At 71.1% G+C, this 56,059-nt stretch carries 54 protein-coding genes, 1 tRNA gene and 4 pseudogenes (1 of these 59 running past the window's edge); 43 read left to right on the top strand and 16 right to left on the bottom strand.

The annotated features are described in order from the left end of the window. Positions 1 to 637: the start of a pectate lyase family protein gene (locus RND61_RS10975; protein ID WP_449343276.1), read on the bottom strand. It extends 755 nt beyond the left edge of the window; the window shows 637 of its 1,392 coding nt (coding positions 1-637); its start codon is at positions 635 to 637; its stop codon lies off the left edge, out of view. A gap of 830 nt (positions 638 to 1,467) precedes the next feature. On the opposite strand from RND61_RS10975, the gene RND61_RS10970 reads away from it, so the two are divergent. Both RND61_RS10970 and RND61_RS10965 read left to right on the top strand, forming a co-directional pair. After that, positions 1,468 to 1,599: a hypothetical protein gene (locus RND61_RS10970; RefSeq protein WP_315877664.1), complete on the top strand. Its 132-nt coding sequence runs from the start codon at positions 1,468 to 1,470 to the stop codon at positions 1,597 to 1,599. A 1,316-nt stretch (positions 1,600 to 2,915) separates the two neighbouring features. Beyond that, positions 2,916 to 3,669: pseudogene (locus tag RND61_RS10965) on the top strand (transposase); the annotation flags it as partial. 639 nt (positions 3,670 to 4,308) lie between these two features. On the opposite strand, the gene RND61_RS10960 reads toward RND61_RS10965, so the two are convergent. From RND61_RS10960 to RND61_RS10950, 3 genes are all read right to left on the bottom strand, one after another. After that, positions 4,309 to 4,764 (bottom strand): tellurite resistance TerB family protein, encoded by a 456-nt coding sequence (locus RND61_RS10960; RefSeq protein WP_315877663.1) that lies wholly within the window; start codon positions 4,762 to 4,764, stop codon positions 4,309 to 4,311. Positions 4,765 to 4,855: 91 nt separating this feature from the next. After that, positions 4,856 to 5,863, bottom strand: a complete 1,008-nt coding sequence (locus RND61_RS10955; RefSeq protein ID WP_315877662.1) for a sporulation protein — start codon at positions 5,861 to 5,863, stop codon at positions 4,856 to 4,858. An 87-nt stretch (positions 5,864 to 5,950) separates the two neighbouring features. After that, positions 5,951 to 6,172, bottom strand: coding sequence for a hypothetical protein (locus RND61_RS10950; protein ID WP_315877661.1), 222 nt, complete (start codon positions 6,170 to 6,172; stop codon positions 5,951 to 5,953). Between the two features lie 967 nt (positions 6,173 to 7,139). Here RND61_RS10950 and RND61_RS10945 point away from each other — a divergent pair. Then, on the top strand, positions 7,140 to 8,450 hold the full coding sequence (locus tag RND61_RS10945) for a hemolysin family protein (protein ID WP_315877660.1): 1,311 nt from the start codon (positions 7,140 to 7,142) through the stop codon (positions 8,448 to 8,450). Next, positions 8,447 to 9,466, top strand: a complete 1,020-nt coding sequence (locus tag RND61_RS10940) for a hemolysin family protein (RefSeq protein WP_315877659.1) — start codon at positions 8,447 to 8,449, stop codon at positions 9,464 to 9,466. Before RND61_RS10945 ends, RND61_RS10940 begins: the two co-directional genes overlap by 4 nt. Before the next feature lie 678 nt (positions 9,467 to 10,144). Here RND61_RS10940 and RND61_RS10935 read toward each other — a convergent pair. Next, a pseudogene (locus RND61_RS10935) lies at positions 10,145 to 10,357 on the bottom strand (TerD family protein); the annotation flags it as partial. A gap of 296 nt (positions 10,358 to 10,653) precedes the next feature. Between RND61_RS10935 and RND61_RS10930 the strand changes: the two are divergent. The 5 genes and pseudogenes from RND61_RS10930 to RND61_RS10910 all read left to right on the top strand — a co-directional run. Continuing rightward, positions 10,654 to 11,055, top strand: a complete 402-nt coding sequence (locus RND61_RS10930) for a BlaI/MecI/CopY family transcriptional regulator (RefSeq protein WP_315877658.1) — start codon at positions 10,654 to 10,656, stop codon at positions 11,053 to 11,055. Positions 11,056 to 11,060: 5 nt separating this feature from the next. After that, positions 11,061 to 11,990: a M56 family metallopeptidase gene (locus tag RND61_RS10925; RefSeq protein WP_315877657.1), complete on the top strand. Its 930-nt coding sequence runs from the start codon at positions 11,061 to 11,063 to the stop codon at positions 11,988 to 11,990. An 872-nt stretch (positions 11,991 to 12,862) separates the two neighbouring features. Then, positions 12,863 to 13,075 carry a hypothetical protein gene (locus RND61_RS10920; protein WP_315877656.1) on the top strand — a complete coding sequence of 71 codons (213 nt, stop codon included), beginning with the start codon at positions 12,863 to 12,865 and terminating at the stop codon, positions 13,073 to 13,075. Positions 13,076 to 13,093: 18 nt separating this feature from the next. After that, a pseudogene (locus RND61_RS10915) lies at positions 13,094 to 14,146 on the top strand (DNA sulfur modification protein DndB); the annotation flags it as partial. A gap of 459 nt (positions 14,147 to 14,605) precedes the next feature. Then, a pseudogene (locus RND61_RS10910) lies at positions 14,606 to 15,730 on the top strand (site-specific integrase); the annotation flags it as partial. Between the two features lie 332 nt (positions 15,731 to 16,062). On the opposite strand, the gene RND61_RS10905 reads toward RND61_RS10910, so the two are convergent. From RND61_RS10905 to RND61_RS10890, 4 genes are all read right to left on the bottom strand, one after another. After that, entirely contained in the window at positions 16,063 to 17,106 is a 1,044-nt protein-coding gene (locus tag RND61_RS10905) for a helix-turn-helix domain-containing protein (protein ID WP_315877655.1), read from the bottom strand. After that, entirely contained in the window at positions 17,103 to 17,723 is a 621-nt protein-coding gene (locus RND61_RS10900; protein WP_315877654.1) for a hypothetical protein, read from the bottom strand. The genes RND61_RS10905 and RND61_RS10900 overlap by 4 nt, the downstream gene beginning before the upstream one ends. 581 nt (positions 17,724 to 18,304) lie before the next feature. Continuing rightward, on the bottom strand, positions 18,305 to 18,997 hold the full coding sequence (locus tag RND61_RS10895; RefSeq protein WP_315877653.1) for an HAD family hydrolase: 693 nt from the start codon (positions 18,995 to 18,997) through the stop codon (positions 18,305 to 18,307). Beyond that, positions 18,984 to 19,850 carry a GntR family transcriptional regulator gene (locus RND61_RS10890; RefSeq protein ID WP_250336516.1) on the bottom strand — a complete coding sequence of 289 codons (867 nt, stop codon included), beginning with the start codon at positions 19,848 to 19,850 and terminating at the stop codon, positions 18,984 to 18,986. Before RND61_RS10890 ends, RND61_RS10895 begins: the two co-directional genes overlap by 14 nt. Positions 19,851 to 20,002: 152 nt before the next feature. Here RND61_RS10890 and RND61_RS10885 point away from each other — a divergent pair, with 152 nt between their 5' ends. The 12 genes from RND61_RS10885 to RND61_RS10830 all read left to right on the top strand — a co-directional run bounded on the left by RND61_RS10885 (position 20,003) and on the right by RND61_RS10830 (position 26,680). Further along, positions 20,003 to 20,335: an SCO3933 family regulatory protein gene (locus tag RND61_RS10885; protein WP_315877652.1), complete on the top strand. Its 333-nt coding sequence runs from the start codon at positions 20,003 to 20,005 to the stop codon at positions 20,333 to 20,335. Positions 20,336 to 20,337: 2 nt separating this feature from the next. Continuing rightward, a complete protein-coding gene (locus RND61_RS10880) occupies positions 20,338 to 21,696 on the top strand; it encodes an FtsK/SpoIIIE domain-containing protein (protein WP_315877651.1) in 1,359 nt (452 codons plus the stop codon). Positions 21,697 to 21,777: 81 nt separating this feature from the next. Then, positions 21,778 to 21,972 carry a hypothetical protein gene (locus RND61_RS10875; RefSeq protein WP_315877650.1) on the top strand — a complete coding sequence of 65 codons (195 nt, stop codon included), beginning with the start codon at positions 21,778 to 21,780 and terminating at the stop codon, positions 21,970 to 21,972. 18 nt (positions 21,973 to 21,990) lie between these two features. Further along, entirely contained in the window at positions 21,991 to 22,692 is a 702-nt protein-coding gene (locus tag RND61_RS10870) for a DUF2637 domain-containing protein (protein ID WP_315877649.1), read from the top strand. 20 nt (positions 22,693 to 22,712) lie between these two features. Next, a complete protein-coding gene (locus RND61_RS10865) occupies positions 22,713 to 22,901 on the top strand; it encodes a mobile element transfer protein (protein WP_315877648.1) in 189 nt (62 codons plus the stop codon). A gap of 15 nt (positions 22,902 to 22,916) precedes the next feature. Next, positions 22,917 to 23,231, top strand: a complete 315-nt coding sequence (locus RND61_RS10860) for a SpdD protein (protein ID WP_315877647.1) — start codon at positions 22,917 to 22,919, stop codon at positions 23,229 to 23,231. Between the two features lies 1 nt (position 23,232). Beyond that, positions 23,233 to 23,469: a hypothetical protein gene (locus RND61_RS10855; RefSeq protein WP_315877646.1), complete on the top strand. Its 237-nt coding sequence runs from the start codon at positions 23,233 to 23,235 to the stop codon at positions 23,467 to 23,469. Positions 23,470 to 23,564: 95 nt separating this feature from the next. After that, complete coding sequence (locus RND61_RS10850) at positions 23,565 to 23,744, top strand: hypothetical protein (protein ID WP_315877645.1); 180 nt, start codon at positions 23,565 to 23,567, stop codon at positions 23,742 to 23,744. Positions 23,745 to 23,747: 3 nt separating this feature from the next. Beyond that, a complete protein-coding gene (locus RND61_RS10845) occupies positions 23,748 to 23,918 on the top strand; it encodes a hypothetical protein (protein ID WP_315877644.1) in 171 nt (56 codons plus the stop codon). Then, the gene (gene repSA, locus RND61_RS10840; RefSeq protein WP_315877643.1) at positions 23,915 to 25,315 is read left to right on the top strand and encodes a replication initiator protein RepSA; all 1,401 of its coding nucleotides are present in this window, start codon (positions 23,915 to 23,917) and stop codon (positions 25,313 to 25,315) included. The genes RND61_RS10845 and repSA overlap by 4 nt, the downstream gene beginning before the upstream one ends. Next, the gene (locus RND61_RS10835) at positions 25,308 to 25,520 is read left to right on the top strand and encodes an excisionase family DNA-binding protein (protein WP_315877642.1); all 213 of its coding nucleotides are present in this window, start codon (positions 25,308 to 25,310) and stop codon (positions 25,518 to 25,520) included. Before repSA ends, RND61_RS10835 begins: the two co-directional genes overlap by 8 nt. Further along, positions 25,520 to 26,680 (top strand): tyrosine-type recombinase/integrase, encoded by a 1,161-nt coding sequence (locus tag RND61_RS10830; protein ID WP_315877641.1) that lies wholly within the window; start codon positions 25,520 to 25,522, stop codon positions 26,678 to 26,680. Before RND61_RS10835 ends, RND61_RS10830 begins: the two co-directional genes overlap by 1 nt. Positions 26,681 to 26,731: 51 nt before the next feature. Here RND61_RS10830 and RND61_RS10825 read toward each other — a convergent pair. After that, a tRNA-Gly gene (locus RND61_RS10825) sits at positions 26,732 to 26,805 on the bottom strand. Between the two features lie 219 nt (positions 26,806 to 27,024). On the opposite strand from RND61_RS10825, the gene RND61_RS10820 reads away from it, so the two are divergent. The 3 genes from RND61_RS10820 to RND61_RS10810 all read left to right on the top strand — a co-directional run bounded on the left by RND61_RS10820 (position 27,025) and on the right by RND61_RS10810 (position 28,380). Next, positions 27,025 to 27,207, top strand: coding sequence for a hypothetical protein (locus RND61_RS10820; protein ID WP_315877640.1), 183 nt, complete (start codon positions 27,025 to 27,027; stop codon positions 27,205 to 27,207). 97 nt (positions 27,208 to 27,304) lie between these two features. After that, entirely contained in the window at positions 27,305 to 27,880 is a 576-nt protein-coding gene (gene dcd / locus RND61_RS10815; RefSeq protein WP_315877639.1) for a dCTP deaminase, read from the top strand. A 2-nt stretch (positions 27,881 to 27,882) separates the two neighbouring features. Beyond that, a complete protein-coding gene (locus tag RND61_RS10810; protein ID WP_315877638.1) occupies positions 27,883 to 28,380 on the top strand; it encodes a phosphoribosyltransferase in 498 nt (165 codons plus the stop codon). Positions 28,381 to 28,547: 167 nt separating this feature from the next. Here RND61_RS10810 and RND61_RS10805 read toward each other — a convergent pair whose 3' ends face one another. The 3 genes from RND61_RS10805 to RND61_RS10795 form a co-directional block, all read right to left on the bottom strand. Further along, the gene (locus RND61_RS10805; RefSeq protein ID WP_315877637.1) at positions 28,548 to 29,459 is read right to left on the bottom strand and encodes a Yip1 family protein; all 912 of its coding nucleotides are present in this window, start codon (positions 29,457 to 29,459) and stop codon (positions 28,548 to 28,550) included. A gap of 181 nt (positions 29,460 to 29,640) precedes the next feature. Further along, positions 29,641 to 31,935 (bottom strand): (Fe-S)-binding protein, encoded by a 2,295-nt coding sequence (locus tag RND61_RS10800; protein WP_315877636.1) that lies wholly within the window; start codon positions 31,933 to 31,935, stop codon positions 29,641 to 29,643. A gap of 146 nt (positions 31,936 to 32,081) precedes the next feature. Beyond that, positions 32,082 to 32,561: a sugar transferase gene (locus tag RND61_RS10795; protein WP_315877635.1), complete on the bottom strand. Its 480-nt coding sequence runs from the start codon at positions 32,559 to 32,561 to the stop codon at positions 32,082 to 32,084. 326 nt (positions 32,562 to 32,887) lie between these two features. On the opposite strand from RND61_RS10795, the gene dnaK reads away from it, so the two are divergent. The 5 genes from dnaK (at position 32,888) to RND61_RS10770 (ending at position 37,789) form a co-directional block, all read left to right on the top strand. Next, positions 32,888 to 34,735 (top strand): molecular chaperone DnaK, encoded by a 1,848-nt coding sequence (gene dnaK / locus RND61_RS10790; RefSeq protein ID WP_315877634.1) that lies wholly within the window; start codon positions 32,888 to 32,890, stop codon positions 34,733 to 34,735. Then, positions 34,732 to 35,391 carry a nucleotide exchange factor GrpE gene (grpE, locus tag RND61_RS10785; protein ID WP_315877633.1) on the top strand — a complete coding sequence of 220 codons (660 nt, stop codon included), beginning with the start codon at positions 34,732 to 34,734 and terminating at the stop codon, positions 35,389 to 35,391. The genes dnaK and grpE overlap by 4 nt, the downstream gene beginning before the upstream one ends. Before the next feature lie 75 nt (positions 35,392 to 35,466). Beyond that, positions 35,467 to 36,642 carry a molecular chaperone DnaJ gene (dnaJ, locus tag RND61_RS10780; RefSeq protein WP_315877632.1) on the top strand — a complete coding sequence of 392 codons (1,176 nt, stop codon included), beginning with the start codon at positions 35,467 to 35,469 and terminating at the stop codon, positions 36,640 to 36,642. Positions 36,643 to 36,646: 4 nt separating this feature from the next. Next, positions 36,647 to 37,099, top strand: coding sequence for a heat shock protein transcriptional repressor HspR (locus RND61_RS10775; RefSeq protein ID WP_315877631.1), 453 nt, complete (start codon positions 36,647 to 36,649; stop codon positions 37,097 to 37,099). Between the two features lie 102 nt (positions 37,100 to 37,201). Next, positions 37,202 to 37,789 carry a DUF4232 domain-containing protein gene (locus tag RND61_RS10770; protein ID WP_315877630.1) on the top strand — a complete coding sequence of 196 codons (588 nt, stop codon included), beginning with the start codon at positions 37,202 to 37,204 and terminating at the stop codon, positions 37,787 to 37,789. 467 nt (positions 37,790 to 38,256) lie between these two features. Here RND61_RS10770 and RND61_RS10765 read toward each other — a convergent pair whose 3' ends face one another. Next, positions 38,257 to 39,318, bottom strand: coding sequence for a helix-turn-helix transcriptional regulator (locus tag RND61_RS10765; RefSeq protein ID WP_315877629.1), 1,062 nt, complete (start codon positions 39,316 to 39,318; stop codon positions 38,257 to 38,259). A 92-nt stretch (positions 39,319 to 39,410) separates the two neighbouring features. Here RND61_RS10765 and RND61_RS10760 point away from each other — a divergent pair, with 92 nt between their 5' ends. Further along, a complete protein-coding gene (locus RND61_RS10760) occupies positions 39,411 to 39,656 on the top strand; it encodes a hypothetical protein (RefSeq protein WP_315877628.1) in 246 nt (81 codons plus the stop codon). Continuing rightward, positions 39,653 to 39,970, top strand: a complete 318-nt coding sequence (locus tag RND61_RS10755; RefSeq protein ID WP_023587884.1) for a Rieske (2Fe-2S) protein — start codon at positions 39,653 to 39,655, stop codon at positions 39,968 to 39,970. The genes RND61_RS10760 and RND61_RS10755 overlap by 4 nt, the downstream gene beginning before the upstream one ends. Before the next feature lie 133 nt (positions 39,971 to 40,103). Here RND61_RS10755 and RND61_RS10750 read toward each other — a convergent pair whose 3' ends face one another. Beyond that, positions 40,104 to 40,517 carry a pyridoxamine 5'-phosphate oxidase family protein gene (locus RND61_RS10750; protein ID WP_315877627.1) on the bottom strand — a complete coding sequence of 138 codons (414 nt, stop codon included), beginning with the start codon at positions 40,515 to 40,517 and terminating at the stop codon, positions 40,104 to 40,106. A 125-nt stretch (positions 40,518 to 40,642) separates the two neighbouring features. Here RND61_RS10750 and clpB point away from each other — a divergent pair, with 125 nt between their 5' ends. Beyond that, positions 40,643 to 43,246, top strand: coding sequence for an ATP-dependent chaperone ClpB (gene clpB, locus RND61_RS10745; RefSeq protein WP_315877626.1), 2,604 nt, complete (start codon positions 40,643 to 40,645; stop codon positions 43,244 to 43,246). Positions 43,247 to 43,473: 227 nt separating this feature from the next. Further along, positions 43,474 to 44,049 (top strand): type III secretion system chaperone family protein, encoded by a 576-nt coding sequence (locus RND61_RS10740; RefSeq protein WP_315877625.1) that lies wholly within the window; start codon positions 43,474 to 43,476, stop codon positions 44,047 to 44,049. A 96-nt stretch (positions 44,050 to 44,145) separates the two neighbouring features. On the opposite strand, the gene RND61_RS10735 is transcribed toward RND61_RS10740, so the two are convergent. Then, positions 44,146 to 45,327, bottom strand: coding sequence for a pyridoxal phosphate-dependent aminotransferase (locus RND61_RS10735; protein ID WP_315877624.1), 1,182 nt, complete (start codon positions 45,325 to 45,327; stop codon positions 44,146 to 44,148). A gap of 1,036 nt (positions 45,328 to 46,363) precedes the next feature. On the opposite strand from RND61_RS10735, the gene RND61_RS10730 reads away from it, so the two are divergent. The 10 genes from RND61_RS10730 (at position 46,364) to RND61_RS10685 (ending at position 55,840) form a co-directional block, all read left to right on the top strand. Continuing rightward, on the top strand, positions 46,364 to 46,900 hold the full coding sequence (locus RND61_RS10730) for a DUF2617 family protein (RefSeq protein ID WP_315877623.1): 537 nt from the start codon (positions 46,364 to 46,366) through the stop codon (positions 46,898 to 46,900). 63 nt (positions 46,901 to 46,963) lie between these two features. Beyond that, positions 46,964 to 47,926, top strand: a complete 963-nt coding sequence (locus RND61_RS10725) for an SRPBCC domain-containing protein (RefSeq protein ID WP_315877622.1) — start codon at positions 46,964 to 46,966, stop codon at positions 47,924 to 47,926. Between the two features lie 11 nt (positions 47,927 to 47,937). Beyond that, positions 47,938 to 48,729: an aldose epimerase family protein gene (locus tag RND61_RS10720; protein ID WP_315877621.1), complete on the top strand. Its 792-nt coding sequence runs from the start codon at positions 47,938 to 47,940 to the stop codon at positions 48,727 to 48,729. Positions 48,730 to 48,764: 35 nt separating this feature from the next. Beyond that, complete coding sequence (gene pyrE, locus RND61_RS10715) at positions 48,765 to 49,313, top strand: orotate phosphoribosyltransferase (RefSeq protein WP_315877620.1); 549 nt, start codon at positions 48,765 to 48,767, stop codon at positions 49,311 to 49,313. A 177-nt stretch (positions 49,314 to 49,490) separates the two neighbouring features. After that, the gene (gene fbaA / locus RND61_RS10710) at positions 49,491 to 50,531 is read left to right on the top strand and encodes a class II fructose-bisphosphate aldolase (RefSeq protein ID WP_315877730.1); all 1,041 of its coding nucleotides are present in this window, start codon (positions 49,491 to 49,493) and stop codon (positions 50,529 to 50,531) included. A gap of 73 nt (positions 50,532 to 50,604) precedes the next feature. Then, positions 50,605 to 51,774: a MalY/PatB family protein gene (locus RND61_RS10705; RefSeq protein WP_315877619.1), complete on the top strand. Its 1,170-nt coding sequence runs from the start codon at positions 50,605 to 50,607 to the stop codon at positions 51,772 to 51,774. A gap of 43 nt (positions 51,775 to 51,817) precedes the next feature. Next, a complete protein-coding gene (locus tag RND61_RS10700) occupies positions 51,818 to 52,231 on the top strand; it encodes a DUF3151 domain-containing protein (protein ID WP_315877618.1) in 414 nt (137 codons plus the stop codon). A gap of 418 nt (positions 52,232 to 52,649) precedes the next feature. After that, positions 52,650 to 53,504 carry a tryptophan 2,3-dioxygenase family protein gene (locus RND61_RS10695; RefSeq protein WP_315877617.1) on the top strand — a complete coding sequence of 285 codons (855 nt, stop codon included), beginning with the start codon at positions 52,650 to 52,652 and terminating at the stop codon, positions 53,502 to 53,504. Continuing rightward, positions 53,497 to 54,876, top strand: a complete 1,380-nt coding sequence (kynU, locus tag RND61_RS10690; protein ID WP_315877616.1) for a kynureninase — start codon at positions 53,497 to 53,499, stop codon at positions 54,874 to 54,876. The genes RND61_RS10695 and kynU overlap by 8 nt, the downstream gene beginning before the upstream one ends. A 94-nt stretch (positions 54,877 to 54,970) precedes the next feature. Beyond that, positions 54,971 to 55,840 (top strand): alpha/beta hydrolase, encoded by an 870-nt coding sequence (locus RND61_RS10685; protein ID WP_315877615.1) that lies wholly within the window; start codon positions 54,971 to 54,973, stop codon positions 55,838 to 55,840. Positions 55,841 to 56,059: the final 219 nt, after the last annotated feature.

Here is a 56,059-nt window from a genome sequence, read left to right as displayed (position 1 = left end):
CGCTGAAGGCGAGGTTGCGGATGATGACGTTGTCCGCGTTCTGCACCGCCACGCTGCCGCCCTTGATCCCGGCGCCGGTGCCGGGCACGCCGACGAGGGTGGTGTTCGACGGGACGCGGAACACGATGTTCTTCGCCTGCTTGGCCGCCGCGGCCTTCCGCGCGTCCTCCTGCGCGCCGGACGGCTTCTTCGACCGGCCCCACACGGCAGGGTCGTACGCCTTCAGGTACGCGGACAGCGAGTAGCCGGTCCCGGCCGCGTAGTCGTCGCAGCTGTTGCCGCCGTTCGCGTCGATCAGGCCCTTGACGCGGACGATCCTCGGTGCGGTGTCGGAACCGGAACCGGAACCGAGGGCCTTCGCCAGTTCGGCGCGGTTCGAGACCGTGTACACGCGCGCCGCGTCGGCCTTCGAGCCACCGGTCGTACCGGAACCGGAGGCCGCCCAGCCGTCGTTGGCGGGCAGCGTCTGGTACGCCAGGTCGACGGCCGCGCTCGCGCTCGTCACGAACGGGACGGCGCCGAGCCCGGCGGCCACCACGGCCGCCGCGGAGAACAACGCCGTACGCCGCCGGCGCGACGACCGGCGATGGGTGGGGGATGCCACAGATGAGTCCTTACGAGTTCGGGGACGCCCCATCGGCCGAGGCGTCCACCCCGTGGTGGCCACCACCCCCGAAAAGGGTTGCCCCGCCACCGAAACCACTTCCCCCGACCACCCCCGGGGCCCCGGGGAAGGTCCCCGGCCCGCCCGCCACCGGCTCCACCGACCTCGGACCCCTGACGGGAGTGGGGAGGCGGTCCCGGGGCCGAGGGGAATGCCCTGCCCCACCACGGAACGCGGACGCGGGGGAGGCGGCGGTGAACGGTAACCAGCCCGGAAACGACGGGCGGACGGCCCCGGACGGCGGACCCGCGCACGGGCACGCACCGGGCACGGGCACCACAGGCGCGGGCACAGGCGTCACCGGGAGACCGACCGGGGACAGGCGCGGCGTCCACCGGGGCGCGTGGATCGGTGCCGGGGCGACCCTGCTGGGCGCCCTGATCACCGTGGCCGGCACGTACCTGCTGGGAGCCGGCGGCAACCGGCCCGCGAGCACACCGCCCCCGCACCGGCACCGCGGCCGTCGTCCTCCGCCCCCGGCACGGAGCCGAATTCGAGCACACCGGCCGCCTCCTCGGCGCCCGTCGCCCCGCCGACGCCCACGGCGAAGCCGGGCGGCACCGTCCGCTGGGAGGGCACGGTGGTGATCGTCTACGCCGACGACAAGGACCTCGACGGCACACCGCCCACCGAGTCCGAGATCAGCGAGGAGAACGACTTCTCGGTCTTCCGGTGCACCGAATGCATGCTGCACCCCGAGCACGGCGTGCGGGCGGCGGTCTGGGAGGGACTCCGGCACCCTGCCCTCCTACGCCGACTGCGCCGCCCTCGTCGACGCCGAAGGCACGAAGAAGGACATGCCCATGAAGACCGGCACGGTGGTCTGCGCCAGGACCACCGAGGGCAGGGTCGTGCGCCTGAAGGCCACCGAGTCCTCAGGGAACGCCTTCGACGTGACCGGGAAGTCCCAGGCCGTCGTGTGGAACGCCGACTGACGATCGCGGTGGCGCGGTGAGGCGGTGGCGCGGTGAGGCGGTGGTGCGGTGACGTGGTGACACGGTGGGCGGTGATGCGGTGATACGGCGGGGTGGTGCGGTGGCCCGGTGGTGCGGTGGCGTCCGAAGCCGCCCGCCCCACCACCTGTGCCCCATTGCCCCGGGTTCCGTCTGTGTCCTGGGGTTCCCCCTGCCGCACAACTCCCGCGTTCCGCCGCCACCTCCGTCCCACCGCCCCGCGTCCCACCCCCTGCCCCACCGCTCCCGCCCCGCCGCTCCTACGCCCACAGGCCGGCGCGCGTGCCCCGTCGCAGTCCAGTGACGCCCCGCGCCCGTACCCGCTAGGAACGCCTCCTCCCCCGGCGCGCCCCGCGCCACCGCCACGATCCGGTCCACGTCCCCGCGCTCGGTCGGTGGCAGCGGGGCACCCAGCGAGAGGACCGTTCATCAGTCAAGCCCGTGTCGTTCTGGAACAGCCCCGGCTGCAGTCGCCCCCCAGGGTCCTCCTTCCTGTGAGTGCCCACCGTTGGATCAGTCCGGGCTTTCCCAGACGGTGACTTCGAGTCGAATGGGTCCCGTGGTCGGAGCCGCGACGACACGCAGGTAGGCCGTGCGCCCATCGCGGGAAATCGCGCAGTAGCGGGCTCCCCTCGTCAGAGGCAAGTTATATGTGCCGTTCTCCTGCACCGCCGCAACGCATTCGGCCTCACTCGGATCAGGACCTGAAGGGGGCAGAGGGGCAAGTCTGGACTCACCGTTGAGGGTGCTGAGTGAGGTCCTGTCGCTGTAGAAACCCACGTCTGTGCCCCCGGTCAGTGTGGCGATGAGAATCGGCGGTTTCGAATCCAGGTCGATGTTCTCGCTGCCAGGGAAATCAAAGATTTCAGGTCCAAATCTCACTTTTGGAGGTGTCCCCTTCGTGCCGCCACTGCTGGACGGCGCGGTTGGAGACGAGGTAGTAGCGCCGGTTGATGGCTTCGAGCTCCCTGGGGGCGCTGGATCCGCCGACTCTGTCGAACCGTTTGGTGGTTTCGAGCCTTCGGGAGAAGCTGATCCCTGGCTGTTGGCGATCAATACCCCGATCAAGCTAATGATCGCGACGAGGACAGGGGCGAGGAGACCGACAATCCACCATGCTGCCTGCGGCTGCTGCGGCTGCTGCGGCTGCTGCGGCTGCTGCGGTTGTAGGGCAGGTGGGGATGGTGGCGATGAAGGTGGTGGCGGTAAGGGTGGGGAGGTAGGTGGAGCGTTGTCGTTGGAGTTCCCTGTCATAACACCCAATCTAGATTCCTCCAGCCGTATGAGGAAGCAAACGAACCATCGCCCAACCGGCCTTGTCGCAACTGTCGAAGGATTACCGGCGCGGGCGGCGGAACCTGATCCGCACCGATTCCGCGGGTGGCACCCACGACTTCGTCGCCCGGCTCACCCGGCGGGGGCGGTGGCCGTCCTGCTCGGTCGGCATGGTGATCATCGAGTAGTCCATCGGCATGTGCTGAAGGTTCCGGCGTCGGCCTGGACGGCGGCCGTCGAGGCGGACGGCGAGATCCGTGACGGCGCCTGGGTCGCCGAGCTCACCGGCGACGTCCTGGACGGCTGGCCCAGGGCATGCGGCTGATCGTCAGGAAGGAATGGCCTTACCCCAGGGGTTGATTGCGGCTCACGAACGCGGACGGCATGCGGCTGACCTGTTTCGCCACCAGCACCTCAGGCCGGCTGATCGCCGAGCTCGAGCCCCGTCACCGGCTGCGGGCCCGGGCCGAGGACCGCATCCGCGCTGCCCGGGCCACCAGCCTGCGCAACCTCCACTTGCGCCGCATCGCCCAGAACCGCTTCTGGCTGGAGATCGTGCAGCTCGCTCGACCTGCTCGCCTGGATATTTGTGCGCGCGCTGAACGGCAAGGCCGGGCTTTGGGAATCCCGTCGACTGCGGCTCCGCCTGTTCACCGCAGCCGGACGGCTCGTGACCACCGGTCGCCGACGGATCCTCCGCCTGCCCGGCACTGGCCCTGGACCAGCCACATCACCGCCGTCCTGCACCGGATCGCCCAACTACCCGGCCCCGGCTGACCAGCAGATGCCCCGTCCCGACGTCCCTGGGGAAATGGGTTGTCCGGGCAGACTTCGCGCCGTCCGGTGCACACCGTGATCACCCGCTGTTTACCGCTCCGTATGGCATGCAGTGACACGTCGGCCGTTCGAGGGCGGCATCGAGACGTGTGTACATTTCTTTCCGCGTTCTGTCCTGGGCGCATGTTCGCTCTCCACGGTGTTCGCACGTGCAGAGATCCTGTCGAAGCCGACTGCCCGGTCTTGATGTCGGCCGGCCGGTTTCCGTTTCCGCGTCTCGCCACGGGAATGTCCTACTGGGCAAGACACAGGACTGGCCGTCGCTCTTGGTGGTCCGGTAGTCGGCTTCCTGATCGGCTCGTACGAACCCCACCGGCCGGAGCCCGGTGGCGGGATGGAGCGCTTCCGCTGGGAGAGGGGCTGGAACCGCCTCGCATCCGGTCGCGGTTCCGGGGCTGATCGGTGCCGCTGTCCCCGCGGGGGCCGCGGTGCCGACGCCGGTGGACCACGGCCGGTGGTCCACGACCGGCCTATGACCTGTGGTTCCGGCAGGGCCGAGTGGCCGGGCGCCCCGATGGCGAGCCGGAGACGACGGCGGTGACGGTGTCCGGGACGCCATGTGCGCGCCCCGGCCGATGCCTACAGGTCGAACTCGTGTGGCGGCAGGTCGAGGGTGTGGCAGGCTTCGCGGACGGCCGCCTGCTCGGTCTCGTCGAAGTCGCCGTCGGCACCGCCGATGACGATGCCGATCTGGATGACGGCGCGGGCCTCGGCGGGCTTCTTCCTGGCCTTGGCGATTTCCCGCATGACGTCGACCTTGCCGAGGGCGAAGTCGGAGGTCAGCTTGTCGAGGTTCTCCTCGAAGCGGCGGTGGAGGTCGTCGGTGGGGAAGTTGCGCAGGACGTCGTTGGTGGTGATGAGCTGGGCGACGCGTTGGCGTTCGGAGGGGTCGACGCGGCCGTCGGCGGCGGCGACGAGCGCGCACATCGCCATGGAGGCGTCCCGGAAGGCACCACTGGTGAGTTCGTTCTTCTTCGCCATGAGCTGGGTCTGCATCGTCGACGCCGATTCCTTGAGGCGGTCCCACAGGGCCACGCGTACTCCTTCGCCGGGGGTGCGTTCCGGGCCGGGGCCGGAGCGGCCGGCCCGGAACACAACTTCTACATTGCTGTAGAAGTTACCAGGCTCAGCCCTCGTCGCCCTCGTCGTCCCCCTCGAAGAAGTCGCCGATCTCGTCGACGGCCTCCGCCGCGACGAGGCCGCCCGCCACACCGACGGCCAGCCCCGCGGCACCGGCGGCGACGGCCGTGCCCATGCCGGGACCGGACCGGTGGCCGTGATGGTGCTCGTCGTGCCCGTACGACCCGTGCCCGTACGTCCCCTGGCCGTCGTGCCCGTACGTCCCGTGGCCGCCGTGGGTGGAGCGGTGCTCGACGAGCTGCCGCACCCAGGACTCGACCTCGGTGGTCCAGTGCGTGTGGTCGACGTCCTCGTGGCTGAGGGTGAAGCGGGTGAGCGCGTCGTGGCCACCGGAGAGGAGGCCGCCGCGCTTGTCCGCCTCCAGGACGACCTCCATGCCCTGCGGGTTGGCCAGGAAGGTGACCTCGATCTCGTTGACCCGGCCCGCGTACTGCGGCGAGGGGGAGATCTCGATCTCCTGGTAGAACGGCAATTGCTGGCCGGTTCCGCCGATGTGGCCGTACTCCAGGTCGGCGGACTTGAAGCCGAAGCCGAGCCGGCCGAACGCCTCCAGGATCGCCTCCTGGGCGGGCAGCGGTGCCACCGTGAGCGGGTCCAGGTCGCCCTTGTCCTTCGCGCCCGCCACCCCGAGCTCGGTACGGACGCCGAGCACGACGCCCAGGGCCTGCCCGTGCAGCTCCGTGACGGGGGTCTCCCACGGCAGGGTCACGCTGAACGGGACGCTGCGCTGCTCGCCCTCGGCCAGGCGGAAGCCACTGGCGACGGTGAACCGTTCGAAGGCGACCGCGCCCTCGCTCTCGCCGTCGCCGAGCTCGGCCTCCACCCGGGCGATGAGCTCCAGGGTGATGTGCTCGATGTCGAAGTCGGCGTTGCCGCCCTTCAGGTGGACCTCGCCGGTCAGGGTGCCGCCCGGCCGGACCGCTCCGGGGGTCAGGACCGTGTCCACCGAGGGGCCGCCGATGCCGATCGAGCCGAGCAGTCGTTTGAACACCATCGTGGCGTTCACTCCTTCGTGAAACGTGTTGCTGTACGGAGGGGCGGGGCCGCCACCACCGGCGGGGCGATGGCGGCTGCCGGGGAATTACTTCGACGCCGCCCCCAGGGCGGCCAGGGCCTGCGCCCAGCGGACGAACTTCAGGTCGGCGAGGTCGGCCACCGTCTTCACGCCGAACGCCTCCTCCAGGAGCTCGCCGTCACGCTCGGAGACGCCCTTCAACGCGTCCACCGGTGCGGCCAGGATCTCCGGCAGGCTCTTGTCCGCCCATGCCTTGTCCAGCACCTTGTCCAGATCTATCGCAGCCACGAAGGCCCTCCCGCCATGACGGAGCGGTCCGGTGTGCCGTCGACCCGCCTCGCGGGCGCGTCCGCCGGCATTCCTCGCCGCTTGTATCTACATCTGTGTAGAAGCATAGGGGCGGATGCCCTTCCGCGGGGGAGCACCGGGGTGAACGGGCGGTGTACAGCGCGGAATCGGCCGGTCGGCCGACCGGTCGCGTGTTGCGGATGTGGCCGGGTATGCGGTCCGCGATCCGCGGTCCGCGCGGGTGGTTGTCGCTCCCCGGGGCGTCCCCGAGGCGTCCTCGGGGTACCGGCCGGCACGGCGGGAGGGCCCGGTGGGCCCTGTCCGCCGTGCCTCGTCCGGGGTCGCCGGGGCTGCGAAGGCCGTCCGAACGGGTGTGAATGGAAGGCGGGCGACGGGCGCGGGCGACGGGCGGCCGTCCGGCGTGTCCCGTCCCGGAGGTGCCGTGTCGAGTTCCGGAGCGGTACGGCATATCGTCTACACGCGTGTAGAAGAACGGAGTGTGGGACAGGTTCCGTGGCAGCCGCGCGGAGACGGAGCGCAGCCGCGGTGGACCCGCTTCCTGGCCCGACGAGGAACGACAAGCGTGACGAGGGACGGCATACGTGACGAGGAGGAGGCGCGGGGTGACTCAGGACGTCGCTTCACAGGCGGCCGAGCCGTCCCGTGCCGTAGGGGCCCGAGCCGAGCCGACCTGCGCCATGGGGACCCGCGCCGAGCCGTCCCGCGCCGAGCCGTCCCGCGCCGTGGGGGCCCGAGCCGAGTCGACCCGCGCCGTGGGGGCCCGCGCGCCGGGCGGGGCGGTCGCCGTCACCGAACCGGGGACCGGCTGCTCCCGCCCGTTCGTCCCGCTCGACAGATCCGTGAAGGAGTTCGCCTTGCCTGCCAGACCGATGGAGCCCCCTGGGGACGGTCCCGGACCGTCCCGTGCCGCCACGCCTGAAGCCGGCGCGCGGCGGGACGGCGTGCGGTGAGCGCCGGACTCGGCCTGCTGGCCGTGCTCGTCCTGACCGTGGGCACCGGGTACTTCGTCGCCCAGGAGTTCGCCTACGTCGCCGCCGACCGGCTGGCGCTCGCCCGCGAGGCCGAAGCGGGCGACGGGCGGGCCGCCCGTGCCCTGAAGGTGCTGGGGCGGCTCTCGTTCATGCTCTCCGGCGCGCAGCTCGGCATCACGGTCACCGGACTGGTGGTCGGCTTCCTCGCCGAACCGTCCGTGTCGGCCCTGTTGAGGCCCGTACTGGACGGTGTGGGGCTGACGGGTGGCGCGGCCACGGCGGTCTCCGTGGTGCTGGCCTTCACGATCGCCACGGTCCTGCAGATGGTGGTCGGCGAACTCGCCCCGAAGAACCTGGCACTCGCCGTACCCGAGCGGCTGGCGAAGTCCCTGGCCTCCTCCACCCTCCTCTACCTGAAGGCCGTCGGCCCGCTCGTGCGCGTCTTCGACAGCGCGGCGAACACGCTGCTCCGCAAGGTCGGCATCGAGCCGGTGGAGGAACTGCACCACGGAGCCACCCTCGAGGAGCTCAGCCAGTTGATCGGCGAGTCCCACGAGCAGGGGCAGCTCCCGGCGGACACCGCCGAGCTCCTCGACCACGCCCTGGAGTTCTCCGAGCGCACCCTCGACGAGGTGATGGTCCCGCGCGTGGACGCCGTGTTCGTACGCAGGGACGCCACCCTGGAGGAGGCGGCCGACCTGATCGCCGTACACGGCCACTCCAACTACCCGGTCCTCGGAGACCACCCCGACGACATCACCGGCGTCATCGGCGTGTGGGAGCTGATGCGGCTGCCCGCGAGCGGCTTCGGCACCACGTCGGCCGGGGAGGCGGCGCGCCGTCCGCTGCTGCTGCCCGACACCCTTCCGCTGCCGGACGCGGTGGCACAGATGAGGCGGCGGGACGACGAGTTCGCCGTCGTCCTGGACGAACACGGGGGAGTCGCGGGCATCGTCACCTACGAGGACATCGCCGAGGAACTGGTCGGTGACATCGCCGACGAGACCGACACCGTCGTCCGGCCGGCCGTCCCCGACGGGGCCGGCTGGGTGGTCGACGCGGGGCGCCGCCTGGACGAGGTGGAGCAGGCGACCGGCATCGCGCTGCCCGAGGAGGAGGACTACGACACCGTGGCCGGCCTGGTCATCGACCGGCTGGGGCGCTTCCCCGCCATCGGCGACCGCCTCACCGTGGAGGGCGTCGCCATCGAGGTCCTGAGTCTGGACCGGCACGTACCGGAACGCGTCCGGATCGAGCGCGCGGCGGACGAGGAGGCCCAGGCGTGAGTTTCCCCGTGGCTCTCTTCGTCACCGTCCTGCTCCTCGTCGCCAGCGGGTTCTTCGTGGCCGCGGAGTTCGCCCTCGTCGCGGCGAAGCGCCACCGCATGGAGAAGGCCGCCGAGGAAGGGCGGCGCGGCGCGAAGGCGGCGCTCGCCGGCATGCGCGAGCTGTCCCTGATGCTGGCCGGTGCCCAACTGGGCATCACGGTCTGCACGCTCGGTCTCGGTTCGATCTCCAAGCCCGCCGTCTCCCACCAGGTCGATCCCCTGCTGGTGAAGCTCGGCCTGCCCGCCGGGCTCAGCTACGGCATCGCGTTCGCCTTCGCGATGGCCCTCGTGGTCTTCCTGCACATGGTCGTCGGAGAGATGGCCCCCAAGTCGTGGGCGATCGCCCATCCGGAGCGTTCCGCGATGCTGCTCAGCCCGCCCTTCCGCGCCCTGGTCAAGGTCGTGCGGCCGTTGATCCGGGTCCTCAACAGGGTCAGCAACGCCCTGGTCCGGATGTGCCGCGTACAGCCGCGCGACGAGCTGACCGCGGTCCACAACCGCGAGCAGCTCACCCACCTGGTCGCCGAGTCGGAACGGCTCGGTCTGATCAACGAGACCGACTCCGAACTCATCACCCGGTCCCTGACCGAGCCGCAGACCCCCGTCGCGGAGCTGCGGGTACCCGCCGGTGACATCGCGACCGTACCGGCCGACGCCGATGTCGACACGATCCTGTCGACGGCCACCGCCGCCGACCGGGCGCGCCTGCTCGTCGCGGACGGGGAGGAGGTCCTCGGCTCGGTGCACGCCCGGGACGCGCTCGTTGCGCGGGCCCGGGGCCGCGCCGCCACCGCACGCGGGCTGGCCCGGCCCGTTCCGGAGCTGAGGGGCACCGACAGCCTCTCCCACGCGGTCGAGCAGTTGCGCAGGCACCGCGCCTCCCTCGCGGTCATCCGGGACGAGCACGGCCGGCTCACCGGACTGGTCAGCCTGGACGACCTCCTCGCCCGCCTGATGGGCACGCGGAGCACGTAGGCGCGACAAGCACAGGGCCCTCTCCCGGTGTCGGGAGAGGGCCCTTCCCGCGCGCGGCGGGCGGGCGCGCGCCGGTCCGCCGGCCCCGTTCCGCTCCGGGTCGGCCGGGCTCCTCCCGCGCGCGGCGGCCCGGTCCCGCTGCGGTCGCTGCGCCCCGGCGACCTGGGCTCCTCCCGCGCATGGCGCCGGGCCCGTTGTACGGCGCATGGTGCCGGCCCCGTTGTACGGCGGGTGGTGCGGCGCGTGTACGGCGGGTGGTGCGGCGCGTGTACGGCGGGTGGTGCGGCGCGCCGAAGCCGTGCCCTTCCCACGCGCGGCGGGTGGGCACCGTCCACCGGCCCCGTTCCGCCACGGCGCTCGACCACCTGCTCGTCGTAGGCCTCGCGGACCTCATTCCCGGGACGGGCGGGCCCCGTGAAGCCGGGATTGCCGAAGTCCGGCCGGCTGTGGCGGGCGGCCGTGAAGGCCAGACCGGCGCCCGCCGTGAGCCCGGCGACGGCGGCGATGGCCGCGGCGGTCCAGCCCGTGCCGACGAGCGTGTCGGCCGGCGCGTCCGCGACCCCCGCCGCGCGCAGGCCGTAACCCAGCAAGAGGAAGATCACCACTGCCGTGGCGGACAGCAGGGGAGTCAGGACGACGAGGGCGGCCATGACGCCTTCACCGCCCTCACCGCCATCGGACGGAGCCGCTGGGGCTGGTGGGGTTGCTGTGGAGGACGAAGTGCCGGTCGGTGACGACCTTGCCGGAACCGTTCAGCGGTAGGGCGCCGGCGTCCAGGTCGAAGTCGGTACCGGAGGTGGTGCGGACGTCCCGCTCGAGCCCGACCACCACGGCGGTCAGCCCCGGGGCCTCCTTGCTCAGCGAGACGTCGCCGCCCCTGGCGAGGCTCACGCCCCTGTCGTCGTTCCTCTCGTCTCCAGCGGTCGGGTCGGGCGCGGGGCGCGTTCGGTCCGAGAGGTGTCCGGGACGTTGGCTCCACAGCAATGTAGAAGTTGGTGGGTGTGCTCGACCGCGGAGCGCCGGCGGGACGGGGCCGGTGGTGCTACCGTCCCGCCCCGTTGCCCCCTCCGGGAGAGCGGGCCCGGCGCGGCGCGAGGAGGCACCGGCGCGGGAACGAGGGGCGGCGGGGCCAGTACCATGAACGTCCTCGTTGTACGAGCGGGACCGGCGGGCAGAAGGCGGACACGATGACCGAACGGAACGAGGGCGCTGCCGGCCGGCAGTCCGGCCGCCGGGCCCAGGGGGAGCTGGAGGCCGAGGTACTGGCCGCCCTGCGGAGCGCGTCGCGCCCCGTTACCGCCGCCTACGTGCACGAGCGCCTCGGGCAGGGACTCGCCTACACGACCGTGATCACCACCCTGACCCGGCTCCAGGCCAAGGGGGCGGTGGCGCGGCAGCGTGCGGGCCGGGCCTTCGAGTGGACGGCGGTCGCGGACGAGGCCGGTCTCACGGCCCTGCGGATGCGCCGCCTCCTGGACGCGGAAGCGGACCGCGAGGCGGTGCTGTCCAGGTTCGTCACCGCCCTGCTGCCCGACGACGAACAGCTCCTGCGCGACCTGCTGGCCCAGTCCGACGAGGCCGAAGGCTGACCCAGGTGGGCGTCTTCGTCTTCCTGCCCCTCGTCCTGCCCCTGTCGGCCTGGCCGATGGCCCGGCTGGCCGAGCAGCACCTGCACCCCCGTGCGGCCACCTGGCTGCTCACCGCGGTCGCCGTCGTCCTGGCCGTGTGCAGCACCCTGTGCCTGGCCCTGCTGATGGTGGTCGGCACCGCGCAGCTCCCCGGCAATCCGCTGCCGGACGGCTGGTCGGACCCGGAGGTCCGCGAGGCCGTTCCGTACGACGAGGTCGCCGGCAAGGCCGCCATCCCCGCCCTGATCGTGGTGCTCGCCTCCTGCGGCCGGGCGGCCTGGCGCCACCACCGCGTACGGCGCCGGGCGAACCAGGCACTCGCCGGCCTGCCCGCACGGTCCGTCGCGATCCTGCCGGACGACATCCCCTACGCGTACGCCCTTCCCGGAAAACGCGACCGCGTCGTCACGACGACCGGCATGCTCCAGGTACTCACCGGCCCCGAACGCCGCGCCCTGTTCGCCCACGAGCGCGCCCACCTCGTCGGCCACCACCACCGGTTCCTGCTGGCCGTGCAGTTGGCCGCCCGCGCGAACCCGTTCCTGCGCCCGCTGCGCACCGCCGTCGCGTACACCACCGAGCGGTGGGCCGACGAGGACGCCGCCGCCCGCGTGGGCAACCGCCGGCTCGTGGCACGGGCGGTGGGCAAGGCCGCGCTCGTGTCACGCGGGGCTCCCGGCGTCACCCTGGCGGGCTTCGCCGCCCCGGGGCCGGTACCGCGCCGGGTGGCCGCCCTGCTGGGCCCGGCACCCTCGGCGCGGAACTGGCCGCCGGTGTTCACCGCGGTCGGCCTGGCCGCGTGGGGAGCCGCCGCCGGCACCACGGCCTCGGCGCTGTCGTCGGCCAACGCCGCCGTGAGCCTGTTCTTCATCCTGAAGGCCGCCACTCCGCTGTAGGCGCGCGCACCGCTGCCGCGAGGGTGGGACCTCCACCGCCTTCCCACACCCGTGCCGCCCGCGAAACCCCGCCGCCCGCCCGACCACCACGCGCCCGCCCGCCACCGCCCGTCCGCCCGATCACCACCATGTGACCGCCCGACCGTCCGCCGCCCGCCCGATCACCACCGAAGGCGACGCGCGGCTCCTCCCAGACCCGGCGAGCGACAGGCGGAACCCGGGGGTGGTGTCCCCACCGACTCGACGCGGTGGGGCGGCTTCGGCAAGCAGGGGAACCCGGGTGCCATCGAACGCCCCGGTTCCCCGCACCCGTCCCACCGGGCGCGGCGAACTCCGTTCGAGCAGCGCCCTTCCACGAGTTGGGGCACGAAGACCCACAGCGAACCGGGACAACGAACAACGCCCCGGTCACCGACCAGGGCCTTCGCTGTGGAGCGGGTGACGGGAACCGAACCCGCGCTCTGAGCTTGGAAGTCACTGCATCTTCCGTATCCACAAACGTGTCGTGACCAGCATCAACAGGTGCCAGAAAGGGCTTCTGGGCCCGCCTGGTACCCGCTGCTGACCGTGGTGTACCGCCCCTTCGGGCACGGATCGGGCACAGGGGCGACCTCCCTCGTGACGCCCCGTCTGTTCTGGCACGAGAGTGTGTGGGGCCTACTCGTGCTTGAACGTCACCGATGGGCCATCGGACGGATCGTGTCCTCGCTCGCCGCCTGCTCAACTACCGACCTCATGACGAAGTAAAGCGACATCTAATGCGCTAAACGGATCAGTTAGCAGATTATCTAAACGGACATTCGGTAGGCGCTCTACGGTTGCGCTCCATGGAGGTCGGACAACAAGTTGCCGGCCCAGAAAGGACGTTGTAGGTGACCATCACCGTCGACCCCTCTCGTCTGTCGCTGACGCGCGAGGAGTCCACCTACCTGGCGATTCGGACCACCCAGGGCGGACGCACGGTCTACACGACCCGCATCCCACTGTCCGAGCTCCCGGTTATCCTCACGATCCCTGACCCGGCCAAGCCCGACCCGGACAACCGCCGCGTCGACCCCAACCACGCAAAGGGCTTCGGCAACTAGCTTGCTGAAAACCCGGGTTGGGTGGCTCCGGCTCTCCTTATCCGCGACACCGGTGGCTGCCGCTTCGAGCCGATCAGTGCGGACGGGACTGTCGGATACCTCACCGTCCCGTGGGCCATCGGCGGCATCGGGCGCCTGATCACGATCGACGGCCAGCACCGTGTGCTCGGGGTCCACCTGGAGAAGAAGCGCATCACCGACGAGATCGCGCGCATTGACCGTGAGGCGGTCCGTGCCAACGAGGCGAAAAAGCAGAAACTTGACGAGGAGCGCGAAGCTCTGATCCTCCGACTTCAGCGTCTTAAGGAAGAGTTCATCGGCGTCGACATCTACGTGGAGGTCGACGGTGTCCGCGGGCAGCAGATGTTTGTCGACGTCGCAGACAACGCCAAGGGCATCTCCGGCGCCGTCCGAGCCCGCTTCGACACTTCGCGCATCGCCAATCGCACGCTGACCGACATCGTCGCTCACCCCCTCTTCGCAGGGAAGATCGACATCGAGCGTGACCGCATGACCCTGGCCAACCGCAACCTGATGGGCGCCAAGCACGTCGCTGACATCACCCGCTCCGTCATCGCTGGCCCTGGTGGACGCGTGAACAAGAAGGTCGAGTCCCTCACCGACAACGAGGTGATCGAAAGCGTCCGCGGTTTCTTGGACGTCATTTCCACGGCCTTCACCGACCTGGCGGCGATCACCGAAGAGGATGTCGACAACTACCACCCTTCCCTCTCTGAGAAGCGCAAGAACGAGCCGCCGGCACCCCCTACCAAGGCGATGCAACTCCGCGAGTCCTCCCTCCTCGGCTCCGTGGGCATGCTCCGCGTCCTCGGCGGCGTTTACCGCAACCTCAAGGAGGACGGAGTTGAAGACGGTGACGTCCAGGAGTTCTTCAAGCGGCTCGACCGCCACATGGGCGCCCCGGTCACTGAGCAGAGCATTTGGCGCACCACCGCGGCGAACGAAGACTTCGAGCCCAACGCCTCTGCGCCGATCATGCGCCAGCAGAACATCGTCCACCTGACCAAGGTGATCACCGACTGGTACAAGAAGGCGCCCGCCGCCATCTGAGCCACCGGGCAGCAGCGAGGCCCCCTCTATGATCCATGCGGAGGGGGTCTCGCTGGGGTTCCGGGTGTTCAGGGCAAGAGGTGCGGCTCGGTGGCATTGGACCCCTTGCCCTCAGGGCAAATTACTGCCTGCTCTGCGTTGGTAACAGGTGGTAACGGGCTTGCGCTTACTTTCGTACTTGCGGTTCCCCAGCCGCAGCCCCACGCACGTCTCTACGGACCCGCAGCCGGAAACGGCGCCCCCGCCATCCCGGTGCCGGCCGATCCCCTGCCGGAGGCATCAAGCTTTGACCGCGACCGTGCGGACGGTGCTCGACTCATGGCCACCGGCCCTACCCACACGTGGACGCGCGTCGGCGCAGCGCGGGCGGAGCGGGCCGAAGGCAGGAGCGACGCCCACGGCGGAGCCGGGAGCCCGCCCGGCGGAGTGGAGCACAGTCGGGTGCCTTGATGACAGGTAAGAAGCCGCTTCGGACGTGTCCGCAAGCTCCCCTCCGGCCGGTACCAAGCTCGGTACCTCGGCCCGGACGGTATCGACCGACCCGCCCCGCACACCTTCGCGACCGCCCGGGACGCTGTCGACTGGCTCGCCGAGCAGCAGACCGCGCTTCGGCGCGGGGCCTGGACCGACCCGGACGCGGGTGCGATCAACTTCGAGAAGTACGCCACGCAGTGGGTCGACGAGCGGGACCTGGCCGCGACCACCGACGAGCTGTACCGGCGGTTGCTGCGGCTGCACATCCTGCCCACCTTCGGCGGTTTGGACCTCGATGAGATCAGTCCGCCCGCCGTCCGTGCCTGGCGGGCTGAGCGGCGCAAGGCGACTGGCGCGACCACCGTCGCCAAGTCGTACCGGCTCCTGAAGGCCATCCTCCAGACGGCCGTCGATGACGAGGCCATCCGCCGCAACCCCTGCCGCATCAAGGGCGCGGGCAAGGAGTCGGCCCCCGAACGCCCCGTGGCGACCGTGGCCCAGGTCGACGCAGTCGCTGACGCCATGGGTCCGCGCTGGCGGTTGATGGTCTACCTCGCCGCGTACGGTCCGGCCCGCCCCGAGGAACAGGCAGCCATGCGGCGACCGGACGTCGGCCTGGACACCCCTGGCGTGTGGGTCCGCCGGGCGGAGCCGGAGTTGACCACCGGCCGCCGTGTCGAGGGCGACACCAAGTCGGAGGCGGGGCGGCGCTTCATGGTCCTCCCGGCCTTCATGGCGACGGACCTGCGCCGACACCTGGACTGGTACGCGGAGAAGGAGCCGGACGGGCTGCTGTTCGTGGGGGAGAGAGGCAAGCCGTTCCGGTGCTCCACCTTCGGGAGGAAGTGGCGGAAGGCCCGGGCCGCTGTCGGGCTGCCGGAGAACTTCCGGTTCTACGATCTTCGTCACACCGGGCACACCCTGGCGACCCGTTCGGGCGCCACGCTCAAGGACACGATGGTTCGCGCGGGCCAGTCCACCGAGAAGGCCGCGCTGATCTACCAGCACTCCGACCACGAGCGGCAGAGGGAGGTCGCCGCCGGGCTCGACAGGCTCGTGCAGCGCGAGCGCGAGAAGGCATCGGGCACGCAACGGGCACGGGACCAGTGACCTGGTCCAGACAACAAACAAGGCCCTGGTCGCTGACCAGGGCCTTCGTCATGGAGCGGGTGACGGGAATCGAACCCGCGCTCTGAGCTTGGGAATCACTGCATTTTCCACCCGAGAACGTGTCGTGACCTGCACTAACGGGTGCTAGGAAGGCGCCTCTGGGCTCCACCTAGCACCCGCTGTTGACCGTGGTGTACCGCTCCTTCGGGCACGGATCGGCCACGGCTGCCTTGTGCGCCGAGCCTCGGCTGGTCGGCTACTGTCGTTTGGCGCCGACCCCTGATGTTCGCGCCTGACGGAGTCAGCTTTCAGGGGCGACATGACCACTGAGCTCAGACTGCGCGCAAGCGGCGCATCGGTGCGACAAAGAGTGTGTTCCGGTCTGCATCCGAGAAGCCAGCCATCTGGGCAATCTCCTCATGGTTGAGCCCCTTGTCAGCCATAGCTTCACCGATGGACTGAGCCAGTACAGGGGTCTCCGGGGGAAGCTCATCGCTCAAGGGTTCTCGTGTCCGCCAACCACGGTTGCTTAGCGACTTATACAGATTTGCGCGTTTCACTGACGTGATTACCTGCAAATCGTACGCACGTTCGATTATGGCTTGCATTGATGTGCCCCACTCCCGCTTGAGGTCATGCAACCGGCCCAGTGTGAGGTTCCTTAGCTGGGGGCGGATGACCTCTTCCGGCATCAGGAACTCTGCCGCGAATCGAGTGGCTTCCTCTTCCATGGTCAGAGTGGGCTCGAAGGAGTGCAGACATAGATGCCCAAGCTCATGGGCAACAGTGAGGCGGACTCGGTCAACAGGTGCCGCTACGTTGATCATCACGACGGGGTAGTCATCCACCCACTGCGAGAGCCCATCCACGCGGGTCGTCCCGAAGTCCTCAGCTAGAACGATGCACCCGGCCGCCTCTACCCAACGGACCAAGGACCGCACGGGGCCGATGGGCATGCGCCATTGCATCCGAACCATACGTGCAGCGTCTGCGGCATCTGTGTCGATGGGGTCGAACGTTGGGATGCGCTGCTGCGCTCGGAGCGACACTTCCTCCATCAAGTGGCGGACGTGCATCCGGTACATGTTCAGTCGGGCTTCCAGCTGGCGCCACGTGGTGGCCTTCGCAGTTGCTCGCTTTCGCATGTGGGCGTCTACGGCCATCGCTCCGCGGACGGAGCTAGCGCTCCTAAGGAAAGTGACAGTTACGCCCAAAGCATCTGCAAGCCGGGCAAGAGCTTCATTCTCAGGCTCGCGTAGATCATTCTCATAGCGGGACAGGGCCGCTTGGGTCACCCCAGCGGCCTCTGCCAACTCTTCCTGGGTGAAACCAAGGGCCCGGCGAGCTGTGGTGATCGCTTCGCCGAGACTGCTCATTTCGACCCATCCTCCGTTGCTTCGCGCTTCCCAGGCATAGGCACGTTGATCGACGGGAGCGAGGGCTCGGGTGCCGTAGGACGGACCGGCTGAATCGTGCCTCCAGCTTGACCGACATCGGGCAGAGGCACCAGCCAGACCACATTGTCCTGGCCGTCGCGTAGCGACAGCACGGCTTCACCGATCTCGCGTGAGTCAGCTTCCCACTCGTACCCGGCGACGAGACGGACCTCTTCCATTCCCGGGAACGTGTCCTTCACACCCTGTGCGAAGAACTCCAGGGCGGTCTGAGTCGCGTAGCTGCTGACCTGTCCATCCTCGCGATGCCGCTTGACTCGCAGACGATAGCTGACCCCCACGACGACTTCGCGGGTGGGTTCCCCATCACTCAGAGTTACGCCGGGGTGCCCGTCGAGTAGCACCGTGAGGTGAGCCCACAAGCGATCATGGATCCAATTAGCCAGACCGCGCTCGCTAGCCTCTGCCACCCACGTGGGGTTCCAACTGCGGTAGGTGCGGAGGTCATCTGCTGCAAGCTTCACTGATCGAGCCAGACTGTGAGTGACCTTCTCACCTAAGCCTGACAAGACCTCTTGGGATGACGGGTAGGAATTCATGCCGGAAAATATACCGGCTCTAGAGATCACCTTGTCTAGGGGATCGCCACACTTGCCGCTGCCAACTTCTCGCGGGGGGCGGCACTCTCCCCCTCAAACTGCACCCCTACCTCTCCCCTCAACCCACCACTCTCCCCGGCTTCCATCCCGTCCGCCGTCGACCCACACACCGTGGAGCGGGCGCGGTGCCGGGCGTCCAGGTGGAGCGCCCAACTGGACGAACGACCTGGACGCCCGGTGCCGTGTCTGCTCGGCTCCGCCTGGGTCGACGGCGGACGGGATGGAAGCCCCCTGCGCACGCCCCTACGGACCCGCGGTCGGGAACAGCGCCCCGCCATCCCGGTGCCGGCCGATCCCCCGCCGGAGGCATCAGGCTCTGACCGCGACCGTGCGAACGGTGCTCGACTCATGGCTGCCGGGCCCTACCCATACGTGGGCGCGCGTCGGCGCAGCGCGGGCGGAGCGGGCCGAAGGCAGGAGCGGCGCCCGCGGCGGAGCCGGGAAGCGCGCCCGGCGAAGCGGAGCGCAGCCGGGGCTTGATGAGGTAGAGAAATCTGTAACAGGTCTCCGCTGGTCCTCGGCTACGCGGTGGTGAGTGCGTTGGCGATGGCGTGCATGTCGTCCGTGATGGCGTCGGCTTGCGCTTCCGCGAAGAGGTCGGCCTTATGGGGCTTGTTGGCGTAGCCGATGGCTGTTGTCCCGGTTGCGTGGGCGGCCTGGATGTCTGTGAGCGAGTCACCGATCAGGGTGCAGTTCGTGACGTCCATGTGCATCTGCTCGGCCGCTGTGATGAGCGAGAACGGATTGGGCTTCATCAGGTGGGGCTGCCCGGCCGGTCGGCCGACGATCCGCGCGACGTACCCCTCCAGCCCGTGTGACTCCAGGAAGCGCTGGACGCACTCGGCGGAGTTGTTGCTCACCACCGCCACCGCCCGCCCCGAGGAGTTCACGGCTTGGAGGGCTTCCGCTGCTCCCGGCGTCGGCGGGCCGGCCACCGCGACGGCTTCCACCTCCGCCGCCGTCAAAGCCGCCTCCACCTCCTGGCCCAACTTTGCATCGGCCTCATGCGCGATGCGCAGGACCTCGATCGGGTCATCGGTCTCGGCGGCCTTCGCGCCCGCGGCTGCGTCCTTGGTGGCCAAGAGCGTGGTGAGCTGCTTGGCGACTTCGGGAGCGGGGAGCCCGGCGAACACGTCGCACACGGGCCCGTCGAAGTCGAAGAAGATCACGCCCGCGTTGGCCAGGATCTCCGGGAGTCGGTCATCGTGCGTCAAGGTCGAAGTCCCTTCCGATCGTCTCCCAGACGCTGTTGAACCACATGCCGGCCTGCTGGACCTGCTGGGCCCCGCTGGAGGACTCGCCATCGTTGATCGAGTGGTGGAAGAGCGTCGTGTCCTTGCCCACGAGGTCGTAGATCTCGATCGTCTCACCTTGCGCGACGACCTTGTTGGGGCGGATCGGGTAGTACCCGAAGAACGCGTCCTCGCCGTTGATCACGTACAGCTTGAAGAACTGCGTGCCGCTGTGGACACGGACGTTGATCCGGGTCTCGGCAACCAACCCCAGGTGCTCCAACTCGGTGATCGCATCCCGGATGCTGCGGGTGTAGCCGACCATGATGTCGTGCATGCGGTCTCGCAGCCGCTTGTCGTCCGCCCCGTCCGCCATCCGTACCGGGGCGGCCTGCGGTACCGACATGTCCGGGACGAGTATCCGCATGGTGATGCTCGACGGGGTCAGTCTGCCGATGCGGATCTTGTCGAGTGGTTCTTGCAGTGCACCGTGCAGGGTCTCGCTGGAGAACCCAGCGAAGTCGATGGTGACGTGGTCCTTCGCGAAAGCCTGCTCGACGTAGGGCCGTAGTCCCGCCGGCCTCTCCGTCCGGTTGCGAACGTAGACCCCGCTGCCTTTGCGGGAGACCACGAGTCCCTCATCTTCGAGATCCCGCAACGCGCGCTGGATCGTCGCCCGCGCGAAGCCGTACAGCTCCGTCAGCTCCTTGTGGGACGGGAGCTTCTCGCCAGGGGCCAGTCGACGGGTCCGGATGGCGGCTCCAAGACTGCTGGCCACCTGCTCGTAGGGCGCTCGGTCGTCGTCTGGATCGAGGGGCTCGGGGACAAAGGTCATGAGGTTGATGGTAGGCGAGTCGCTTCAAGCAAGACAGTCATGGCAGTCATGTTGTTGACATGGCTAGCCATCTCTTCTAACTTCGAGATGTGACCAACAGGGATAGCCAAGTTGGTCATCTAGGCCCTTCCTGCCATCTCGAAGGAGAGACCATGCCGTCGTTCAAGGTGGACACGTCGACCGCTGTGGTGTTCGTGGCCACGGCCCCCGTGCCGAAGTTGGTGAGCAAGCAGACCGGTGAGCGGGCGGTGGACCGGGAGTCCGGTGCCAACCTGTCCACGGTGGGTCTGCTGATCTCGGATGAGGGTGAGGGGAACCTGTACCAGGTGACCGTCCCGGAGACCGGTCTCCCCGAGGGTCTGAAGCCGGGGACGCCGGTGACGGTGATCGGCCTCAAGGCGCGGGACTGGGAGAACACGTTCAACGGGCAGACCCGTCACGGGATCTCGTTCCGCGCAGTCGCCGTGACGCCGATGGGTGCCTGACCATGACGGACCTGTCGACGTTATGGGAGATCGGCCTCCCCCTGGCCGGTGCCGGTGGCGCTCTGGGCTACGCGAGGGCGCGGGCGCCTCGGGTGTTCTGGTCGCTGGTGGGTCTGCCGGTGGCCCGGGTGCGGTTCGCGGTGACGTACCGCTCGACGATGGACGTGTGTGGCTTGACGGTTCAGCCGTCGCGTCTGCGGGCGTTCATGGTCCGCAACGTGGCCCGGCGCCCGGATGTTCAGCCGGTCCCGCCCCAGGTGCGGCGGGTGCGTGGTTCGTCCACCGGCATGAACGTGACCCTGCGCCTTCCCGCCGGTCTGGAACCCGCCGACGTGGCTGCTGCCTCGGAGCGGCTGCGGCACGCCTGGGGCGTTCACTCCGTGCACGTCACCGAGACGAAGCCCGGTTTCATCGAGCTGCGGATGACCGGCTATGACGTGCTGCGGCGGGTGAGGATGCCGCGCCGCCTGCCCCGTGACCTCGCCGCCGGGCCGCTGGTGGTTCCCGTGGCGCTGCGGGAGGACGGTACGGCGTTCGTGCGGGACTACCGCAAGATCCCGCACGCGCTGACCCTGGGGGCGAACCAGTCGGGCAAGTCGATGTATCAGCGCAACCTCATCGCCGGGCTCGCCCGGTTGAACGTGGCGCTGGTGGGGATCGACTGCAAGCGCGGTGTCGAACAGCGCGGCTACGCACCCCGCCTCTCCGCCTTCGCTGTCACCCCCGATGAGGCGTCCGGCCTGCTGAACGCCTTGGTGGGCGAGATGGAGGACCGCTTCGACCTGCTGAGCCAGCACGGGGTGGCCGACATGTGGGACCTGCCCGCACGGGTCCGCCCGGTGCCGCTGGTGGTCTTGGTGGACGAGGTCGCGGAGCTGTTCCTCACGGCGGTGAAGAAGGATGAGGAGCGGCGGGACCGCATGGTCATGCAGATGATCCGCCTCGCGCAGATGGCCCGCGCGGTCGGCATCTACCTGGAGGTGTGCGGCCAGCGCTTCGGCTCCGAACTGGGCAAGGGCGCCACCATGCTCCGCGCCCAGCTCACCGGCCGCACCGTGCACCGCGTCAACGACAAGCAGACCGCCGAGATGGGCTTGGGCGACATCGCCCCGGACGCCGTCTTCGCCGTCACGACGATCCCGCCGGACCGCCCCGGCGTCGCGGTCGCCGGTGACTCCTCCGGCCGCTGGTCCCGCATCCGCACCCCCGCGATGACGCCGGCCGAAGCCGTCGCCATCTGCCGCCAGTACGCGCACCTGACCCCGCGCATCCCGGCCCTGGAACCGTTCCGGCCGATCATCCCCGCCGCACCGGCGGCCGACGCCGCGCCGCTGGTCAAGCCGGTGTCCCTCACCGAGTAATCCCCCCTGTTCGACGGTCGGCGCGACCGCATCCGCGCCAGGTCCCTACCCCGCCCATGCCCAAAACCGAAGGGAACCGTCATGGCCACCACGAAGAAGCCCCCGGCCCCGCGCCGCCGCCCGCCCAAGAAGCCCGCCCCGGTCTCGCCGCCGTGCGGCACCTGCGCGGGGACCGGTGAGACCACGACCGCCGTCCGGGTCGGGCGCAAGCGCCGGGAGATCGGCGCCACCCAGTCCGCGTTGTGCCCGGACTGCTTCGGCACCGGCACCGCCTGACCAGAAAGGAGGCGCCTCGTGCTTCGCTCCCTTCGCGTCGACGCCGTGCTTGTCCAGGCCGTCATCGCTGGTGCGCTGTCCTTTGCGCACCTGCACGACCTGGCTGAAGCTGCGGGTCAGGACGGGTGGAAGGCGTGGGCCTACCCGGTCAGTGTCGACCTGCTGTTGGTGGCGGCCTGGCGCCGGATGCGCAAGCACGCCGACAACCGCGCCGCCTGGGTCTGGTTCGTGATCGCCCTCGCGGCCTCGCTCGGCGCGAACGTCGCCACCGCCGGGCTCCTCGACCTGGACGCCGTCCCGGCCTGGCTGCGCATCCTCGTCGCTGGATGGCCCGCGCTGGCCTTCCTCGGCGGCACCCTCCTCGTCCACGCCCCCACGCACACCAACGACGAACCGACCGCCCCACCGGCCCCGGCCTCCGAACCGGACCGCATTGTCCCGGAGTCGGCCCCGGAGCCGATCACCCTCGAACGGACCCCCGAACCGGACCCGGAGCCGGTCACGGTCGAGCACACCCCGGACCCCGTGCCGGAACTACCCGCCCCCGCGCCCGTGGCAACGCCTTCCGTGCCGGTCCCGCCCGCGCTCCTCGACCACGCCCGCAAGGTCGCTGACGCCCACCGCGCCCAGACTGGGGCGCCCATCGACCCCGGCACGCTGCGTGCCCGCCTCGGCGTCCCCGCCCCGCTGGCCGACTCCATCGCCGCCCAACTCGCCTGATCAGGAAAGAGGAAAGCCCCATGACGCGTCCGAACCGCTTCTACGACGTGATCCGCATCGGCCCGGTCCGGGTCGGCAGCCACTACGACGGCCGTGGCCGGACCAAGCACACCGCCGTGTGCACCGCCCCCGGCTGCGACTTCTCCGCCGACTACCACACCCGGCCCGCCGCCGAACTCGCCGCCCGCACCCACCGCTGCAACGCCTGAGAGGAGACACCCCTCGTGTTCACCCCGAAGTACCCGCACCCCGACACCGCCACCGCACCGCCCGCGGCACCGCAGCCGGTCAACGACACGGCCCCGGTCGTCCCGGCCCCGGCCTTCACGCCCCTGCCGCAGGCTCCCGGCCCGTCCCGGGCCACCGTCCAGCTCACGCCCGGGGCCCTCGTCGGCGTCGCCGCCGGGGGAACCGCCATCGTCCTCGTCGTCGGCGCCGTCCTGGTCTCCATGCTCCTCGCTGCCGCCGTCACCGCCGTGTCCGTAGCCGTGTGCGCGGTCGTCATCAAGTCCCTGATCAACCAGGAAAGGAAGCACTGACGTGGCCTTCTTCACCGCAGGCAAGACCTACCTCTGGCGCCCCGATGGCTATAAGGCGCCCGAACAGTGGCGCTACTTCCAGTGCGCCGCCGTGACCCGGATCCCGGGAACGACGGCCCGGATCGCCTTCGGCTTCATCAAGACCGGATCCCCCACCAGCGGGTGGACCCCCACCGGTCTCGGAGACGCCGACTGGTCCAGTGAATGGGTCGTCCTGCCCGAAGACTCCTCGCACTAAGCGGCCCCCGGGGCGGCCTCGGTCGCCAAACTTCCGCCGCCCCGGGCGCCTGAACCCCATTCCAGATCCAACGGACCCGAAAGGGAGACCCCATCATGCCCCAGCGCACCCCGACCGCGCCCGTGTGTCGCGATTGTGACGGCTTCGCCACCGCCACGATCACCACCGGCGCCCGCCACGTCGATGGTTCCCGCGCCACCCTCCGTGTCACCTGCCCCACCTGCCAGGGCACCGGCCACACCACCCCCGCCGCCCGCGTCCGCGTCGGGAAGTGACCCATGGCCCTGCTGAACTGGCGCTCCGCCGACCACTACGACCACTCCGGTGACAAGCCGTGCGTGCTCTGCACCCGGCCCACCCCGCTGCGCTCCGACCACGGCAAGCCCGTCCACAAGGTCTGCGCCGAACAGTGGCTCGATGCCCACGCTTCGCAGGAGGACGACGCGTGAGTGACGCCGCCCTCCGGGCGGGCCTGGACCTGGCCACCCTGAGCGATGTGCTCCGGCTGGCCGGGTCCCCCGGCTTCGACCGCCTCCAAGACCAACTCCGCCGCACCGGCGGCTGCGCCGCTCCCATCCGGTTGACCGGCGGCACCAAGCTCCTCGACCCGGCCACCAAGACCGTGCTCCACGCCTACGCCACCGACACCGAGCCTGGCGGGGTCCTGCGGGTCGCCTGCGGCAACCGCCGCGCCTCGCGCTGCCCGGCCTGCGCCTGGACCTACGCCGGGGACACCTACCACCTCATCCGCGCCGGACTCGTCGGAGACCCCGCCAAGGGCACCCCCGACACCGTGCGCGACCACCCCCGCGTCTTCACCACCCTCACCGCCCCCTCCTTCGGCCCGGTCCACAACCGGCCCGGAAACCGGCCCTGCGCCTGCGGCACCCGCCACGCCGAGGACGCCTCCGAGCTGGGTACGGCCCTGGACCCGGCGACGTACGACTACGCGGGCGCGGTGCTGTGGAACAACCACGCTTCCGAGCTGTGGCGCTACTTCACGATCTACCTCCGCCGCGAGATCGCCCGCCGCGCCGGACTCACCCAGAAAGCCGCCCGCGAAGCCTCCCGCCTGTCCTTCGGCAAGGTGGCCGAGTACCAAAAGCGCGGCGCCGTCCACTTCCACGCGGTCATCCGCTTCGACGGTCCGGACGGGCCTGACACACCCCCGCCCGCCTGGGCCACCCTAGACCTGCTCACCGACGCCATCCGGGCCGCCGCCGCCCGCGTCCAGGTCGACGTTCCGGCCGCCGGGGACCACCCCGCCCGGACGCTGCGGTGGGGCACTCAACTCGACGTCCAGCCCATCGGCGCCTTCGGCAACGGCGAGGACATCACCGAACAGGCCGTCGCCTCCTACGTCGCCAAGTACGCCACCAAGGCCGCCGAGACCACCGGCACCGTCGACCGCCGCATCGGCAACAAAGAAGCCCTCGACCTGCTCGGCGTGCCCGACCACCCCCGGCGCCTGATCGAAGCCTGTCTCGATCTCCACCCGCTCTACCCCGACCGCAAGCTGCGCGACTGGGCCCACATGCTCGGCTTCCGCGGCCACTTCTCCACCAAATCCCGCCGCTACTCCACCACCCTGTCCGCCCTGCGCCAGGCACGCGCCGACTACCGCGCCGCCGAACAACGCGCCGCCCTCGGCCTGCCCGACCCCGACGACGACCCCGAGCACTCCACCCTCGTCCTCGCTCACTGGGCCTATGCCGGCCATGGCCACACCCCCGGCGAATCCTGGCTCGCCGCCAACATCCGTCGCGACATCCAGCACAACCGCGAAGCCGCCCGCGAGATCCGCGCCGCACTCCACGACCTGGAAGGGGAGCTGACATATGAATGAGCGGTACCTCAGCGTCGACCAGGTTGCCGAAGTGCTCGGCACGACCGTCCGCTTTCCTCGGCGTCTCGTCGCTGAGCGCCGCATCCGGTACGTGAAGGTCGGCCGTCATGTGCGCATCCCGGAGAGCGCGGTGCGGGCCTACATCGACGCCAACACCGTGGAGCCGGTGAGCCGTCGCCGTAGCCGGTACGGGAGGGCTGTCTGATGGCCAACAAGAAGGGACGACGCCGGACGTTTGGGTCGGTGCGGAAGCTGCCCTCCGGGCGTTACCAGGCGCGCTACCCAGGGCCGGATGGCATCCTCCGCCCTGCTCCCGACACGTTCGCGACGGCCCGCGACGCTGACGACTGGCTGGCCGAGAAACAGACCGAGATCCGGCGTGGAGACTGGCAGGACCCGGACGCGGGTGCCGTGAACTTCACTGAGTACGCACTGCAGTGGGTCGATGAACGGGGACTCGCGGCCACGACGGATGAGTTGTACCGCCGACTTCTGCGGCTGCACATCCTGCCCACCTTTGAGGACCTGGACCTCGACCAGATCACCGCGCCGCGCGTCCGAACTTGGCGCACCGAGCGGCTTCGCACCACCGGCGCGCCCACGACTGTCGCCAAGTCCTACCGGCTCCTCAAGGCCATCATGGAGACCGCCGTCGACGACGAACTGATCCGTCGCAATCCCTGTCGCATCCGGGGAGCGGGCAAGGAGATGGCCGCCGAACGTCAGATCGCCACCGTCGATCAGGTGGACGAGCTGGCTGGCGCCATCGGCCTTCGCTGGCGGCTGATGGTCTACCTGGCCGCGTACGGCCCTCTCCGTCCGGAGGAACAGGCCGAGCTGCGCCGCAAGGACGTCGACCTCGACAGCATGGTCCTTCGCGTGCGCCAGGCCGCACCCGAGCTGAACACCGGCAAGCGGGCGGAGGGGCCGACCAAGTCACAGGCGGGGAAGCGGCTCGTCGTCCTGCCGGCCTTTCTCCGAACCGAGCTTCAGCGACATCTCGACTGGTACGCCGAGGAGGGCCCGGACGGGCTGCTGTTCGTGGGGGAGAAGGGGGCACCGTTCCGCCGGTCCAGCTTCGGACGGAAGTGGCGGCGGGCCCGGTCCCTCGTCGGACTGCCGGACGACTTCCGCTTTTACGATCTTCGTCACACCGGGCACACCCTCACGACCCGCTCGGGTGCGACGCTCAAGGACACGATGGTCCGCGCTGGCCAGTCGACCGAGCGGGCCGCGCTGATCTACCAGCACTCGGACCTGGAGCGACAAAGGGAAGTGGCTGCTGGCCTTGACCGCCTGGTCCAGGCCCGGCGTGATGCAGTGAATGCCACAACATCTGGCACGGATCTGGCACAGGACTCCTGAGCTGGTCCAGACAACAGATAAGGCCCGGGTCATCGACCTGGGCCTTCTGCATGGAGCGGGTGACGGGAATCGAACCCGCGCTCTGAGCTTGGGAAGCTCATGTTCTACCATTAAACTACACCCGCGCGGCGGCCGGAGGACCGGGCCGCATCGTCGCTCACTGTACCTCATCTGCAGCCCCTGGTGTGTCGCGCCGGGGGTTTCTCGTGTGTCGGGCGGGGTGATCCGGCGGTTTCGGGTGGGGAGTTGGGGCATAAGGTGGGGGGCGGAGTGCCGCCTGGAGTGGTGTCCTGTTGATCCCCTAATGTGGCTGTCTCGTCCACCGCTTGTTGGGAAAGGGCTTGATGGACACCATGGAGCGAACCGTCGTCCGGTGTGCCGAAGGGCACGTGTTCAGTACCGCGACGTTCCCGATGCAGAACCTCGGTGCCGGCCGGATCGGGCCCGGGCGGCTCATTCGCTGTCCCCGGTGCGCGCGGCTGCGGAACGCCGTTCCCGTGCCTGCGGGGGCGGCCGGGCGGGCCTAGCGGCCCGTAGCCCGTACCGTCCCGTCGTTCCTGGTGGGGAGGCGCGCGGGGGCCGTCCGATTGGGGCGGGCCCGCGCGCTCTGCGTATCCTCGGGGCGTGCTTCTCTCAGACAAGGACATCCGGGCCGAGATCGAATCCGGACGGGTGCGGATCGATCCGTACGACGAATCCATGGTGCAGCCCTCGAGCATCGACGTGCGGCTCGACCGCTACTTCCGGGTGTTCGAGAACCACCGCTACCCCCACATCGACCCCGCCGTGGAGCAGGCCGATCTCACCCGGCTGGTGGAGCCGGACGGGGACGAGGCGTTCATCCTCCACCCCGGCGAGTTCGTGCTCGCCTCGACGTACGAGGTCATCTCCCTGCCCGAGGACATCGCCTCCCGGCTGGAGGGCAAGAGCTCCCTCGGGCGGCTCGGCCTCGTCACGCATTCGACCGCGGGTTTCATCGACCCCGGGTTCTCCGGACATGTGACCCTGGAACTGTCGAACCTCGCGACCCTGCCGATCAAGCTGTGGCCGGGGATGAAGATCGGCCAGCTGTGCATGTTCCGGCTCAGCTCGCCGGCCGAGTTCCCGTACGGCAGCGATCGGTACGGGTCCCGGTACCAGGGGCAGCGCGGGCCCACGGCCTCGCGGTCCTTCCAGAACTTCCATCGGACGCAGGTGTGAGCATGAGTTCTGTACGGGAGAACCTCACGTACGAAGGGTTCGGGCGCGCGGTGCGCGAGCTCGCCCAGACCGTCGCGGACGACGGCTACGAGCCGGATGTCGTGCTCTCCATCGCCCGCGGCGGTGTCTTCGTGGCCGGCGGGCTCGCCTACGCGCTCGACTGCAAGAACATCCACCTCGTGAACGTGGAGTTCTACACGGGTGTCGGCACCACTTTGGAAATGCCGGTGATGCTCGCGCCCGTCCCGAACGCGATCGACTTCAGCAACAAGAAGGTCCTGATCGCCGACGACGTCGCCGACACCGGGAAGACCCTGAAGCTCGTCCACGACTTCTGCCTCGACCACGTCGCCGAGGTCCGGTCCGCCGTCATCTACGAGAAGTCCCACTCCCTCGTGAAGTGCGAGTACGTCTGGAAGCGCACCGACGACTGGATCAACTTCCCCTGGAGCGTCGAGAAGCCCGTCGTCCGGCGTTCCGGGCAGGTCCTCGACGCCTGAGGGCGCTGAGCCCCCAAGCCTTGAAGCCCCTGGGAGCCTTGAAGCCCTGGAGTCCTGAGGGGCGCAGGGACGGGAAGCGCGGAAGCAGGAAAGAGAGAAGCGGGAAAAGGGAAAGGGCCCGGGGTCTTCGCGACCCCGGGCCCTTTCCGGCTCCTCGTGGCGGGTTCCTACAGCGTTCCCAGCTTGATCAGCGACAGCAGCGCCACCAACTGGATCGCCGACGCGCCCAGGGCCTTCGGCCACGGCAGGTCGTGGGACTTGCTCACCATGGACGTGAACAGCGCGCCCGCCGCCAGCCACGACAGCCAGCCGATCACCTGCACCAGGGCGTTCTCGCCGCCCAGGAACATCGCGAACAGCAGGCGCGGGGCGTCCGTCATCGACATGATCAGCATCGACAGGCCCACCGTCGGCTGCCACGCCCCGGTGCCGCCCAGCTGGCGGGCCAGGGTGTGGGTCACCGCGCCCAGGATCAGACCGCCGACGACGAACATGACCCCGGTGACCAGGACGGACGGGATCGCCGCCGACAGGGTCGCGTTGATCGTCTCCTCGCGGGCCTTGTCGAAGCCGAACAGCGCCAGCAGGCCGTACACGAAGGTCACCGTCAGCGCCGGCAGCCAGACCGCGTGGTCGCGCATCTGCCAGAACGTCGGGCCGGGGCGCAGCACGATGCCGGTCAGGAGCTGCTGCCACGGCAGGCGCGGGCCCGAGGGGGCGGCGGCACCCGCCCGGTAGGTGTCCGGCGGGCCGTACGGGTCCTCGTGGACGCTGAACACCTGGGTGTGGCCCGGGTTGTTCGCGGTGTGCGCGTGGGGGGCGTACGGCTGCTGGGGCTGCTGGTGGTGGGGGTGGTGAGGGTGCGGGGCGGCCTGCTGCTGGTAGGGGTCGCCGAAGTACTCCGGTTCGCCGTGCGTGCGGCCGTCCCGCGGCCACTGCTGCGGCGCCCCGTACGACGGCGGTACGGGCGTGTCGCCGTTGCCGTTGCCGTACGGTCCCTGCCGCGGGTGCGGGGGCTGCTGCCCTTGTTGGCGCGGGGTGCGGTTGCCCCGGCCGCGTCCGATCCTGAATCCAGCCACGTCTACGAACGTACCCGGTTCCGCGCGCACGGACGTACGCGGCCGTTCACCGGGCCCTCTTTGCTGCTGAGCTGTGACATCCCCTAGGGGACGCGTCCGACGACAAAACGGCCGGGTCCGCCCTCCGCAGGGCGGACCCGGCCGTTCCGTCGGCCGGCACCGGGGTACCGGGTGCGTGGTGCTACTGGGCCGGCTCCGGCTCCGGGGTCGCGTCGGACTCCGGGGCCTCGGGCGCCGGGGTCCTCACCGACTCCAGGAGGAGCTGCGCCACGTCCACGACCTGGAGCGACTCCTTGGCCTGGCCCTCGTTCTTCTTGCCGTTGACCGAGTCGGTCAGCATGACCAGGCAGAACGGGCAGGCGGTGGACACGATGTCCGGGTTGAGCGACAGGGCCTCGTCGACGCGCTCGGTGTTGATGCGCTTGCCGATGCGCTCCTCCATCCACATCCGCGCGCCGCCGGCGCCGCAGCAGAAGCCGCGCTCCTTGTGGCGGTGCATCTCCTGCTGGCGCAGGCCGGGGACGGCGGTCATGATCTCGCGCGGCGGCGTGTAGACCTTGTTGTGCCGGCCCAGGTAGCACGGGTCGTGGTAGGTGATCAGGCCGTCGACCGGGGTCACCGGGACGAGCCGGCCCTCGTCGATGAGGTGCTGGAGCAGCTGCGTGTGGTGGATGACCTCGAACTCGCCGCCCAGCTGCGGGTACTCGTTCGCGATCGTGTTGAAGCAGTGCGGGCAGGTCGCGACGATCTTCTTCGACGCCTTGGGCTTCTTCGTCGACTCGTCCACCCCGCCGTCCTCGTCGAGGGTCTCGCCGAACGCCATGTTCAGCATCGCGACGTTCTCCTGGCCGAGCTGCTGGAACAGCGGCTCGTTGCCCAGGCGGCGGGCGGAGTCACCGGTGCACTTCTCGTCACCGCCCATGATCGCGAACTTGACGCCCGCCATGTGCAGCAGCTCCGCGAAGGCCTTGGTGGTCTTCTTGGCGCGGTCCTCCAGGGCGCCGGCGCAGCCGACCCAGTACAGGTAGTCGACCTCCGACAGGTCCTCGATGTCCTTGCCGACGATCGGGACCTCGAAGTCGACCTCCTTGGTCCACTCGACGCGCTGCTTCTTGGCCAGGCCCCAGGGGTTGCCCTTCTTCTCCAGGTTCTTGAGCATCGTGCCCGCCTCGGACGGGAACGCGGACTCGATCATCACCTGGTAGCGGCGCATGTCGACGATGTGGTCGACGTGCTCGATGTCGACGGGGCACTGCTCGACGCAGGCGCCGCAGGTGGTGCAGGACCACAGGACGTCCGGGTCGATGACGCCGTTCTCCTCGGCGGTGCCGATCAGCGGGCGCTCGGCCTCGGCGAGGGCGGAGGCGGGGACGTCCTTCAGGGCCTCCTCGGACGCCTTCTCCTCGCCCTCCATGGTCTTGCCGCCGCCGGCGAGCAGGTACGGCGCCTTGGCGTGCGCGTGGTCGCGCAGCGACATGATCAGGAGCTTCGGGGAGAGCGGCTTGCCCGTGTTCCAGGCCGGGCACTGCGACTGGCAGCGGCCGCACTCGGTGCACGTCGAGAAGTCGAGGATGCCCTTCCAGGAGAAGTGCTCGACCTGGGAGACGCCGAAGACGGTCTCCTCCGCGCCCTCCTCGTCGTCGAAGACGGTCTCGAAGTCGATCTCCTTGCCGCCGGACGTCATCGGCAGCAGGGCGCCCAGCGCGGTCTCGCCGGTGGCGTTGCGCTTGAACCAGATGTTGGGGAAGCCGAGGAAGCGGTGCCAGGCGATGCCCATGTTGGTGTTGAGCGAGACCGTGATCATCCAGATCAGGGAGACGCTGATCTTCACCATGGCGGCGAAGTAGACCAGGTTCTGCAGGGTGCCGGTGCTCAGTCCGTCGAAGGCGAGGACGAGCGGGTACGACACGAAGTAGGCCGGGTCGTACGAGTCGACGTGGTGCAGCGCGCCCTCCAGGCCGCGCAGGACCAGGATGACCACGCCGATGGTGAGGATGACGTACTCGACGAAGTACGCCTGCCACGCCTTGGAGCCGGTGAAGCGCGACTTGCGGCCGGGGCGGGACGGCAGGCTCAGCAGCCGGATCACGATGAGGACGGCGATGCCGAGGACCGTCAGCAGGCCGATCAGCTCGGTGTACATCTCGAACGGCAGGAAGCCGCCGATGACGGGCAGGGTCCAGTCGGCCTGGAAGAGCTGCCCGTACGCCTGCGCCAGCGTGGGCGGCAGGGTGAGGAAGCCGACCGCGACGAACCAGTGCGCGAAGCCGACGATCCCCCAGCGGTTCATCCGGGTGTGGCCGAGGAACTCCCGGACCACGGTGACCGTGCGGGCCTTCCAGTCGTCGGTGCGGCTGCCGGCCGGCACGGGCTGGCCGAGCCTCACGAACCGGTAGATGTGCGCGATCGCTCGGGCAAAGAGCGCAACGCCGACCACGGTCAGGGTCAGCGACACAATGATCGCGGCGAGTTGCATGGGGGCTCCTCGGGCCTGCGAGGTGGGGGATCCAGCACTACTAAGCGGTAACTTAATGGGTTCGATGCTGAGCGTACCCAGTTATTCCGCCGCACTGTAGCCGCGTACGCGGTGATCTGCGTCGCTCAGGTGAGCCTGACCGCCGCTCATCGCCCCCGACGCCGCGAGGCGCTGATCAGGGCCGCGGGCGTACGGAGGAGCAAAGCCGCGTCCAGTCCCATCCCATGGTGCTCCACGTAGTGCTGGTCCAGCAGCAGGGGTTCGTCCCACGGGAGCTCGGAGCCCCGCTTCACCTGCGCCAGCCCCGTCAGCCCCGGCTTGACGAGCTGCCGCCACGCCGCGTCGGCGCCGGGGGAGCCCGGTGGCAGCGGCGCGGGCCCCACGAGCGACATCTCGCCCCCCACGACGTGGGTCAGCCGCGACAGCGCGTCGAGGCGCAGGAGGCGGATCGGCAGGGTGCGCAGCGTGAACGTCCGGCCGTGCAGACCGGTCGCCGCTTCCCGTACGAGGACGCCGCCGGGCGGGCGGAGGAGGGCGCGGACGGCCGCGGCGGTGAGGAGCGCGGGGGCGGCGAGGGCGAGGAGGGTGCAGCCGAGGGCCAGATCCAGGATGCGCTTGGGGTGCATGGCGCGACACCTGACCGTTCTGGGGGTCATGGCGGGGTGAGGGGGACGTCGTGGCGTTGAGGTGGCACAACCCGGATGGCGGAATGTGCCCGAGAAGCGAATGAAGCGTAGAAAGTGTGGAAGGCGCTGGAAGTTGCTTATGGGCGGAATGACCCGACGGGCAGAACGATAGGGGCGGGCGGTCGCCGGCGCCGGGTGCGACGCACCGCGTGTTGCGCATAAGGGCGGGATAAAACTTGAGTCGGATTGACTCAGGTCTGTTGACCGCGATGGGTGAGTGGTGCATCCTTGAGTCTGTTCCACTCAAGTCAGCTGGAGGAATCGAAATGGCACGTGCGGTCGGCATCGACCTGGGCACGACTAACTCCGTCGTCAGCGTTCTGGAAGGCGGCGAGCCCACCGTCATCACCAACGCCGAGGGCGCCAGGACCACGCCGTCCGTCGTCGCCTTCGCCAAGAACGGCGAGGTCCTCGTCGGTGAGGTCGCCAAGCGGCAGGCCGTCACCAACGTCGACCGGACCATCCGCTCGGTCAAGCGCCACATGGGCACGGACTGGAAGATCGAGCTGGACGGGAAGAACTTCAACCCGCAGCAGATCTCCGCGTTCATCCTGCAGAAGCTGAAGCGGGACGCCGAGGCGTACCTGGGCGAGAAGGTCACGGACGCGGTCATCACCGTCCCGGCGTACTTCAACGACTCCGAGCGCCAGGCCACCAAGGAGGCCGGCGAGATCGCGGGCCTGAACGTCCTGCGCATCGTCAACGAGCCGACCGCCGCCGCCCTGGCGTACGGCCTCGACAAGGACGACCAGACGATCCTCGTCTTCGACCTCGGCGGCGGCACCTTCGACGTCTCGCTGCTGGAGATCGGCGACGGCGTCGTCGAGGTGAAGGCCACCAACGGCGACAACCACCTCGGTGGCGACGACTGGGACCAGCGCGTCGTCGACTACCTGGTCAAGCAGTTCCAGAGCGGCCACGGCGTGGACCTCTCCAAGGACAAGATGGCGCTCCAGCGCCTCCGCGAGGCCGCCGAGAAGGCGAAGATCGAGCTGTCCTCGTCCACCGAGACGTCGATCAACCTCCCCTACATCACGGCGTCCGCCGAGGGCCCGCTGCACCTGGACGAGAAGCTCACGCGCGCCCAGTTCCAGCAGCTCACCGCCGACCTGCTGGAGCGCTGCAAGATCCCGTTCCACAACGTGATCAAGGACGCGGGCATCCAGCTCTCCGAGATCGACCACGTCGTCCTCGTCGGCGGCTCGACCCGCATGCCGGCCGTCGCCGAGCTCGTCAAGGAGCTGACCGGCGGCAAGGAGGCCAACAAGGGCGTGAACCCGGACGAGGTCGTCGCGATCGGCGCCTCGCTCCAGGCCGGTGTCCTCAAGGGCGAGGTCAAGGACGTCCTGCTCCTCGACGTGACCCCGCTGTCCCTCGGCATCGAGACCAAGGGCGGCATCATGACCAAGCTGATCGAGCGCAACACGACGATCCCGACGAAGCGCTCCGAGATCTTCACGACGGCGGAGGACAACCAGCCGTCCGTGCAGATCCAGGTCTACCAGGGCGAGCGCGAGATCGCGGCGTACAACAAGAAGCTCGGCATGTTCGAGCTGACCGGTCTCCCGCCGGCTCCGCGCGGCGTCCCGCAGATCGAGGTCTCCTTCGACATCGACGCCAACGGCATCATGCACGTCACCGCCAAGGACCTCGGCACCGGGAAGGAGCAGAAGATGACCGTCACCGGCGGCTCCTCGCTCCCGAAGGACGAGGTCGACCGGATGCGTGAGGAGGCCGAGCGGTACGCGGAGGAGGACCACAAGCGCCGCGAGGCCGCCGAGACGCGCAACCAGGGCGAGCAGCTCGTCTACCAGACCGAGAAGTTCCTCACCGACAACGCCGACAAGGTCCCGGGCGAGATCAAGACCGAGGTCGAGGCGGCGGTGAACGAGCTCAAGGAGAAGCTGAAGGGCGAGGACACCGCGGAGATCCGCACCGCCACCGAGAAGGTCGCGGCCGTCTCCCAGAAGCTCGGCCAGGCCATGTACGCCGACGCGCAGGCCGGCCAGGCGGCGGGCGGTGCCCAGGCGGGCGCCGAGGGCGCCAGGGCCGACGACGACGTGATCGACGCCGAGATCGTCGACGACGAGAAGCCGAAGGGTGGGGCCGCATGACGGAGGAGACCCCGGGCTTCGAGGAGAAGCCCGACGTCCCCTCCGGCGCCACCTCCGACGACGCCGTCGAGGCCGCCGAGAACCCTCCCGTCGAGGAGGGCGCGGCGGCCCCGGCCGGGGACGCGAACCAGACGGACCAGTCCGTCGGCCTGACCGCCCAGCTGGACCAGGCCCGCACCGCGCTCGCCGAGCGCACCGCGGACCTCCAGCGGCTCCAGGCCGAGTACCAGAACTACCGCCGCCGGGTCGAGCGGGACCGGGTCGCGGTCAAGGAGGTCGCCGTCGCGAACCTCCTGAGCGAGCTGCTGCCCGTGCTCGACGACATCGGCCGGGCGCGGGAGCACGGCGAGCTGGTCGGCGGCTTCAAGTCGGTCGCCGAGTCGCTGGAGACCGTCGTCGCGAAGATGGGCCTCCAGCAGTTCGGCAAGGAGGGCGAGCCCTTCGACCCGACCGTGCACGAGGCGCTGATGCACTCGTACGCGCCGGACGTCACCGAGACGACCTGCGTGGCGATCCTCCAGCCGGGGTACCGGATCGGCGAGCGGACCATCCGTCCCGCACGTGTCGCCGTCGCCGAGCCCCAGCCGGGTGCCGCGCCGGCTCCGAAGGAAGAGCAGTCGGCCGACGAGGAGAACGGTGGCCCCGAGGAGGGCTGACAGCCACAGGGCCGGCGGTCGCAGGACCGCCGGCCCCGGGGCTGACGCAGTGATCGTCCGGGAGGAGGGACGTCGATGAGTACGAAGGACTTCGTCGAGAAGGACTACTACAAGGTCCTCGGCGTCCCCAAGGACGCGACCGAAGCCGAGATCAAGAAGGCGTACCGGAAGCTCGCCCGCGAGTTCCACCCGGACGCCAACAAGGGCGACACCGCCGCGGAGGCCCGCTTCAAGGAGATCTCCGAGGCGAACGACGTCCTCGGCGACCCCAAGAAGCGCAAGGAGTACGACGAGGCGCGCGCCCTCTTCGGCAACGGCGGCTTCCGGCCCGGGCCCGGTGGCGCGGGCGGCACGTTCAACTTCGACCTGGGCGACCTGTTCGGCGGCCAGGGCGGGGCGGGCGGCGCCGGCGGCTTCGGCGGCGGGCTCGGGGACGTCTTCGGCGGCCTGTTCAACCGGGGCGGCGCCACGGGCACCCGGACGCAGCCGCGCCGCGGTCAGGACGTCGAGTCCGAGGTGACGCTCAGCTTCACCGAGGCGGTCGACGGCGCCACCGTCCCGCTGCGCATGTCCAGCCAGCAGCCCTGTCAGGCCTGTTCCGGCACGGGCGACAAGCACGGCACGCCGCGGGTCTGCCCGACGTGCGTCGGCACCGGCCAGGTGTCGCGCGGCTCGGGCGGCGGCTTCTCGCTGACCGACCCGTGCGTGGACTGCAAGGGCCGCGGGCTGATCGCCCAGGACCCGTGCGAGGTGTGCCACGGCAGTGGCCGCGCCAAGTCCTCGCGCACCATGCAGGTCCGCATCCCGGCGGGTGTCTCCGACGGGCAGCGGATCAGGCTGCGCGGCAAGGGTGCGCCCGGCGAGCGGGGCGGTCCGCCCGGCGACCTGTACGTGGTCGTCCACGTCGGCGCGCACCCGGTCTTCGGCCGGAAGGGCGACAACCTCACCGTCACCGTGCCCGTCTCGTTCGTGGAGGCGGCGCTCGGCGGCGAGATCAGGGTGCCGACCCTCGGCGGACCGCCGGTCACGCTGAAGATCCCCGCCGGTACGCCCAACGGCCGTACGATGCGGGCCCGGGGCAAGGGCGCGGTCCGCAAGGACGGCACGCGTGGCGACCTGCTGGTCACGGTCGAGGTCGCCGTGCCGAAGGAGTTGAACGACAAGGCGCGCGAGGCCCTGGAGACGTACCGTCAAGCTACCGCGGGAGAGGACCCGCGGGCGGAGCTGTTCCAGGCCGCGAAGGGGGCTTGAGGCAATGGACGCACGCCGACGCAACCCGTACGAACTGACCGACGAGACCCCGGTGTACGTCATTTCGGTGGCGGCGCAGCTCAGCGGGCTGCACCCGCAGACGCTGCGCCAGTACGACCGCCTGGGGCTCGTCTCCCCGGACCGTACGGCCGGCCGGGGCCGGCGCTACTCGGCCCGCGACATCGAGCTGCTCCGGCAGGTGCAGCAGTTGTCGCAGGACGAGGGCATCAACCTGGCCGGGATCAAGCGCATCATCGAGCTGGAGAACCAGGTCACCGCGCTGGAGGCCCGGGTGGCCGAGCTGACCGCGGCCCTGGAGGGCGCGGCGGTGGCGATGCGTCAGCGCGAGGCGCAGGTGCACGCCTCGTACCGGCGGGACCTGGTGCCCTATCAGGACGTGCAGCAGACCAGTGCGTTGGTCGTGTGGCGGCCGGCCGGAAAGCGCGGCGGCGAGTAGTCCCGCACTCCCGTACCCCGTGGCGGCGAGCGCCCGGAAGCGCCGGCAGGACCTGGAAGGCCCCCTCCGAGGAGGGGGCCTTTCCCGTGCGATGATCCGGGGATGCGTACGAGGGGGAGCGCGGTGGTCACGGCCGCGGCGGTGGTCACGGTGGTGACCGCGGGGTGTTCGGCGGGCGGGGCGGCGCCGGACGCGGCGTCCCCGCCGCCCTCGGCACCCGTACCGGGCCTCTCCGCGCCCGCGGGGCCCTCGGCGGGCGCGTGCCCGGGGTCGGGCGTACGGGTCACGCTGGGGGCCACGGAGACCGCCCTGGGGCTGCGGGCGCTGTCCGTGTTCCTCGACAACTGCGGCGGCCGGCCGTTCGAGGTGAGCGGCTACCCGGAGGTGGCCGTACTGGACGCGGAGCGCGAGGAGCTCGACGTGACCGTGCGCCTCGGCACGGACGCGGTGGACGGCGGGGCGACCCGTTCGACGTTCGTGCTGCGGCCGGGGCAGCGGGCACGGTCGGGGATCCTGTGGCGGAACACGGTGACGCGGTCGGACGTCACGGCGACGAACGGCGCGTACCTGCGGGTCACGCCCGGCCGGGGGGCCGCCGCTCAGACGGTCGCCCCGCACGACGGGCCGCTGGACCTGGGCACCACCGACGCCGTGGAGGTCACGCCCTGGACGCCGGAGGGCGGCACGTAGCGGGGCGGCGACGCGCCGGGGTGGCGGGTGCCGGAGTGCCGGGGCGGCCGGGTGCACCGGGCTGCGACGCTCTGGAGCGACGGGTGCGCCGGGGCTGTGACGCGTTGGGGCCGGATGGCCGCTGGGTGGGTGCGCCGGGCCTGCGACGCGCCGAGGCCGCGACGCGCCCAGGCTGCGGCGTGCCGGGGTCGGAAGGCCACCGGCCGGGTCACCGGGCCGGATGGCCGCCGGGGCCGGGTGCCCGTCGGGCGGGTGCGCCGGGCCCACGACGCACCGGGCCCACGACGCACCGGGCCCACGACGCACCGGGCCCACGACGCGCCGGGCCTGCGACGCGCCGGGCCCACGACGCGCCGGAACTATGCCGCGCCGGAGCTGTGGGGTGTGCCGGGACTGCGAGTGCGCCGGGGTCGGGTGGCCGCCGGGCGGGTGCGCCGGGTCCGGGTGGCCGCCGGGGTCGGGGGCCGTCAGTCGTGGCAGCGGACCTGCTCCTGGTCCTGCCCCTGGCCGGGCTCCTGGTCGAGGATGCCGGACCGGGCGATGAGGTAGCCGAGCTGGGCGCGGCTGCCGCTGCCGAGCGTGGACGCGAGCTTGGCTATGTGGGCGCGGCAGGTGCGGACGTTCATGCCGAGGCGGCGGGCGATGGCCTCGTCGACGTGGCCCTCGACGAGGAGCTTGGCGATGGAGCGCTGGATGCCGCTTATCCCGTTGAGGGCGGGCGTGTAGGCGACGACCTCCTCCTCCCAGGGGATGCCGTGCAGCCAGAACTGCTCGAAGACGCCGACGAGGTACTGCACGAGCCCCTCGTGCCGCAGCTCCAGCGCGACCTGGCGGTCGCTGCGGGCCGGGATGAAGGCGACCTTGCGGTCGACGATGATCAGCCGGTCGATGATCTCCTCCAGCGTGCGCACCTCCAGCCCGTACGGCGTGATCCGCTCGACGTACCCCATGGTCGCCGAGTGGTGCCGGGCCGTGTGCTGGTAGAGGGTCCGCATTCGGACACCGCGGCCGAGGAGGGGCTCCACCCGGCGCAGGGCGGCCTTGACAGTCTCGGGTTTGCGTCCGCTGCCGGGCTGGATGGTGAGGAGTTCGACCGCGCACTCGTCCGTCACGCGGTCGAGTTCGGCGTTGATGACGGCGAGTCCTTCGAGGACGTTGATCGCGTCGCTCGTGCTGGGGGCCGCCGCGGGGATCGTCATGAACGGCTCGAATGCATCGGCCAATGACAGCGCCCGCTGCCGTCGTTGCTGGATCTCCCGCTCGATGGGGTGTATCAGCTGGTTGAGGGCGATGGACGGAGGGACGGGCCGAAGCCACTGCGGATCGTCCGGATCCGGATGCAGCAGGGCGAGGTCGATGAGGCAGGGCGCCGCGCCGACCTCGGAGCGGGCTATCCGGCCGGCACGCAGGGCGGCCGCGTACAGGTGCTTTCCGGCTTCGCACAGCTCGTCATGACTGTGCCCGGTTTCCGGATTGTCCACCTTCGACGGCATCTGCACCCCCCTCAGGGTCCTGTATTTCAGGAACATGATGCCTGTATCGGCTGGTGGAAGCGTTCGGAGTGAGCCATCGTCATAGGCGCGGGGGAGGAGGTAAGGACAAAAAGAGGTGGAGATCGTCCATGACCAGGATGGTTCGTGCACTTAGCGCCATAGCTGTCGCCGCGGCGGCCGCGTGCGGTGTCGCCGCCCTCAGCGGCGAGCCGTCGTGGGATACGGTGTCCACGGGCAGCGTCGTCGCAGGTGAGCCCTCGTGGGAGGTCGGACCGACGGCCCCGCGCGAGCCCTCGTGGGAGGTTGCCCCGTCGACCTTCGGCGAGCCCTCCTGGGAGAGCGCCGACTCCGCGCCGACGGGTGTCGTCGCATGAACGTCCCCGACGACTCCCGCTTCCGCCGCGAGATGGCGTCCGCCTACCGATCCGGGTGGCACTTCATCGACCTCGTCACCGCCGTGCCGCAGGGTGGCGATTCGTTGATGGTCACCCTCTTCGGCGAGCCGATCGTCATCACCCGCGGAGAGGACGAGGACATCCGCGCCTACCGGTGCCTCCGTCGGCCGCGCGGCGCGCCGCAGCCCGTCCGCTGCGCCATTCGCTACGGAATGATTTTCGTCAACCTCGACCAGCGTGACCACCAGCTCGTCGAGGCCGAGACCACCACAGCCACCCCCCGCAGCGCCTGAGCGGTTCCCCCGTCGTTGTAGATCGCTCAGGTGCTTCCCCCACACAGCGGCGCCATCGTGGACCTGAAACACGATGGCGCCGCTGTGCTGCGCGCGCACGGGGGCGGACCGCGCCCGCGGCGCCGCGTGGTCGTTAGGCGCGCCCCATGGCCCGGGTGAGGGTGATCTCGATCACGACCCGATCCGGGTTCGGCGCCGGCGTGCGCCCGTACCGCTCCGCGTACCGGGCGACGGCGTCCGCGACGGCGTCCGGCTCCGTGCGGACCACCGCGCGGCCCTCCAGGGTCGCCCACCGCCCCGCGTCCACCTGGCACACGGCGACCCGCGCGCCGTCGGGGCCGGCGGCCAGGACGTTGGCCACCTTCCGGCTGTTCCTGTTGGTGATCACACGCGCGATCCCCTTCTCGCCGCCCTCCGGGTCGTACGTCACGCCCACCGCCACGACGTGCGGGGTGCCGTCCGGGCGGAGGGTCGTCAGGGTGCACATGTGCCGCTCCCGCCAGAAGCTGACGTAGGAGGGGTGGGGATCGCGCAGGTCAATGGCCATGGGTCGGAACCTACCGGCGACTGCTGGCCCTCATCACCTTGAGTGGAATAGACTCAAGTTTGTGGACGTTGGCTGAGTCATAGCCGGTACGTACGCATCCAGCAGCCGAGGAGGACCAAGCACAAGTGGACGCCGAGCTGACCAACAAGAGCCGGGACGCGCTCAACGCCGCCACCAGCCGCGCCGTGTCCGACGGACACCCGGACCTGACCCCGGCGCACCTGCTGCTGGCGCTGCTCTCCGGCCAGGACAACGAGAACCTCGTCGACCTGCTCGCCGCCGTCGAGGCAGACCAGGCCGCCGTGCGCTCCGGCGCCGAGCGGATCCTCGCCGGCCTCCCGAGCGTCACCGGGTCGACGGTCGCCCCGCCGCAGCCCAACCGCGACCTGCTGGCCGTCATCGCCGACGCCCAGGCCCGCGCCCGCGAGCTCGGTGACGAGTACCTGTCGACGGAGCACCTGCTCATCGGCGTCGCCGCCAAGGGCGGGCCGGCCGGCGAGCTGCTCACCCGGCAGGGCGCCGACGCGAAGAAGCTGCTGGCGGCCTTCACCAGGTCCCGCGGCACGCGCCGGGTCACCACGCCGGACCCGGAGGGCCAGTACAAGGCGCTGGAGAAGTTCGGCACGGACTTCACGGCCGCCGCCCGCGAGGGCAAGCTCGACCCGGTCATCGGCCGTGACCAGGAGATCCGCCGCGTCGTGCAGGTCCTGTCGCGGCGCACCAAGAACAACCCCGTCCTCATCGGCGAGCCCGGCGTCGGCAAGACCGCCGTCGTCGAGGGCCTCGCCCAGCGCATCGTGAAGGGCGACGTCCCCGAGTCGCTGCGCGACAAGCGGCTCGTCGCCCTCGACCTGGGCGCCATGGTCGCCGGGGCGAAGTACCGCGGCGAGTTCGAGGAGCGCCTCAAGAGCGTCCTCTCCGAGATCAAGGAGAGCGACGGCCAGGTCATCACTTTCATCGACGAGCTGCACACGGTCGTCGGCGCCGGCGCCGGCGGCGACTCCGCCATGGACGCGGGCAACATGCTCAAGCCCATGCTGGCCCGCGGCGAGCTGCGCATGGTCGGCGCGACCACGCTCGACGAGTACCGCGAGCGCATCGAGAAGGACCCGGCGCTGGAGCGCCGCTTCCAGCAGGTCCTGGTCGCGGAGCCGACCGTCGAGGACACGATCGCCATCCTGCGCGGCCTGAAGGGCCGGTACGAGGCCCACCACAAGGTGCAGATCGCGGACTCGGCGCTGGTCGCCGCCGCGACGCTCTCCGACCGGTACATCACCTCCCGCTTCCTCCCCGACAAGGCGATCGACCTCGTCGACGAGGCGGCGTCGCGCCTCCGGATGGAGATCGACTCGTCGCCCGTGGAGATCGACGAGCTGCAGCGCGCCGTCGACCGCCTCCGCATGGAGGAGCTGGCGCTGAAGAACGAGACCGACCCCGGTTCCGTCCAGCGCCTGGAGAAGCTGCGCCGCGACCTCGCCGACAAGGAGGAGGAGCTGCGCGGCCTGACCGCCCGCTGGGAGAAGGAGAAGCAGGGCCTCAACCGCGTCGGTGAGCTGAAGGAGCGCCTCGACGACCTGCGCGGCCAGGCCGAGCGGGCCCAGCGCGACGGCGACTTCGACACGGCCTCCAAGCTGCTGTACGGGGAGATCCCGGCCGTCGAGCGGGAGCTGGCCGCGGCGACGGAGGCCGAGCAGGAGGCCGCCAGGACGGGGACCGGCGGCGCGGACAAGATGGTCAAGGAGGAGGTCGGCCCCGACGACATCGCGGACGTCGTCGGCTCCTGGACCGGCATCCCCGCCGGGCGGCTCCTGGAGGGCGAGACGCAGAAGCTGCTCCGCATGGAGGAGGAGCTCGGCACGCGCCTGATCGGGCAGACGGAGGCCGTCCGGGCCGTCTCGGACGCCGTGCGCCGTACGCGCGCGGGCATCGCCGACCCCGACCGGCCGACCGGCTCGTTCCTCTTCCTCGGCCCGACCGGCGTCGGCAAGACGGAGCTGGCCAAGGCGCTCGCGGACTTCCTCTTCGACGACGAGCGGGCGATGGTCCGCATCGACATGTCGGAGTACGGCGAGAAGCACTCCGTCGCCCGTCTCGTCGGCGCGCCCCCCGGCTACGTCGGATACGAGGAGGGCGGCCAGCTCACGGAGGCCGTGCGCCGCCGCCCGTACAGCGTGATCCTGCTGGACGAGGTGGAGAAGGCCCACCCGGAGGTCTTCGACATCCTCCTCCAGGTCCTCGACGACGGCCGGCTCACGGACGGGCAGGGCCGCACGGTCGACTTCCGCAACACGATCCTGGTGCTCACGTCCAACCTGGGCAGCCAGTTCCTGATGGAGCCGACGACGACGGAGGCCGAGAAGCGGGAGCAGGTCCTGGAGGTGGTCCGCGCCTCCTTCAAGCCGGAGTTCCTGAACCGGCTGGACGACATCGTGGTCTTCTCGGCGCTCACCCGCGACGAGCTGGCCCACATCGCCCGGCTCCAGACCGGCCGGCTGGCCCGCCGCCTCGCGGAGCGCCGCCTCACGCTGGACGTCACCCCGGCGGCCCTGGAGTGGCTCGCCGACGAGGGCAACGACCCGGCGTACGGGGCGCGGCCGCTGCGCCGTCTGGTCCAGACGGCCATCGGGGACCGCATGGCGCGGGAGATCCTGTCCGGCGAGATCCAGGACGGGGACACGGTCCGCGTGGACCGCGTGGACGGCGGCCTGTCGGTGGCGCCGGTCCGGTGATCCACGCCCGGCCTTGTCCGGTCCGGCCTCGTCCGGTCCGGTGGTCCACGCCCGGCCGGGGCCGGCCCCCTCCGGTCCGGTGATTCCCGTCCGGCCCCGTCCGGTTCGGTGACCCCCGCCCGGCCGGGGCCGGCCCCGGTCCGCGCCCCCGCCCGTCCCGGCGGGGGCGCGGCCGTGTCAGCTCGCAGCGGATCGCGGCCGGTCGGGCTTGCCACCGACGGGCCGGGATGGGAGAGGATGGCGGCTATCCGTACGAAGGGAATTACCCGGTGAGCATCGACCCGTCCTCGATTCCGAATTTCGGGGGACAGCAGCCCCAGCCTCAGGCCGCAGGACCGGCGGGCCCCGTCGTCCCCGATCAGGACCTGGTGAAGCAGCTCCTCGAGCAGATGGAGCTCAAGTACGTCGTCGACGACGAGGGTGACCTCGCGGCGCCGTGGGAGGACTTCCGCACCTACTTCATGTTCCGCGGCGAGGCGGAGCAGCAGGTCTTCTCCGTGCGCACGTTCTACGACCGCCCGCACCCGGTCGAGGAGCGTACGAAGATCCTCGAGACCATCGACGACTGGAACCGCCGCACCCTGTGGCCCAAGGTGTACAGCCACCTCCACGAGGACGAGCAGGGCGGCGCCACCGTTCGGCTCATCGGCGAGGCGCAGATGCTCATCGGTACGGGCGTCAGCCTGGAGCACTTCGTGTCGTCGACCGTCAGCTGGGTCCGCGCGTCGATCGAGTTCGACCGGTGGATCGTGGAGCAGCTGGGCCTGGAGCCCGGCGAGGGCGCCGAGGGTGCCGAGGGCTGAGCGGCCCCGCGTGCCACGCGGCCGTGACGTGGCCGGGGCGGTGACCGTACGAGGTCACCGCCCCGGCCGCGTTCCCGGTCGGCCCGGTCGGCCCGGTCAGAGGCGGGCGAGGCGCTCCGCCGCCTCCCGCAGCACCGCCTCCTTCTTGCAGAACGCGAACCGGATCAGCGTCCGCCCCGCGTCCACGTGGTCGTAGAAGACCGCGTTCGGGATGGCCACGACCCCGCACCGCTCGGGCAGCGCCCGGCAGAACGCGACGCCGTCCTTCTCGCCCAGCGCGGCGACGTCCGCGGTGACGAAGTACGTGCCGCGCGGCCGGTACACCTCGAAGCCGGCCGCCACCAGCCCCGCCGCGAGGACGTCCCGCTTTCCCTCCAGGTCCGCCCGCAGCGTGTCGAAGTACGAGTCCGGCAGCCGCAGCGCCTCCGCGACGGCGTACTGGAACGGCCCCGACGCCACGTAGGTGAGGAACTGCTTCGCGGTGCGCACGGCGGCCGTCAGCGCGGGCGGCGCGGTCACCCAGCCCACCTTCCACCCCGTGAACGAGAACGTCTTCCCGGCGGACGAGATGGTCACCGTCCGCTCCCGCATCCCCGGGAACGTCGCGAGCGGCACGTGCTCCGCCCCGTCGAAGACCAGGTGCTCGTAGACCTCGTCGGTGACGACCAGCAGGTCCCGCTCGACCGCGAGCGCGGCGACGGCGGCCAGCTCGTCGCGGGTGAGGACGGTGCCGGTGGGGTTGTGCGGGGTGTTGAGCAGGATGAGGCGGGTGCGGTCGGTGACGGCCGCGCGCAGTTCGTCCAGGTCGAGGACGAACCGGCCGCCCGCCGGGTCCGGGCGCAGGGTGACGGGGACGCGCGTGCCGCCCGCCATGGCGACGCACGCCGCGTACGAGTCGTAGTACGGCTCCAGGGCGACGACCTCGTCACCCGGTTCGACCAGCGCCAGCAGGGCCGCGGCGATCGCCTCCGTCGCGCCCGCGGTGACCAGGACCTCGGTGTCGGGGTCGTACGCGAGGCCGTACCGCCGCCGCTGGTGGTCGACGATCGCGGTGCGCAGCTCGGGGACGCCGGGGCCGGGCGGGTACTGGTTGCCGCGCCCCTCGCGCAGGGCGCGGACGGCCGCCTCGCGGATCTCCTCGGGGCCGTCGGCGTCGGGGAAGCCCTGCCCGAGGTTGATGGAGCCGGTGGCGGTCGCGAGGGCGGACATCTCGGCGAAGATCGTCGTACCGAACCCGGCGAGGCGGCGGTTGAGCGGTGCTCTGGTCATGGGCGCCATCCTGCGGGGAAGCGGAGGCCGCCTCAAGGGCGCGCGCGGGCGGGTGAAACCTCTGGAGTTCCTCAAGTGCGGATTGGGCGCGTCCCGGGGGTGGGCATCTCCCAGGCACACATCACACGGGGGAGGGACACGGGATGGAATTCGGTGTGCTGTTCATCGGCGCGGTGGTGCTGATGGGGTTCTTGGTGTTCTTGGTGTTCTTGGGGGTCACCGCCACCCTCGCGTACGCGGGGTCGCGCGGTGGGCGGCGCGGACGCCGGCGGCGGCACGCCTCGTCGCACGACAGCGGCGGGAGCGGGAGCAGCGCCTGGTGGGACGGGGGCGGCTCGTCGTGCGGGGGCTCGTCGTCCTCGTGCGGGGGCTCGTCCTCTTCGTGCGGGGGCGGCGGTGGTGGTTGCGGCGGGGGCTCCTAGGGGGAAGGAGGTAGTCGACATGACCGGAGCGATCGTGGTGTGCGGAGCGGTACTGATGCTCCTGGTGGGGTTCGCGGTCCTCATGGGAGGCCGCTCCTCGCGGGGCCGCGGTGGCGGCGGCGGGGCGGTGCGACCGGTGGCGTCGGCGGGGCGGCCCTGTGGGCCGACTCCGGCGGTGGCGGTGGGGGAGTCGAGTCGTCCTGCGACAGCGGGAGCGGCGGGGGAGGAGGCTCCTGCGACGGGGGAGGCGGGGGCGGCGGCGGGTGCGGAGGCGGAGGCGGCTGACACGGGGCAGCCGGTCCGCACGTCCGCACCGACCGCGGCGGGACACCCAGCGGGAGTGAACTCCCGCTGGGTGCGCCCTCGTTCACGCATATGCGCCTCATCGCGCGCTGTGCGTTGAACAGTTGAACCCCCAGGCCCCCGAGGGGATGTATTCACAACCGAGTTGGGTAAAGACGCTGTAAGCATCCGACGGTTCATGCTTCGCTCGTTGACGAGTACATCGAGCCTTCGGTTCCCGTGCGAATCCGAGCCGGTACCTCAAGTTCCCCGGAACGTCTTCGGGACGACGCCACCCCCCTCGGTCCACCGTCACGTCACCGTGCTTGCGGAGCTGACTCATGCTCACCACCCTTCAGACTGCGTACACCGACACGCGTGCGGCCGATCTGGCCTGGACGCTGGGGAAGGAGGCGCTGCCCGCCCTCGCCGTCCTCGACCTGGATCTGTCCGGCGCCAGGCTCCAGATGAGGCTCCTCGGGGCGTCCCACCAGGTGCTCCTGGAGGAGGGGGACGCCACCTGCTCGGAGACGGTCGCCTGCATGCCCGGCAGCAGCACACCGCTGCCCCTGGGCGTGGCGAAGCGGATCGGCGTCTGGGAGTACGAGTTCGCGGCGCGCGTGGAGAAGCTGTCGCAGGGTTCGTTCGCGGGCCGCGCGCAGGAGCTGCTGGCGCTCGTCGCGGACCACCCGCACGGCCTGGCCGGTACGTTCCCGGGCTCGCCGCACGCGTTCACGGCCATGTTGGCGCGGCGGCACGAGGGCCGGGTGGGGTGGTACACCTGGCACGCGTACCCGCAGGAGGGGCAGCTGGTGGTGACCCGGACCAGCGTCGGTCTCGCTCCGAGGGGCCGGCGGCGGCCGTACCCGTGCGGCTGACTTCGCGACGGGCCGTGCGCGGCAGGGGTACGCGGCGGCCCGGCGTGGGTAGGCTCGACTGTCATGGAGCATGAGGTGTTCGTTCCGGTCCCCGCGCGGTCCCTCCGGGCCGTCCTGGCGGACCCCGCACGCGTCGCCCGCTGCGTCCCGGGGTTCCAGCAGGACGCGGACGCGTCGGCGGGTCCGCTGGCGGGCCGCCTCAAGGTGCGCACCGGCGGGCAGACCATCACCTACCGGGGCGCGCTGCGCCTCGCCGCGCGGAACGACGCCGGGTACGACGTGGCGGGTGAGGGCGCGGAGGCGCGCGGGGGCGGCGGTGTGAAGGTCGCGCTCACCGTCCGGCTCTCCCCCGCCGAGGGCGGCACCGGCCTGGCGTTCACCGGGACGGCGAGCGCGGAGGGCCGTCTGGCGGACCTCCCCGCCGACACGCTCACGACGACGGCGCGCCGTCTCCTGGACCGCTTCGGCGAAGCCCTCGCGGAGGAGGCGGACCAGGCGCCGGGCGACGGCGCGAACACTTCCGGTGAGACGGCCGCCGCCGGGACCGGGGCGACCGCCGCCGACGGCGCGGACCCCGCCGCCGTCGCAGACCCCGCTGCCGTCGACGGCACGGACATCGATGACGCGGACGACGCGGACTTCGACGACGTCGACGACGCGGGCATTGACGACCTGGACGACGACGGGGTCGACGACGGTGCCGTCGGGGGCGGGCGGCGGCCCGGTGTGTTCGACGCGCCCGTGCCGCCGTCCTCGCTGGACCCGTTCGCCGTGGACGACTTCCCGGTCGACGAGGCCGAGCCGCCCGTCGAGGCCGCGCACGCCCGGCGGACGATGATCGGGCGCAGCGCCGAGGAGGTCGACCACGCCCCGCCGCGCGGCCGGTACGCGCCCGTGCCCGGCCCCGACACGGGCCCCGGGACCGGTGTGCTGCGCTGGCTCGTCCCCGCCGCCGCCCTCCTGCTCGTCTCGGCGGTCGTCGTCGGCCGTGCGCTGCGCCACCGGAAGCAGCACCGGCGCGCGTAAGGTCAGGCGGTGTGAGCATGAGCGAAGAGGTCCGGCTGGCCGCCGGAGACGTCGAGTTGACCATCACGCCGGAGAACGGCTGCCGCATCGCGAGCCTGCGGATCGGCGGCGCCGAACTGCTGCGTCAGGGGGAGCGGTACGGCTGCTTCCCGATGGTCCCCTGGTGCGGGCGGACCGACCGGGGGCGGTTCCTGAACGGTGCGACGCGGCACCAGTTGCCGCTCAACGCCCCGCCGCACGCCATCCACGGCACCGGCCGCGACACCGCCTGGCACACGGCCCGCGCCGACAAGGCGGAGGCGGTGTTCACCTACGACCTGGTCGACCCGTGGCCGTACTCCGGCCGGGTCACCCAGGTCTTCGAGCTGACCGACACCTCGCTCACCCTGCGGCTGGGGGTCGAGACGTACGGCGACTCGTTCCCGGCACAGGCCGGGTGGCACCCGTGGTTCAACCGCGTCCTCGACGGCAGCGCGGTCGAGATCGACTTCACGCCCGAGTGGCAGGAGGAGCGCGGCGACGACCACCTTCCCACCGGCCGCCGCATCGAGCCCCGGCCCGGTCCGTGGGACGACTGCTTCGGCATGCCGGACGGGGTGGACGTCACCCTCACCTGGCCGGAGCGGCTGGAGCTGAAGGTCACCAGCCGCACCCCGTGGGTCGTCGTGTACGACGAGCAGGAGCCCGCCGTGTGCGTGGAGCCGCAGTCGGGCCCGCCGAACGGGCTGAACACCGCGCCGCGGCTCGTCACGCCCATCGAGCCGCTGGAGATCGAGTCGACCTGGACGTGGCGCCGCCTCTGACGCGGGGCCCGGCCGGCGCGGCTTAAGCTCGGGGCATGACTGACGTACGAGCGGATCTGCTCCAGCAGATCAAGGACAAGGCCGTGGTGCACGGCAGGGTGACCCTCTCCTCGGGTCTGGAGGCCGACTACTACGTCGACCTCCGCCGGATCACGCTGGACGGCGCCGCCGCGCCGCTCGTCGGTCAGGTCATGCTCGATCTGACCGCCGACCTCGACTACGACGCGGTGGGCGGCCTGACCCTGGGCGCCGACCCGGTCGCCACGTCGATGCTGCACGCCGCCGCCGCGCGCGGCCGCACGCTGGACGCGTTCGTCGTCCGCAAGGCCGCCAAGGCGCACGGCATGCAGCGCCGCGTCGAGGGCCCGGACATCAAGGGCCGCCGCGTCCTGGTGGTGGAGGACACCTCCACCACCGGCGGCTCCCCGCTGACGGCTGTCGAGGCGGTCCGCGAGGCGGGTGCCGAGGTCGTCGCGGTCGCCACGATCGTGGACCGCGCGACCGGGGCCGCCGAGAAGATCAGCGAGACGGCCGGCGTGCCGTACCGCTACGCGTACGCGCTGGACGAGCTGGGTCTCGTCTGACCGGTCATTCGGCTGACCTGCGGCTTCATTGGGGCGTGCGCTGTTTCACGTGAAACGGTGCACGCCTCTCGCGTGCCCGGTGAGTCCAGGGGGTGGAGCCTCGGAGCCCGTCTGGAAAGATAGGTGCGACGATGACGTCGCCCCCAGGTCAGGGATCAGCAACGCACGCAACCGCAGATCACAAGGAGCGGACAGATGCCCATCGCAACCCCCGAGGTCTACAACGAGATGCTCGACCGGGCGAAGGCAGGCAAGTTCGCCTACCCGGCCATCAACGTGACGTCGTCGCAGACCCTGCACGCCGCCCTGCGCGGCTTCGCCGAGGCCGAGAGCGACGGCATCATCCAGATCTCGACCGGTGGCGCGGAGTTCCTGGGTGGACAGCACAACAAGGACATGGTGACCGGCGCGGTCGCCCTGGCCGAGTTCGCGCACATCGTCGCCGCGAAGTACGACATCACGGTCGCGCTCCACACCGACCACTGCCCGAAGGACAAGCTGGACGGCTACGTCCGCCCGCTGCTGGCGGTCTCCGCCGAGCGCGTCGCCAAGGGTGAGAACCCGCTGTTCCAGTCCCACATGTGGGACGGCTCCGCCGAGACCCTCGCGGACAACCTGGCCATCGGCCAGGAGCTGCTCGCGCAGGCCGCCGCCGCCAAGATCATCCTTGAGGTCGAGATCACCCCGACCGGCGGCGAGGAGGACGGCGTCACCCACGAGATCAACGACGAGCTGTACACGACCGTCGACGACGCGATCCGCACGGCCGAGGCGCTCGGCCTGGGCGAGAAGGGCCGCTACCTGCTGGCCGCGTCCTTCGGCAACGTCCACGGCGTGTACAAGCCGGGCAACGTCGTGCTCCGCCCCGAGCTGCTCAAGGACCTCCAGCAGGGTGTCGCCGAGCGCTTCGGCAAGGCCGACCCGTTCGACTTCGTCTTCCACGGCGGTTCCGGCTCCACGCAGGAGGAGATCGCCACCGCGCTGGAGAACGGCGTCGTCAAGATGAACCTCGACACCGACACGCAGTACGCCTTCACCCGTCCGGTCGCGGACCACATGTTCAAGAACTACGACGGCGTCCTGAAGGTCGACGGCGAGGTCGGCTCGAAGAAGACGTACGACCCGCGCACCTGGGGCAAGCTGGCCGAGGCGGGCATGGCCCGGCGCATCGTCGAGGCGTGCCAGTCGCTGCGTTCGGCGGGTACGAAGCTGAAGTAAGGCGTCACCACGACACCAGGCCGGGCCCGGCATCGCACAGCGCGGTGCCGGGCCCGTTCCGTAGGAGGGGCCCATGGCGCACGACAGGACGTACGACTTCGACACGGTGGTCGGGATACGCGGCACCGGCTCGTTCCAGTGGGACGTGCTGCCCGAGCTGTACGGGGAGCCGGACCTGGTGCCGTTCACCGTCTCCGACATGGACTTCCGCCTCGCGCCCGAGGTGCTGGAGGCGGTCCGGCGGCGCGTCGAGCGGGGGATGTTCGGCTACACGGACTGGCGGCACACCGGCTTCCCGGAGGCCGTACGGGACTGGTACGCGCACCGTCACGGCGTGGAGCTCGATCCGGAGGCGCTGGTCTTCGGGCCGTCCGTGCTGAACCAGTTGGCGCAACTGCTGCGGATGTGGACGGAGCCCGGCGACGGCGTGGTGGTGCACACCCCGACGTACGACGGGTTCCTCAAGACGCTCGACGGGCTCGGGCGGCAGCCGCGGGGCGTCCCGGTCGGGGACACCGCGGCCCTGGAGCGGGAGCTGGCCCGCCCCGACAGCCGGGTGCTGCTGCTGTGCTCGCCGCACAATCCGACGGGCCGGGTGTGGACCGAGGCGGAGCTGAGGGGGTTCGCGGCGCTGGCCGAGGAGCACGGCGCGGCCGTCGTCAGCGACGAGATCCACGCGGACCTGGCCCACGCGGGACACCGGCACGTGCCGTGGATGTCCGTGGCGCCGGAGGGCGGGCGCTGGGCGGTGATCACGTCCGGGTCGAAGGCGTTCAACTTCCCCGCGCTGAACGGCTCCTACGGGGTGCTCGGGAACCCGGACGACCACGCCGAGTTCGTCCGCCGGGTGGAGCGCGGCGAGGGCCTCAACTCGCCGTCGGCCCTCTCCCTGGTCGCGCACACCGCCGCGTACCGGCACGGCGCGGCCTGGCTGGACCGGTTGCGCCCGTACGTCCTGGGCAACCTGCGGCTGCTCGCCGACCGGCTGGAGGCCGCCTTCCCGGGCCGCTCCCTGTACGCGCCGCCGCAGGCCGGGTACCTGGCGTGGCTGGACCTGCGCCCGCTGGGCGTGGACGGCGAGGCGCTGAACGACGAGCTCGTCGCGCGCGAGAAGGTCGCCGTACGGCCGGGCGCGGCGTACGGCGCGAAGGGTTTCGTGCGGATCAACCTGGGCTGTCCGCGGAGCAAGGCCGAGCACGGGATCGACGCGGTGGTCCGCACCCTGACCCGCGGGGCGGCCTGACCCGAGGGGCGGTCCGACCCGCCGGCCGTAGGAGACTGGGGCCATGGCCATTCACGAGAACCTGCTGGGGGGACCGCCCCCCACCCACCTGCCCGACGAGCCCGAGCCGCGGGAGCTGCTGGAGTCCGGCGCCGCGCCCGAGGAGGTCGCCGCGAAGTACCCGACGTCCTCGCTCGCCTGGGCGCGGCTCGCCGACGTGGCGTACGAGGGCGGCCGCGTCGTCGAGTCGTACGCGTACGCCCGCACCGGCTACCACCGGGGCCTGGACGCGCTGCGCCGCAACGGCTGGAAGGGCCACGGCCCCGTGCCGTGGGAGCACGAGCCGAACCGGGGCTTCCTGCGCTCCCTGCACGCCCTGGCGCGGGCGGCGCGGGAGATCGGCGAGCAGGAGGAGTACGAGCGCTGCTCGACGTTCCTGCGCGACTCCTCCCCGCTGGCCGCCGACACCCTCGGCTGACCCCCTCCGCCGCCGGCCCGGGCGCCGTCCGCGCGTCCGGGCCGTCCGCGCGTCCGGGCCGGTGGCGAGCCCGGCCGGGGAGGGTGCTTCGGGCGTCGCGTTTCCGGCCGGGACGGGCGGGCTCCGGGCATCGCGTTCACCACCGGGACGGGCGGGCTTCGGACGTCGAGGGCCCGGCCGGAGCGGGTGGCTGCGGGCGTCGCGGACCCGAAGGCCGCGACGGGCCGAGGGCCGGCGCGGCCCGCCCCCGGTGCCCGGCCGTACGGCGAGGAAGGCCGTTACATCGCGGGGCCGATCGTGTCATGATGCGATCGGGACCGGCGGCGCTGATCGCGCCCGGTCCCGAGGGGACCGGGGCTCCACCACGCTGCGGAAGGAGCGGACCGCTACCCGGTAGCACGCATTGACGGAGACAGCGATGTCTACTTCGCCTACCACCCCTGCCGCCTCCGAGACGGGTTCGGACATGCCGAACCTGGACTTCGCGGGCACCACGCCCTACGAGGACTACGTCCAGGCGGACGTCCTCACCCACCTCCAGCACCCGCGCTCCGACGACCCCGGAGAGATGGTCTTCCTGGTGACCACCCAGGTGATGGAGCTGTGGTTCACCGTCATCGTCCACGAGTGGGAGACCGCGAGCCGCGCGCTGCGCGCGGACCGGGTCCCCGACGCGATGGCCGCCCTGCGCCGCTCGGTGTACGAGCTGGAGGCGCTGAACGCCTCCTGGAGCCCGATCGCCCGCCTCACGCCGGCGCAGTTCAACGCGTACCGCGCCGCGCTCGGCGAGGGCTCCGGCTTCCAGTCGGCGATGTACCGCCGCATGGAGTTCCTGCTCGGCGACAAGTCCGCGTCCATGCTGGTGCCGCACCGCGGCGCGCCCCGCGTCCACGCCGAGCTGGAGAAGGCGCTCGCGGAGCCCAGCCTGTACGACGAGGTGCTGCGGCTGCTGTCCCGGCGCGGGCTGCCCGTGCCGGTGGAGGTCCTGGAGCGGGACCTGACGCAGCGGTACGAGCCGTCGTCGCGGGTCGAGGAGGTCTGGGCCGAGCTGTACGCGGCCCCCGACCGGCACGGCGACCTGGTCGAGCTGGGCGAGGCCCTCACCGACGTGGCCGAACTCGTGTGGCGCTGGCGCAACGACCACCTGGTCGCCACCCGCCGGGCGATGGGCTCCAAGACCGGTACGGGCGGCTCCGCCGGGGTCGCCTGGCTGGAGAAGCGGGCCCGCAAGAACGTGTTCCCCGAGCTGTGGACGGCGCGCAGCCATGTCTGACGTCCTCCAGAACACCGGCGGCCGGGACACCGGAAGCGGCCGGGGCGCCCGGAGCACCGAGCGCACGCAGGAGACCGGTACGGCCCGGAGCGTCCCGGTCCCGGCCGCGGAGGCCCCAGTCGTGGGGACTCCGGCCCCGGAGTCCCCGGGCGCGGAATCCCTGGCCGCGCGGGCCGCCGCGCTGGACGCCGCCGACCCGCTGGCGAAACGGCGCGACCTGTTCGCGCTCGACGACGGCGTGGTCTACCTCGACGGCAACTCGCTCGGCGCGCTGCCCCGCCACGTACCGGCCCGTATGGCGCACGTCGTCTCCCACGAGTGGGGGCGGATGCGCATCCGCTCCTGGGACGAGAGCGGCTGGTGGACCGCGCCCGAGCGGATCGGCGACCGCGTCGCCCCGCTCGTCGGCGCCGCACCCGGCCAGGTCGTCGTCGGCGACTCGACCAGCGTGAACGTCTTCAAGGCGCTGGTCGGCGCCGTGCGCCTGGCCGGTGACGACAGCCGGGACGAGATCGTCGTGGACGCGACGACGTTCCCCACGGACGGGTACATCGCCGAGTCCGCCGCCCGGATGACCGGCCGCCGCCTGGTGCCCGTCGCGCCGGGCGACGTCCCGGCCGCGGTCGGCCCGCGCACGGCCGCCGCGCTCGTCAACCACGTCGACTACCGCACCGGCCGCCTCCACGACCTGCCCGGCATCACCGCCGCCGTGCGGGACGCGGGTGCCCTCGCGGTGTGGGACCTGTGCCACAGCGCGGGCGCCCTCCCCGTCGACCTGGACGCGAACGGCGTCGACCTGGCCGTCGGCTGCACGTACAAGTACCTCAACGGCGGGCCCGGCGCCCCCGCGTACCTGTACGTCGCGGAGCGCCACCAGGCGCGCTTCGACTCCCCGCTGCCCGGCTGGAACTCGCACGCGGACCCGTTCGCGATGGCCCCCGGCTACGCGGCGGTGGACGGCGCGCGGCGCGGCCGGGTCGGTACGCCCGACATCCTGTCGATGCTGGCGCTGGAGGCGGCCCTCGACGTGTGGGACGGGGTGTCGGTGCACGAGGTGCGGGCCAAGAGCCTCGCGCTGACGGACTTCTTCCTGGAGTGCGTCCGCGCGTACGTCCCCGAGGGGCGGCTCACCTCCCTCACCCCGACCGCCCACGCGGAGCGCGGCAGCCAGGTCGCGCTGTCCTGCGCCGACGCGCCCGCGGTGATGGCGCGGCTGATCGAACGCGGTGTCGTCGGCGACCTGCGCCGCCCTGACGTGCTGCGTTTCGGCTTCACCCCGCTGTACGTCGGGTTCGCCGACGCCGAGCGCGCGGCCCGTGTGCTCGCGGAGGTGTGCGCGGAGGCGGACGCGGAGGCGGGCGTGGAGCGGTAGCGCCGCCGTACGAGCCGGCCTGCGGGGGCGTCAGTCCTGATACGGTCCCCGCAGGTCAGGCCAATTCGGCCCCGTCACCGAAAGGTTGAGCAGCATGCCCGACCCCGCCGCTCGCGACGCCGCCGAGGAGGCGTCGGCCCTGTCCCACCCGGCCGTCGCACCCGACTCCACCGCCCCGTACGGCACACACCCCGACCAGGTCGTGGACTTCTACGCGCCCCGGGACCGGCACGACCGGGTTCCGCTCGTCGTCGTCCTGCACGGCGGCGCCTGGCGGGCGCCGTACGACCGGCGGCACGTCTCCCCCTTCGCGGACTACCTCGCCCGCCACGGCTTCGCCGTCGCCAGCGTCGAGTACCGGCGCGGCACCGGCCTCCCCGCGCCCCGGGGCACCGGCCCGGTGGCGGGGCGGTGGCCCGAGACCTTCGACGACGTGGCGGCGGCGCTGGACGTGCTGCCCGCGCTGGCCGCCGCGCACCTGCCGCAGGCCGATCCGCGCCGTACCGTCGTCACCGGCCACTCCGCCGGGGGCCACCTCGCGCTGTGGGCCGCCGCCCGGCACGTCCTGCCCGCCGGGTCGCCGTGGCGGCTGCCGGAACCGTCCGAGCTGCGCGGCGTCGTCGCGCTCGCGCCGATCGCGCACTTCGAGCGGGCCGTGGAGCTGGGCGTGTGCGACGGTGCCGTGACGCAGCTCCTCGGCGGCGAGGGCGCCTTCAAGGAGCGGTCCGCGTCGGCGGACCCCGCCGTGCTGCTGCCCACGGGCATCGCCACCACCGTCGTGCAGGGCCGCGAGGACACCGTCGTCCCGCCGCCGGTCGCCGAGGCGTACGTCGAGGCGGCAGCGCGGGCGGGCGAGATGGTCGGGCTGACCGTGCTGGACGGCGTGGGGCACTTCCCGCTGATCGACCCGGCGGCGGACGCGTGCGCGGTGGTCGCGGAGGAGATCGCCCAACTCGCCTGGTGACGCCGCGCCCGGGTGTCCGTGCCCGGGGGGCCGTGTCCGGGCCCGTGTCCAGGCGGGCATGCCCGGAGGCCGCTTCCGGCGGCCGTGCCCCGTGGGCCGTGTCCGGTGTCCGTGCCCAGGCGACCGTGTCCCCGGTGGCCGTCTCCGGGTGACCGCACCCCGGGGTGCCGTGGTGTCGTGGCGCCGGCTCGCGGACCGAAGCTGACCGCGACGCTCCCT

This window comes from Streptomyces tamarix (assembly GCF_032423885.1).
Classification (GTDB): domain Bacteria; phylum Actinomycetota; class Actinomycetes; order Streptomycetales; family Streptomycetaceae; genus Streptomyces; species Streptomyces tamarix.
This window is presented reverse-complemented; position numbering and strand designations above follow the sequence as displayed.

Excerpts from the sequence above, each read along its gene's own strand:
- RND61_RS10970 (WP_315877664.1), top strand. The coding sequence starts at position 1,468 with ATGAAGACCGGCACGGTGGTCTGCGCCAGGACCACCGAGGGCAGGGTC.
- RND61_RS10955 (WP_315877662.1), bottom strand. The coding sequence starts at position 5,863 with ATGGTGTTCAAACGACTGCTCGGCTCGATCGGCATCGGCGGCCCCTCG.
- RND61_RS10930 (WP_315877658.1), top strand. The coding sequence starts at position 10,654 with ATGACCGAACGGAACGAGGGCGCTGCCGGCCGGCAGTCCGGCCGCCGG.
- RND61_RS10905 (WP_315877655.1), bottom strand. The coding sequence starts at position 17,106 with ATGAGCAGTCTCGGCGAAGCGATCACCACAGCTCGCCGGGCCCTTGGT.
- RND61_RS10900 (WP_315877654.1), bottom strand. The coding sequence starts at position 17,723 with ATGAATTCCTACCCGTCATCCCAAGAGGTCTTGTCAGGCTTAGGTGAG.
- RND61_RS10890 (WP_250336516.1), bottom strand. The coding sequence starts at position 19,850 with ATGACCTTTGTCCCCGAGCCCCTCGATCCAGACGACGACCGAGCGCCC.
- RND61_RS10885 (WP_315877652.1), top strand. The coding sequence starts at position 20,003 with ATGCCGTCGTTCAAGGTGGACACGTCGACCGCTGTGGTGTTCGTGGCC.
- RND61_RS10880 (WP_315877651.1), top strand. The coding sequence starts at position 20,338 with ATGACGGACCTGTCGACGTTATGGGAGATCGGCCTCCCCCTGGCCGGT.
- RND61_RS10875 (WP_315877650.1), top strand. The coding sequence starts at position 21,778 with ATGGCCACCACGAAGAAGCCCCCGGCCCCGCGCCGCCGCCCGCCCAAG.
- RND61_RS10865 (WP_315877648.1), top strand. The coding sequence starts at position 22,713 with ATGACGCGTCCGAACCGCTTCTACGACGTGATCCGCATCGGCCCGGTC.
- RND61_RS10850 (WP_315877645.1), top strand. The coding sequence starts at position 23,565 with ATGCCCCAGCGCACCCCGACCGCGCCCGTGTGTCGCGATTGTGACGGC.
- RND61_RS10845 (WP_315877644.1), top strand. The coding sequence starts at position 23,748 with ATGGCCCTGCTGAACTGGCGCTCCGCCGACCACTACGACCACTCCGGT.
- RND61_RS10835 (WP_315877642.1), top strand. The coding sequence starts at position 25,308 with ATGAATGAGCGGTACCTCAGCGTCGACCAGGTTGCCGAAGTGCTCGGC.
- RND61_RS10830 (WP_315877641.1), top strand. The coding sequence starts at position 25,520 with ATGGCCAACAAGAAGGGACGACGCCGGACGTTTGGGTCGGTGCGGAAG.
- RND61_RS10820 (WP_315877640.1), top strand. The coding sequence starts at position 27,025 with ATGGACACCATGGAGCGAACCGTCGTCCGGTGTGCCGAAGGGCACGTG.
- RND61_RS10810 (WP_315877638.1), top strand. The coding sequence starts at position 27,883 with ATGAGTTCTGTACGGGAGAACCTCACGTACGAAGGGTTCGGGCGCGCG.
- RND61_RS10800 (WP_315877636.1), bottom strand. The coding sequence starts at position 31,935 with ATGCAACTCGCCGCGATCATTGTGTCGCTGACCCTGACCGTGGTCGGC.
- RND61_RS10795 (WP_315877635.1), bottom strand. The coding sequence starts at position 32,561 with ATGCACCCCAAGCGCATCCTGGATCTGGCCCTCGGCTGCACCCTCCTC.
- dnaK (WP_315877634.1), top strand. The coding sequence starts at position 32,888 with ATGGCACGTGCGGTCGGCATCGACCTGGGCACGACTAACTCCGTCGTC.
- grpE (WP_315877633.1), top strand. The coding sequence starts at position 34,732 with ATGACGGAGGAGACCCCGGGCTTCGAGGAGAAGCCCGACGTCCCCTCC.
- dnaJ (WP_315877632.1), top strand. The coding sequence starts at position 35,467 with ATGAGTACGAAGGACTTCGTCGAGAAGGACTACTACAAGGTCCTCGGC.
- RND61_RS10775 (WP_315877631.1), top strand. The coding sequence starts at position 36,647 with ATGGACGCACGCCGACGCAACCCGTACGAACTGACCGACGAGACCCCG.
- RND61_RS10770 (WP_315877630.1), top strand. The coding sequence starts at position 37,202 with ATGCGTACGAGGGGGAGCGCGGTGGTCACGGCCGCGGCGGTGGTCACG.
- RND61_RS10765 (WP_315877629.1), bottom strand. The coding sequence starts at position 39,318 with ATGTTCCTGAAATACAGGACCCTGAGGGGGGTGCAGATGCCGTCGAAG.
- RND61_RS10760 (WP_315877628.1), top strand. The coding sequence starts at position 39,411 with ATGACCAGGATGGTTCGTGCACTTAGCGCCATAGCTGTCGCCGCGGCG.
- RND61_RS10755 (WP_023587884.1), top strand. The coding sequence starts at position 39,653 with ATGAACGTCCCCGACGACTCCCGCTTCCGCCGCGAGATGGCGTCCGCC.
- RND61_RS10750 (WP_315877627.1), bottom strand. The coding sequence starts at position 40,517 with ATGGCCATTGACCTGCGCGATCCCCACCCCTCCTACGTCAGCTTCTGG.
- RND61_RS10740 (WP_315877625.1), top strand. The coding sequence starts at position 43,474 with ATGGGAGAGGATGGCGGCTATCCGTACGAAGGGAATTACCCGGTGAGC.
- RND61_RS10735 (WP_315877624.1), bottom strand. The coding sequence starts at position 45,327 with ATGGCGCCCATGACCAGAGCACCGCTCAACCGCCGCCTCGCCGGGTTC.
- RND61_RS10730 (WP_315877623.1), top strand. The coding sequence starts at position 46,364 with ATGCTCACCACCCTTCAGACTGCGTACACCGACACGCGTGCGGCCGAT.
- RND61_RS10725 (WP_315877622.1), top strand. The coding sequence starts at position 46,964 with ATGGAGCATGAGGTGTTCGTTCCGGTCCCCGCGCGGTCCCTCCGGGCC.
- pyrE (WP_315877620.1), top strand. The coding sequence starts at position 48,765 with ATGACTGACGTACGAGCGGATCTGCTCCAGCAGATCAAGGACAAGGCC.
- RND61_RS10705 (WP_315877619.1), top strand. The coding sequence starts at position 50,605 with ATGGCGCACGACAGGACGTACGACTTCGACACGGTGGTCGGGATACGC.
- RND61_RS10700 (WP_315877618.1), top strand. The coding sequence starts at position 51,818 with ATGGCCATTCACGAGAACCTGCTGGGGGGACCGCCCCCCACCCACCTG.
- RND61_RS10695 (WP_315877617.1), top strand. The coding sequence starts at position 52,650 with ATGTCTACTTCGCCTACCACCCCTGCCGCCTCCGAGACGGGTTCGGAC.
- kynU (WP_315877616.1), top strand. The coding sequence starts at position 53,497 with ATGTCTGACGTCCTCCAGAACACCGGCGGCCGGGACACCGGAAGCGGC.
- RND61_RS10685 (WP_315877615.1), top strand. The coding sequence starts at position 54,971 with ATGCCCGACCCCGCCGCTCGCGACGCCGCCGAGGAGGCGTCGGCCCTG.